Annotated in this window: 42 protein-coding genes, 1 tRNA gene and 1 pseudogene (1 of these 44 running past the window's edge); 20 read left to right on the top strand and 24 right to left on the bottom strand. The window is 72.5% G+C overall.

The window, feature by feature from the left end:
* Window positions 1-196: 196 nt before the first annotated feature.
* From ACIGW2_RS26690 to ACIGW2_RS26680, 3 genes are all read right to left on the bottom strand, one after another.
* Window positions 197-778: a DUF6328 family protein gene (locus tag ACIGW2_RS26690; RefSeq protein ID WP_399846499.1), complete on the bottom strand. Its 582-nt coding sequence runs from the start codon at window positions 776-778 to the stop codon at window positions 197-199.
* An 811-nt stretch (window positions 779-1,589) separates the two neighbouring features.
* Window positions 1,590-2,042 carry an SRPBCC family protein gene (locus ACIGW2_RS26685; protein WP_356074792.1) on the bottom strand — a complete coding sequence of 151 codons (453 nt, stop codon included), beginning with the start codon at window positions 2,040-2,042 and terminating at the stop codon, window positions 1,590-1,592.
* A 144-nt stretch (window positions 2,043-2,186) separates the two neighbouring features.
* Window positions 2,187-2,564 carry a PRC-barrel domain containing protein gene (locus tag ACIGW2_RS26680; RefSeq protein ID WP_399846497.1) on the bottom strand — a complete coding sequence of 126 codons (378 nt, stop codon included), beginning with the start codon at window positions 2,562-2,564 and terminating at the stop codon, window positions 2,187-2,189.
* A 332-nt stretch (window positions 2,565-2,896) separates the two neighbouring features.
* Between ACIGW2_RS26680 and ACIGW2_RS26675 the strand changes: the two genes are divergently transcribed.
* The 7 genes from ACIGW2_RS26675 (at window position 2,897) to ACIGW2_RS26645 (ending at window position 7,755) form a co-directional block, all read left to right on the top strand.
* A complete protein-coding gene (locus ACIGW2_RS26675) occupies window positions 2,897-3,937 on the top strand; it encodes a serine/threonine-protein kinase (RefSeq protein WP_399846495.1) in 1,041 nt (346 codons plus the stop codon).
* A gap of 185 nt (window positions 3,938-4,122) precedes the next feature.
* Entirely contained in the window at window positions 4,123-4,266 is a 144-nt protein-coding gene (locus ACIGW2_RS26670) for a hypothetical protein (protein WP_391656957.1), read from the top strand.
* Window positions 4,267-4,366: 100 nt separating this feature from the next.
* Window positions 4,367-5,236 carry a hypothetical protein gene (locus tag ACIGW2_RS26665; protein ID WP_399846492.1) on the top strand — a complete coding sequence of 290 codons (870 nt, stop codon included), beginning with the start codon at window positions 4,367-4,369 and terminating at the stop codon, window positions 5,234-5,236.
* A 168-nt stretch (window positions 5,237-5,404) separates the two neighbouring features.
* The gene (locus ACIGW2_RS26660; protein WP_399846490.1) at window positions 5,405-5,776 is read left to right on the top strand and encodes a hypothetical protein; all 372 of its coding nucleotides are present in this window, start codon (window positions 5,405-5,407) and stop codon (window positions 5,774-5,776) included.
* On the top strand, window positions 5,773-6,165 hold the full coding sequence (locus ACIGW2_RS26655) for a hypothetical protein (RefSeq protein WP_399846488.1): 393 nt from the start codon (window positions 5,773-5,775) through the stop codon (window positions 6,163-6,165). Before ACIGW2_RS26660 ends, ACIGW2_RS26655 begins: the two co-directional genes overlap by 4 nt.
* A 216-nt stretch (window positions 6,166-6,381) precedes the next feature.
* Window positions 6,382-7,017, top strand: coding sequence for a CBS domain-containing protein (locus ACIGW2_RS26650; RefSeq protein ID WP_399846485.1), 636 nt, complete (start codon window positions 6,382-6,384; stop codon window positions 7,015-7,017).
* A gap of 51 nt (window positions 7,018-7,068) precedes the next feature.
* Complete coding sequence (locus ACIGW2_RS26645) at window positions 7,069-7,755, top strand: response regulator (protein WP_399846483.1); 687 nt, start codon at window positions 7,069-7,071, stop codon at window positions 7,753-7,755.
* Between the two features lie 13 nt (window positions 7,756-7,768).
* Here the strand turns inward: ACIGW2_RS26645 and ACIGW2_RS26640 are convergent, their stop codons facing one another.
* From ACIGW2_RS26640 to ACIGW2_RS26630, 3 genes are read right to left on the bottom strand one after another with little or no spacing between them, the layout of a single operon-like run.
* Entirely contained in the window at window positions 7,769-9,502 is a 1,734-nt protein-coding gene (locus ACIGW2_RS26640; RefSeq protein ID WP_399846480.1) for a GAF domain-containing protein, read from the bottom strand.
* A 51-nt stretch (window positions 9,503-9,553) separates the two neighbouring features.
* On the bottom strand, window positions 9,554-12,178 hold the full coding sequence (locus ACIGW2_RS26635) for a cation-translocating P-type ATPase (protein ID WP_399846478.1): 2,625 nt from the start codon (window positions 12,176-12,178) through the stop codon (window positions 9,554-9,556).
* A 7-nt stretch (window positions 12,179-12,185) separates the two neighbouring features.
* Window positions 12,186-12,629, bottom strand: a complete 444-nt coding sequence (locus ACIGW2_RS26630; protein WP_399846476.1) for a universal stress protein — start codon at window positions 12,627-12,629, stop codon at window positions 12,186-12,188.
* Between the two features lie 245 nt (window positions 12,630-12,874).
* Here ACIGW2_RS26630 and ACIGW2_RS26625 point away from each other — a divergent pair, with 245 nt between their 5' ends.
* Together ACIGW2_RS26625 and ACIGW2_RS26620 are read left to right on the top strand one after the other, a co-directional pair.
* Window positions 12,875-13,498, top strand: coding sequence for a CBS domain-containing protein (locus ACIGW2_RS26625; protein ID WP_399846473.1), 624 nt, complete (start codon window positions 12,875-12,877; stop codon window positions 13,496-13,498).
* 21 nt (window positions 13,499-13,519) lie between these two features.
* Window positions 13,520-14,512, top strand: a complete 993-nt coding sequence (locus ACIGW2_RS26620; RefSeq protein WP_399846471.1) for an Acg family FMN-binding oxidoreductase — start codon at window positions 13,520-13,522, stop codon at window positions 14,510-14,512.
* Between the two features lie 52 nt (window positions 14,513-14,564).
* Here ACIGW2_RS26620 and ACIGW2_RS26615 read toward each other — a convergent pair whose 3' ends face one another.
* From ACIGW2_RS26615 to ACIGW2_RS26605, 3 genes are read right to left on the bottom strand one after another with little or no spacing between them, the layout of a single operon-like run.
* Window positions 14,565-16,955, bottom strand: coding sequence for a glycoside hydrolase family 65 protein (locus ACIGW2_RS26615; RefSeq protein WP_399846469.1), 2,391 nt, complete (start codon window positions 16,953-16,955; stop codon window positions 14,565-14,567).
* Window positions 16,952-17,722 (bottom strand): HAD family hydrolase, encoded by a 771-nt coding sequence (locus ACIGW2_RS26610; RefSeq protein ID WP_399846467.1) that lies wholly within the window; start codon window positions 17,720-17,722, stop codon window positions 16,952-16,954. Before ACIGW2_RS26610 ends, ACIGW2_RS26615 begins: the two co-directional genes overlap by 4 nt.
* Window positions 17,719-18,801 (bottom strand): zinc-dependent alcohol dehydrogenase family protein, encoded by a 1,083-nt coding sequence (locus tag ACIGW2_RS26605; protein WP_399846465.1) that lies wholly within the window; start codon window positions 18,799-18,801, stop codon window positions 17,719-17,721. Before ACIGW2_RS26605 ends, ACIGW2_RS26610 begins: the two co-directional genes overlap by 4 nt.
* Window positions 18,802-18,976: 175 nt before the next feature.
* Here ACIGW2_RS26605 and ACIGW2_RS26600 point away from each other — a divergent pair, with 175 nt between their 5' ends.
* The 3 genes from ACIGW2_RS26600 to ACIGW2_RS26590 all read left to right on the top strand — a co-directional run bounded on the left by ACIGW2_RS26600 (window position 18,977) and on the right by ACIGW2_RS26590 (window position 21,647).
* Window positions 18,977-20,416, top strand: coding sequence for an MBL fold metallo-hydrolase RNA specificity domain-containing protein (locus ACIGW2_RS26600; protein ID WP_399846463.1), 1,440 nt, complete (start codon window positions 18,977-18,979; stop codon window positions 20,414-20,416).
* Window positions 20,417-20,509: 93 nt separating this feature from the next.
* The gene (locus ACIGW2_RS26595; protein ID WP_399846461.1) at window positions 20,510-20,980 is read left to right on the top strand and encodes a cyclic nucleotide-binding domain-containing protein; all 471 of its coding nucleotides are present in this window, start codon (window positions 20,510-20,512) and stop codon (window positions 20,978-20,980) included.
* A 10-nt stretch (window positions 20,981-20,990) separates the two neighbouring features.
* Window positions 20,991-21,647, top strand: a complete 657-nt coding sequence (locus tag ACIGW2_RS26590) for a CBS domain-containing protein (protein ID WP_399846459.1) — start codon at window positions 20,991-20,993, stop codon at window positions 21,645-21,647.
* On the opposite strand, the gene ACIGW2_RS26585 is transcribed toward ACIGW2_RS26590, so the two are convergent.
* The 4 genes from ACIGW2_RS26585 to ACIGW2_RS26570 all read right to left on the bottom strand — a co-directional run bounded on the left by ACIGW2_RS26585 (window position 21,622) and on the right by ACIGW2_RS26570 (window position 24,560).
* Window positions 21,622-21,963, bottom strand: a complete 342-nt coding sequence (locus ACIGW2_RS26585; protein WP_399846532.1) for an SDR family oxidoreductase — start codon at window positions 21,961-21,963, stop codon at window positions 21,622-21,624. The two genes, ACIGW2_RS26590 and ACIGW2_RS26585, sit on opposite strands and share 26 nt — an antisense overlap.
* Before the next feature lie 452 nt (window positions 21,964-22,415).
* Window positions 22,416-22,919, bottom strand: coding sequence for a flavodoxin domain-containing protein (locus ACIGW2_RS26580; RefSeq protein WP_399846457.1), 504 nt, complete (start codon window positions 22,917-22,919; stop codon window positions 22,416-22,418).
* Between the two features lie 2 nt (window positions 22,920-22,921).
* Window positions 22,922-23,371: an Hsp20/alpha crystallin family protein gene (locus tag ACIGW2_RS26575; protein WP_399846455.1), complete on the bottom strand. Its 450-nt coding sequence runs from the start codon at window positions 23,369-23,371 to the stop codon at window positions 22,922-22,924.
* A gap of 268 nt (window positions 23,372-23,639) precedes the next feature.
* Window positions 23,640-24,560 (bottom strand): universal stress protein, encoded by a 921-nt coding sequence (locus tag ACIGW2_RS26570; protein WP_399846453.1) that lies wholly within the window; start codon window positions 24,558-24,560, stop codon window positions 23,640-23,642.
* On the opposite strand from ACIGW2_RS26570, the pseudogene ACIGW2_RS26565 reads away from it, so the two are divergent.
* Both ACIGW2_RS26565 and ACIGW2_RS26560 read left to right on the top strand, forming a co-directional pair.
* Window positions 24,517-25,239: pseudogene (locus ACIGW2_RS26565) on the top strand (universal stress protein); the annotation flags it as partial. The gene ACIGW2_RS26570 and the pseudogene ACIGW2_RS26565 sit on opposite strands and share 44 nt — an antisense overlap.
* Before the next feature lie 347 nt (window positions 25,240-25,586).
* Window positions 25,587-25,751 carry a universal stress protein gene (locus tag ACIGW2_RS26560; protein ID WP_399846451.1) on the top strand — a complete coding sequence of 55 codons (165 nt, stop codon included), beginning with the start codon at window positions 25,587-25,589 and terminating at the stop codon, window positions 25,749-25,751.
* A 76-nt stretch (window positions 25,752-25,827) separates the two neighbouring features.
* Here ACIGW2_RS26560 and ACIGW2_RS26555 read toward each other — a convergent pair whose 3' ends face one another.
* Both ACIGW2_RS26555 and ACIGW2_RS26550 read right to left on the bottom strand, forming a co-directional pair.
* Window positions 25,828-26,523, bottom strand: a complete 696-nt coding sequence (locus ACIGW2_RS26555) for a helix-turn-helix domain-containing protein (protein WP_399846449.1) — start codon at window positions 26,521-26,523, stop codon at window positions 25,828-25,830.
* Window positions 26,523-27,437, bottom strand: coding sequence for a universal stress protein (locus ACIGW2_RS26550; RefSeq protein WP_399846447.1), 915 nt, complete (start codon window positions 27,435-27,437; stop codon window positions 26,523-26,525). Before ACIGW2_RS26550 ends, ACIGW2_RS26555 begins: the two co-directional genes overlap by 1 nt.
* Before the next feature lie 502 nt (window positions 27,438-27,939).
* On the opposite strand from ACIGW2_RS26550, the gene ACIGW2_RS26545 reads away from it, so the two are divergent.
* From ACIGW2_RS26545 to ACIGW2_RS26535, 3 genes are all read left to right on the top strand, one after another.
* Window positions 27,940-28,794: a universal stress protein gene (locus ACIGW2_RS26545; protein ID WP_399846445.1), complete on the top strand. Its 855-nt coding sequence runs from the start codon at window positions 27,940-27,942 to the stop codon at window positions 28,792-28,794.
* Between the two features lie 205 nt (window positions 28,795-28,999).
* Window positions 29,000-29,737, top strand: a complete 738-nt coding sequence (locus tag ACIGW2_RS26540) for an ABC transporter ATP-binding protein (RefSeq protein ID WP_399846443.1) — start codon at window positions 29,000-29,002, stop codon at window positions 29,735-29,737.
* A complete protein-coding gene (locus tag ACIGW2_RS26535) occupies window positions 29,737-32,676 on the top strand; it encodes an ABC transporter permease (RefSeq protein ID WP_399846440.1) in 2,940 nt (979 codons plus the stop codon). Before ACIGW2_RS26540 ends, ACIGW2_RS26535 begins: the two co-directional genes overlap by 1 nt.
* A gap of 140 nt (window positions 32,677-32,816) precedes the next feature.
* On the opposite strand, the gene ACIGW2_RS26530 is transcribed toward ACIGW2_RS26535, so the two are convergent.
* A tRNA-Pro gene (locus tag ACIGW2_RS26530) sits at window positions 32,817-32,890 on the bottom strand.
* 249 nt (window positions 32,891-33,139) lie between these two features.
* Here ACIGW2_RS26530 and ACIGW2_RS26525 point away from each other — a divergent pair.
* The 3 genes from ACIGW2_RS26525 (at window position 33,140) to ACIGW2_RS26515 (ending at window position 36,249) form a co-directional block, all read left to right on the top strand.
* The gene (locus tag ACIGW2_RS26525; protein WP_391656970.1) at window positions 33,140-33,787 is read left to right on the top strand and encodes a transketolase; all 648 of its coding nucleotides are present in this window, start codon (window positions 33,140-33,142) and stop codon (window positions 33,785-33,787) included.
* A gap of 90 nt (window positions 33,788-33,877) precedes the next feature.
* On the top strand, window positions 33,878-34,771 hold the full coding sequence (locus tag ACIGW2_RS26520; RefSeq protein ID WP_399846438.1) for a transketolase family protein: 894 nt from the start codon (window positions 33,878-33,880) through the stop codon (window positions 34,769-34,771).
* A gap of 269 nt (window positions 34,772-35,040) precedes the next feature.
* The gene (locus tag ACIGW2_RS26515; RefSeq protein WP_391656961.1) at window positions 35,041-36,249 is read left to right on the top strand and encodes an acyl-CoA dehydrogenase family protein; all 1,209 of its coding nucleotides are present in this window, start codon (window positions 35,041-35,043) and stop codon (window positions 36,247-36,249) included.
* A 93-nt stretch (window positions 36,250-36,342) separates the two neighbouring features.
* Here the strand turns inward: ACIGW2_RS26515 and ACIGW2_RS26510 are convergent, their stop codons facing one another.
* The 8 genes from ACIGW2_RS26510 to ACIGW2_RS26475 form a co-directional block, all read right to left on the bottom strand.
* Window positions 36,343-36,915 (bottom strand): GAF domain-containing protein, encoded by a 573-nt coding sequence (locus tag ACIGW2_RS26510; protein ID WP_391656962.1) that lies wholly within the window; start codon window positions 36,913-36,915, stop codon window positions 36,343-36,345.
* On the bottom strand, window positions 36,912-37,547 hold the full coding sequence (locus tag ACIGW2_RS26505) for a GTP-binding protein (protein ID WP_399846433.1): 636 nt from the start codon (window positions 37,545-37,547) through the stop codon (window positions 36,912-36,914). Before ACIGW2_RS26505 ends, ACIGW2_RS26510 begins: the two co-directional genes overlap by 4 nt.
* The gene (locus tag ACIGW2_RS26500) at window positions 37,525-37,902 is read right to left on the bottom strand and encodes a DUF742 domain-containing protein (RefSeq protein ID WP_356074775.1); all 378 of its coding nucleotides are present in this window, start codon (window positions 37,900-37,902) and stop codon (window positions 37,525-37,527) included. Before ACIGW2_RS26500 ends, ACIGW2_RS26505 begins: the two co-directional genes overlap by 23 nt.
* Window positions 37,899-38,333, bottom strand: a complete 435-nt coding sequence (locus ACIGW2_RS26495) for a roadblock/LC7 domain-containing protein (RefSeq protein ID WP_356074772.1) — start codon at window positions 38,331-38,333, stop codon at window positions 37,899-37,901. The genes ACIGW2_RS26500 and ACIGW2_RS26495 overlap by 4 nt, the downstream gene beginning before the upstream one ends.
* Window positions 38,334-38,339: 6 nt before the next feature.
* Complete coding sequence (locus tag ACIGW2_RS26490; RefSeq protein ID WP_399846429.1) at window positions 38,340-40,334, bottom strand: sensor histidine kinase; 1,995 nt, start codon at window positions 40,332-40,334, stop codon at window positions 38,340-38,342.
* 480 nt (window positions 40,335-40,814) lie between these two features.
* A complete protein-coding gene (locus ACIGW2_RS26485; protein ID WP_399846427.1) occupies window positions 40,815-42,017 on the bottom strand; it encodes a type III PLP-dependent enzyme in 1,203 nt (400 codons plus the stop codon).
* Window positions 42,014-43,759 (bottom strand): IucA/IucC family protein, encoded by a 1,746-nt coding sequence (locus ACIGW2_RS26480; RefSeq protein WP_399846424.1) that lies wholly within the window; start codon window positions 43,757-43,759, stop codon window positions 42,014-42,016. Before ACIGW2_RS26480 ends, ACIGW2_RS26485 begins: the two co-directional genes overlap by 4 nt.
* Window positions 43,759-43,875 carry the 3' portion of an MFS transporter gene (locus ACIGW2_RS26475; RefSeq protein WP_399846422.1) on the bottom strand. The gene runs 1,227 nt beyond the window's last position, so only the last 117 of its 1,344 coding nucleotides appear in the window; its start codon lies beyond the right edge, outside the window; its stop codon occupies window positions 43,759-43,761. Before ACIGW2_RS26475 ends, ACIGW2_RS26480 begins: the two co-directional genes overlap by 1 nt.

The following is a 43,875-nucleotide window of genomic DNA, read 5'->3' as shown; positions in this document are numbered from 1 at the left end:
CCGCCCGGGCCCCGGCCCCCGCGCCCCCCAGATTTGTTTTACCACCGCCCCCCCCCCCCCCCGGCCGGGCGGGGGGGGGGGGCGGGCGGGGGTGGGGGGGGGGGCCCCCCCCCCGCGGCCCCCCGCCCCTCCTTCGTCGCCGTCCCCCTCCGTCGTCGCCTTCCACCCCCGGGGCGTCCTGCCCGACCGCGGCCGGTCAGCCCTCGTCGGCGGTCCCGCGGGTGCGGACCCACAGGGGCAGGACGAACCAACAGACCAGGTACCAGGCGAGCACGGCGGAGACCAGCCAGGGCACGTACGGGTCGTGCGTCGCCACCCGCAGGATGAGGCACAGGGCGGCCGTGAGCGTCGCGAGCAGCAACAGCATGCCCGTGAAGGTGAGCCGGGAGGCCCAGACCACGGCCTGGGGCTTCACCCGCCGCCCCGACACAATCCGGTGGAAGGACACGGGGCCGATCAGCGCACCCGTCGCCAGGGAACCGAGGACGACCGTGACCAGGTAGATCGTCTTGTCGGTCCGTGCCAGGTCGTGGAAGGGCGGGGTGAACACCACGGTGAGCAGGAAGCCGAGGAGGATCTGGACGCCGGTCTGGGCCACCCGGATCTCCTGGAGGAGCTCCTGCCAGCGCCGGTCGGCGCGCTCCTCCTCCGTCTCGGCCCGCCCGCGCCCGCGGGTGCCGGCCCCGGTGCCCGTGCCACCGCCCGGCTCGGGGACGTGCCCGTCCTGCCCTGCCCCCTTCGGCCCGTCGTGCGGGCCGGCGCCGTTGCGTACGTCCATGAGGTTCCTCCTCGAAAGCGGGGGCGGGGGGCCCGTGCCGGGCCCCCCAGGGTGCGTTCACGCCCGGCGCCCGCGCCGGGCCCGCGCCGCGGGGGCGCCTCGGCCCGCCGAGGTCACCATCGGCAGGGCGGGTGGCCCGCCCGCGCCGCCCGTCCGGCGTGCCCCGTCCGCGCGGTGCGCCGGGGGGCACGGCGGGAGCGCGGGTGCGGCTCCCGCCGTTCCGGCCCGTGGCACTGGGGTCCTCGGACGGGACTGCGGCCTCCGGCGGCCGCGCCGGCGTGCCGGAGGGCGGGTCGGGCGACGGAACGGGCGGACCGGTGCGGCGGGCTCCGCCACGGCGGCCCGGTCGGCGTGGGGCACCTCGTGGGTGCCGCGGGCCGACTGTCCGTCACCCCGCTCCGTCGCCCACCAGTTCGGCTTGCCGCGCTGCCCCGGGTCAAACCCCCGGGAGCCCGGGGAGACCGCCGGGTGGCCCCGACCCAGGGCTCGGGGGGCGGTGGTATGCGCGGGCCGGGCGGCCTGCCGGAGCCGGCCCCGGACATGCGACCGCCCCGCACGGCGGGGGTCCGTGCGGGGCGGTCGGGAACCGTCGGCGGGCGGCGTGGGGGGGGGTGGCCGCGGCCGACGGCGGGAGAGGCGGTCCAGGGGCGTTTCCGTCGACCCGCCTACCCCTTCCGCGGGCGGCCATTCCCCCGGCGCGACATCCGGTGGTGCCCCGCCCAGCCGCCTGACGGGATCCGGTCTCCGAACCCGGATGTCGCAGGTCCGGCTCCTGTCACCCCTGCCAGGGGCGCGCGCCGGCGCCGGATCGTCAGACGGATCCGCGCCAGCCGCCCGTCTGACGGCCGTCGCGCTCCTCGATGAACGACTTGAACCGCTTGAGGTCCCCGGCCACCTTGCGCTGGACGAAACCGAGCTTGTCGCCGACCTGTTCCGTCAGCCCCTCGGGGGCGAACTCCATCTGGAGCATGACCTTCGTCCGGGTCGCGTCGAGACGGTGGAACGTGACGACGCCCGCCTGCCGGGCCTGGCCCTCGACGGTCCGCCAGGCGACGCGGTCGTCCGGGATCTGCTCCGTGATGACGGCGTCGAACTCGCGCCGCACCCCGCCGATCTCCGTGACCCAGTGGGTGAGCGTGTCCGTGCGCTGCTCGATCCGTTCCACACCGTCCATGAAGCGCGGGAACGTCTCGAACTGGGTCCACTGGTCGTAGGCGGCGCGGACCGGGACCTCCACCTCGACGGATTCCTCGACCTTGGACATGGCGACACCTTTCTCTCGGACGAGGACGACTGCCTCGTCGGACGTGCTGCTGCGTTCGTACGGGGGGCGGGGCGAGGGCCGGCGGGGCCCGGCGGACGGCCGGCCGGGAGCGACCGGGACCGTCCGGTATCGCCCACGGGCCTGTCAGAGGCCGCCGAAGCCGCCCGGAAAGCGCCGGGAGGCGCGGTAGTACTGGTCGATCTCCTCGCGGTACTGGCGGTCCGCGAGATGCTTGTCGGAGACGAACTCGGGCGAGTCCTTGACCTGTTCCTTCGACAGGGCGAGGTGGAGGGTTCGCTCCTCCGGATCGACCCGGGTCACCGCCCGCGCCGGGATGAGCACTTCCCTTCCGAAGATCCACACGCCGGTGTCGACGACCAGGTAGGAGTCGTCCACCTCGTCGGAGTGCTTGTCCACCTTGCCGATGTGGCCGTCGCAGGCCTCGACCCGCCAACCGGTGAGGGCCGTGCCCGCCACGTGGCCGGACTCGGTGCTGAAGGACCAGAGAGGGTCGGTCGTCACTGTCACTCCTCTGCCGCCCGGGGATCGGACGGGTGGCGGCGCCGGGCGGACGGGCCGCCCCGGAGCGGGGCACGACGGGCGTCGTCGGTGCACCCGGGCGCCGCCGGCGGGACCACCTCGTTCGGTGGCTCCCTCCCGCGGGGCCGGACAGCGTCCGCGTACCCGGACATCCGGGGATAAACCTGGAACGCGCCGCGGCGGCGGGTCCGGTGGGGGATGTTCATGGACGGCCGGGGCACGCGAGCAGCGGCGGGCCCGCGCCTCCGGCGGCGGGCGACGCACCCGACTCCCGGCCCGTCGGCAGAGGGCCGGCCAGACCCCAGGGAGCACCGATGCACCTCCGAGCGAGGCCCGTACCTCCGGTCGTCGACGTCACGCGGGCGGCCCGAGCCGTCGACGGACGCTACCGGCTCGACCGGCTGCTCGGCCGGGGCGGCACGGCCGACGTGTACGAGGCGCTGGACCTGCGGCTGCGGCGCCCCGTCGCCGTGAAGGCGTTCCGGCCCGCGGGGTCGCGCCGGGCCGACGTGCAGTGCGCCGAGGAGGCCCGGTTGCTGGCCCGGATGCACCATCCGGGGCTGGTGCCCCTCTACGACACCGGCCGCGATGCGGACCGGCCGTATCTGGTGATGCGGCTCGTGCGGGGAACGACCCTGCGGCGGCGGATCGCCCGCGGGGTGCTCACGCCCGCCGAGGCCTGCCGGACGGGGGCGGCCCTGGCCTCGGCCCTCGCCCACGTGCACGCCCACGGCGTCGTCCACCGCGACGTCAAGCCGTCGAACGTCCTGCTGGACCGGTCGGGCGCTCCGCACCTCACGGACTTCGGCATCTCCCGCCGGGTCGAGGCGACGGGCGACTCCCCCGGGTGCGCGGGAACCCTGGTCGGCACCGCCTCCTACATGGCGCCCGAGCAGGCGCTGGGGCGGCGGACCGGACCCGCGGCCGACGTGTACAGCCTCGGTCTGGTGCTGCTCGAAACGCTCAAGGGCGAGGCGGAGTACGGCGGGGCACCGCTGGAGGCGGCGCTGGCGCACCTGGACCGCCCTCCGGTGCTGCCGTCCGGTCTCCCGGCCGAACTCGCCCGCCTGCTCGCGGCGATGACCGCCCGCTCCCCCGCCGCCCGTCCGGACGCGGCCGCCTGCGCCCGGCTCCTCGCGGCGCCCCGCACCTCGCGACACACCGGCGCGCGCACCGCCGCCCCCGCCACCCGGCGCGCCCGGCCTGCCCCAGCGGCCGCCCTGGCCACGCTCGGTCTCGCGGCGGCCGGAACGCCGGGCGGCGCATCCATGCGTGTTCCGGCTCCCCCGCCGTGGGACGCCACCGAGGACCGGACCGAGCCGTACCCGTACGCCCTTGCCTCACCCCTCTCCTGACGGGAGGACAGCCGCGGGGAGGTGTGAGTCGTCCGCTCCTGGCAACACGGGGACCAGGACACGGAGGGCGGGCGCGGAACCGTGCCGGCGAACCCTACGAAGGCGGTGCGAACGTCCCTGTACGGCTTCGCTCCGGCCGGTGGCGGCGCCCTCGACGTCCCGCCCGACAACAGGAGGAGGATCCCATGACCGCACTGCTGGACCGCATCAAGCGCTTCGCCCGCAGCCCCCAGGGTCGCGGCGCGGCGGCTTCCCTTCGCCGCGTCGCCGCCGACCCGCGCAACCGCACCCGGGCGAGCCGCCTGCTCGGCAGGCTGCGCCACCGCTGACCCCGAACGATCTCCGTCACGGGAGAAGCGGGGGCCGACGGCCCGGGTCCCGCCTCCGGGCCCGGGCGCCCAGCCCGTAATGCTCAACATCCTCCACTGCGTGCGCAACAGCTCGAAGTCGACGACCCTGCGCGTCATCGACTACTGCCTGGGCGACAAGGACAACCCCGTCGGTGCCCTGGGCGTGGCAGTCGCCAGCGAGTATGTGGAGGTCAGTACGGAGCTACGGATCGACGGCCGCCCCTACACCCTGACTCGATCCCTGACACACGGGAAATTGGGGAAGGTAGCCATCAACGGGGAGGAGGTGCCAGCCACGGGTTTCTCCGACTGGATCCTCCGTGAACTCGGTTGGCCCAACTTGCACGTCCCTCTCGGGCTCAATCCGGCGACCGCGACGCAACTGACGCCTCCGCCTTTTCGCAACACCCTGCGTCACACCTACCGAAATGAGGACTCCTGGATCAGATTCGCCAACAAGGAGCAGGAGTTCACTCGGCGCGCCGTAATCAGTCAGCTGTTGGACTTCGCCCGCGCCAGGAGCGGCAACGCACAGCGAGAGTTCAAGCTGGCTCGGGCAAGGCGTCACCTCGACGAAGCACAAGCCGTGGAGCGCGAGGTGCGACAGAGCACCGTGCAAGCCGTCACCGCCATTACGGAGAGCCTGCAGCTACCTTCGGCTCGTACGTCCGAGCAGGTAGCTCGCGCGCGTCAGGAGGTGCGGGCAAAACTCGATTCGGTCCGCCAGCAGCGGCAGCAATTGACGGCCGAAATCCAGAGCATCGACGGTGGGAGTGCGTCGGATGCGACTGGTCCGGTGGACCACAACTCCGCTCTCACCCGCGAATACAGCGAGCCCACCAGCCGGGTGAAGCTCGCGACGGATGAAGTGATGGCGCTGACACAGGTGCGTGAAGAACATCAGCACTCTGCCCGCACCGTGAACGCAGATATAGGCCGTATGGAATGACTGATCACTTCCATCGGTGTCTTCGACACCCTGCCAGTCCGGCAATGCCCGGCGTGCGAGCAGGCGGTCGCCGCTCGTCGTCACCATGCTGAGAACGCTTGTTACCTGTGCTTCCAGACTGCCGATGAGGACAAACGCGTCCGCCGGGCACAGATCGAGATCCGGTCCTTGAGGTCCGAACTCGACGACCTCAACGGGGTCATTGTCCGTACGGATGCCGACCTTGGTGCCGCTCTCGCCCGACAGGCGGAAATGCAGAGCCATCAGGGTGAACTCGCTCAACGCCTGAATGAGGAGCGAGCCGCACAGCTCGCGCCCTTCGTCGCCGCCTTGGAGCAGTTGTCCGCTGAGATCGCACGGTTGGAGCACAAGCTGACCGCGTTCCCTGCGATCCAGTCGATCCTGGAACGCCGCGACGAGGCAGACCATGCCCTTGTGACCGCGCAGACGGCCGCGGATGAACTGCAGAGCCTGCCTCCGTCCGCTGAAGTGGCAGGTATGTCACCCGTGGACCGTGCTCCATATTCGCCGAGCGGATGAACAGCTTCCTGGCGGACTTCCGCGGCGGTGTCTGGGTGAGCAGCGATGTGTCGATCAGGGACTCGGACCTCACCTTCTACGTAGGAACCCGCCCGTGGGACCAGGCCCTGGGTGCCGAAGCCAAGGTTCTCTTCTTCCTCGCCTACAGCTACGCAATGCTCTTCCTCGAGCAGGACCTGAACCTGGAGCGCGTCCCTGGTTTCCTCCTCCTCGACAACCCCTGTCAGCAGGGAATCGCCCCGAGCGTCGTGCAGCGGGTGCTTCTGCAGCTCGCCGACGCGGCACGCGAGACGGGCACGCAGATCATCAGCACTCAGGCGGTCACGCCCCCGGGTAGCTCGCCTTCGATCAGGCAGATCCCTATGCCCACGGTGTACGCCGCTCCTTGAGGCGGTCGGCTGCCCGAGCGCTCAGCCGGACCCATGCATGCGCGGCGGCCGTCCACACGGCGGCCGGCCAAGAGGGACGGCAAGGGGGCCGTCCGGCCCTCCTCACATCCGAACGATGAGGGGAGACTCGTAGGGAAGACCTTCGGGGGTCGCGTGAGGCCGCGTCGCTCTTCGGCGTCATGCGCCCGTACTCGCCCTCAGCCCCGGGAGACCACGATGCCCTCCCCCAGCTACCGCGTCAGTGACGTCATGACCCACACCGCCGTCGCGATCGGCCGTGACGCGCCCTACAAGGAGATCGTCGCTCTGATGGACCAGTGGAAGGTGAGCGCCCTCCCAGTCCTGGAGGGGGAGGGACGGGTCGTGGGGGTGGTCTCCGAGGCTGATCTGTTGCCGAAGGAGGAGTTCCGGAGCGCGGAACCGCGACCGGACGAATGCGCCGAGGCCGCCAAGGCCGGGGCCGTGCGGGCCGGCGAGCTCATGTCGAGTCCGGCTGTGACGGTGCACGCGGGCGCCACCCTCGCCGAGGCTGCGCGGATCATGGCCCGTCGGAAGGTCAAGCGACTGCCGGTGGTGAACGAGATCGGACTGCTGGAGGGGGTCGTGAGCCGGAGCGACCTGCTCAAGGTGTTCCTGCGGAAGGACGACGAGATCGAGGCGGAGATCCGGCGGTCGGTGCTTGGCCGGGCGGCGCTTACGGGATTGGACGTCACCGTGGTGGAGGGCGTGGCCGCCCTCCGGGGTGCGCTGGCCGACCGCTCCCTGGTGCCTCTGCTCGCGAGGGCCGTGCGAGCCGTGGAGGGAGTCGTCGACGTCCGGATGGAGCTCGGTGCCCATGAGGACGCTTCATGACGGACAATCCTTGTGGGGGCGGGTGGACACACACCGACCACAGGGGTCGCCATGACCGATCTGCCGGCAGCCGAGACACCCACGCGGGTCTTCCTCGTGGACGATCACGAAGTAGTCCGCCGGGGCCTGCGTGACCTCATCGACGACGAACCCGACATGGAGGTGGTCGGGGAGGCGTCGACCGCCGATCAGGCAGTGGCCAGGGGGCCGGCCCTGCGGCCGGACGTGGCCGTGCTCGACGTACGCCTGCCGGACGGCGACGGGATCACCGTGTGCCGCGAGCTGCGGTCGAGCATGCCGGACGTGGCGTGCCTGATGCTGACCTCCTTCGACGACGAGGACGCCCTCCTCGACGCGATCATGGCCGGTGCGGCGGGATACGTGCTCAAGCAGATCAAGGGTTCGGACCTCGTGTCGGCCGTGCGGACCGTGGCCACGGGGCAGTCGATGCTGGACCCGGCCACCACCGCCCGGCTGATGCACTCGTTGCGCGATCCCGAAGCGGCCAAGGCACCGGAGGACGAACGCCTCGCGGCGCTTTCCGAGCGGGAGCGCTCCGTCCTGGAACTCATCGGTGAGGGGCTCACCAACCGGCAGATCGCCAAGCGGCTCTACCTGTCGGAGAAGACGGTCAAGAACCACATCTCACGGCTGCTCGGCAAGCTGGGAGTGGAACGCCGTGTCCAGGCCGCTGTCATCGCCGCGCAGGTCCACGAGCACGACGCCGAGGAGAAGTAGCCACTTCCGTCCCTCACCCCTGGTCGGGTGGTAGGGGGATGCTCCATTCGAGCAGCGTGCCGCCCGCCGCGCCTGGGCGTGCCCGGACCGACAGGTCGCCGCCAAGCCGCTCGGCCCGTTCGGTGAGGTTGCGCAGTCCGCTCCTGGGGCCGCCGGGCCGGATGCCGATGCCGTCGTCGCTCACCATGACGGCCAGCACGCTCTCCTCCGCGACGACCGCCACCTCCGCGTGACGTGCGTTCGCGTGGCGGGCCACGTTGGTGAGGGCTTCGCCGATGACCGCGATCACCTCCTCGGCTGCCTCGGCGGGGACGTCGGTGTCGAGCAGACCCTCCATGCGCAGCGCCGGGGCGAATCCGAGGATCGACCCGGCCGAGTCGACCGCCTTCACGATGCGGTTCCTGAGCTTCGGCGCCGTTGCGCTGGTCTCGTGTTCCCGGAGTCCGAAGATGGTCGATCGGATGATCTTGATGGTGGCGTCGAGATCGTCGATGGCACGCGTCAGCCGGTCCAGGGCCTCCGGGTGTTCGACGAACCGTCGCGCGCTCTGCAAGGTCATTCCGGTGGCGAAGAGGCGCTGGATCGCGAGGTCGTGCAGGTCGCGGGCGATCCGGTCGCGGTCCTCCAGCAGGCTGACCTGCTCGGCGTCACGGCGCCGGTCTGCGAGTTCCAGGGCCAGCGCCGCCTGGCCGGCGAATCCCGGCAAGGCACTGATCTCGACGCCCGTGAAGGGCGACCGTCCCCGGCGCCTCGCGAGGATCATGACTCCGCTCAGCCGTTCTTTCGTTCCGACCGTCACGGCCACCGCCGGTCCGAAGCCCGTCCAGCGTTCCGGCTGCACGGTGATGCGCGGTTCGTTCTCGACGTCGGCCACGGTGATCAGACCGTCCCCGGTCAGAGCGACGGCGGCAAGGGTTCCCTCGCTGCTGGGAAGCACGACACCCCGGTGAGCCTCCGCTCCTTCGCCGCAGGCCAGCGACCCGCGCAGCTCGCCCCCCGGGCCGACCAGGTAGAACACCCCGTTGTCGGCGCCGGCGATGTCCACGGCTCGCTCCAGCATCCCGTCCAGGACCTCCGTCTCCGCCTCGCCGGACAGGAGGGCGCTGGTGAAGTCGGAGCTCGCGGCCAGCCAGCGCTGGCGGAGCCGACCCTCCTCGTAGAGCCGGGCGTTCTCGACAGCGATACCGGCGGCCACGGCCAGGGTCGTCACGACCGCCTCGTCCTCGGCGTCGAAGTCGGCCCCTCCCCGCTTCTCGGTGAGGTAGAGGTTGCCGAACACCTCGTCACGCACGCGGATCGGAACTCCGAGGAACGCGTGCATCGGCGGGTGGTGGGGCGGGAAGCCGTACGAGGCCGGGTGCTCGGACAACTCGGACAGGCGCAGCGGCTTGGGGTTGCGGATCAGCTCGCCCAGGATGCCGTGGCCGGACGGCAGCGCGCCGATTCGCTCGCGCAGGTGCTCGTCGATGCCGACGGTGACGAACTCGGAGAGCCTCCGGTCGTCGCCGATGACACCCAGGGCGCCGTACTCGGCGTCCACGAGGGCCACCGCCGCCTCCACGATGCCGCGCAGCACCTGCGGCAGGTCCAGTTCCCGGCCGACGGACATGACGGCTTCGAGCAGTCCGTTGAGCCGGTCCCTGGTGCCCCGCACCTCGTCGATGCGTCCCTGGAGCTCGTCGAGCAGCTCGTCCAGCCTCAGCCGCGGCAGCCTCGCGTCCGCGGACTCGGTGCCGTCCCGACCCATCGAAACCTCCGGTCGCGCCAGGCGCTGCTCACGGACCCGGCGCGCCTGTTTTCACCGTAGTCCCGATGTCCCGGCCGTTCCTGCTGACCTCGTCCGCCGGAACGCCGTTCGGACGAGCCGTGCCGCGAGAAATCCGGCGGGCGCGCAGACGGCGGCGAGGCCGATACCCGCCCAGCCGAGCGGTTCGGTCTCCAGGACCGCCCTCAGGAACGGCACGTACAGCGCGGCAGCGGCCAGGAGGGCGGAAGCGAGGACCGAGAGCGGGAGGAAGGGGTTCTCGCGGGTCAGCAGCCGGGCCCGCAGTCCCAGCACGACGCCGAGCTGGGCGGCGAGCAGGGCGAGGAAGAGGACGCTCTGCCAGGCCAGGTCCAGCGCCCGGGCGGCGAGGCCGGCGCCCAGCGTGGCGGTCGTGACGACGGCGGCCAGGAGCAGCAGCCGCTGCCAGGCGCCTCCACCGAGGATGTGCTGGTCCGGCGGTCGCGGCGGTCGTCGCATCGTGCCGGGGGCCGCCGGTTCGGCGCCCATGGCGACACCGGTGAGGCCGTGCGTGAGGAGGTTGATCCAGAGGATCTGCCCCGCACGCAGAGGAAGCGGCAGCCCGAGCAGCGGGCCGAGCAGCATGACGAGGATCTCGGCCGCGCCGCCGGCCATCCCGTAGACCAGGAAGCGGCGGATGTTGTCGTAGACGCGCCGGCCTTCCTCGACGGCCGCGACGACCGTCGAGAGCTCGTCGTCCGTGAGGACGAGGTCGGCCGCCTGCCGCGCGACCTCCGTACCCCGGGCGCCCATCGCGACGCCGATGTCGGCGCGGTGGAGGGCCGGGCCGTCGTTGACCCCGTCGCCGGTCATGGCGGTCACCGCTCCCCCGGCACGCCACGCCTCGACGATGTCCAGCTTCTGCTGGGGGTCCGTGCGGGCGAAGACCCTCACGGAGGTGAGGTCGGGAACCCGGCCCGCGGCCACGTCCGGGCCTGTGACGACGCGTCCGCCGGTGTCTTCCCTCCCGGCTCCGCATGTGTCTCCGAGAAGCGCGACGCCGGCCGCCACCGCCCGCGCCGTCGCCGGGTGGTCGCCCGTGATGAGCACGGGGGTGATCCCGGCAGCCCGGCAGGCGGCGAGGGTTGCGGCGGCGTCCGGCTTGGGCGGGTCGCTCAGCGCGACGAGCCCGAGCAGTGTGAGTCCCGATTCCGCCGCGGCGACCGGGGCCGGCGCGTCGTCCCGTACGCCGGAGGCCACGGCGAGGACCCGGTAGCCGCGCGCTGCCAGGTCGGCGGCCCGCTGCCGGGCCTGGTTCAGCGTCTCCGGAGGGTCCACGAGCACCGCGCCGGCGAGTACGGCCTCGGGGGCGCCCTTGAGGCACACGAGCACCCTGCCCTCCGCGGCGGTGTGCAGCGTGGTCATGCGCTTGCGGAGGCTGTCGAAGGGCACCTCCCCGATCCGGGGACGGGTCCCGGCCAGCGCGGCCTGGTCCGGGCAGCCCGCCTTGGCCGCGGCAGCGAGCAGGGCGGCTTCCATGGGGTCTCCCAGGGCCGTCCAGCGACCGTCGGGCGTACCGGCGTCGGGTGGCCGCAGGGCGGCGTCGTTGCACAGGGCCGTGACGGTCAACAGCTCCTGCACCGGCGCGAGCACGTCCGCCTCCGCCGGACTCCCGCCTGCGAGAACCTCTCCATCGGGTTCGTAACCGACACCCCGAAGTTCCGCGCTCACGCTCGGCGTCCAGACGTGCTGGACGACCATGCGCCCCTCCGTCAGGGTGCCGGTCTTGTCGGTGGCGAGGACGGACACCGAGCCGAGCGTCTCCACCGCCGGCAGCCGCCGCACCAGGGCGTGCCGGGCGACCATGCGCCTGGCCCCCAGGGCGAGGGCCAGCGTGACGACGGCCGGCAGGGATTCGGGGACGGCGGCCACGGCCAGGCTGATGGACGTGACCGCCATCGTGCCGAGCGGAAGGCCGCGGACGAGGCCGAGGGCGAAGACCAGCACGCACAGGGCGAGCGTCACGGCGGCGAGGACGCGGCCGAGTGCGGCGAGGCGGCGCTGCAGCGGTGTCGGCTCGCGGTGGTCATCGAGGAGTGCCGCGATGCGGCCGAGCGCACTGGAGGCGCCGGACGCCGTCACGACGGCCACACCTCTGCCGCGCGCCACGACCGTGCCGGCGCTGAGCGTGTCCCCGATGTCCTTGTCCACGGGCACCGACTCCCCGGTGAGCATGGACTCGTCCAGGAGAAGGGCGGACGCCTCGACGAGCTCGGCGTCGGCGGCGACGATGTCGCCCTCGCCGAGGAGGAGCACGTCGCCGGGGACGATCTCCGCGGCCGGCAGTTCCCGGACGGCACCGTCGCGCCTGACGCGCGCGTGGGGTGCACTCAGTGCCGAGAGGGCGGCGACGGCGTTGTCGGCCCGGATCTCCTGGGCGACACCGACGGTCGTGTTCACGACCACGACGACCGCGATGACGATCGCGTCGGCATGGTCGCCGATCGCAAGGGTGAGCACGACGGCCCCGAGCAGCACCATGATCAGCGGGTCGCGCAGCTGGGCCAGGATCCGGGTGTGGAGACGTACGGGCTTCCTCGCGGCCACCTGGTTGGGGCCGGTGGCAGCGAGCCGGCGGGCGGCCTCCGCCTCGGTGAGGCCCGCAGCCTCACCGGCCGACACGGCTGCGGTGGCGGTCATGGCGGGCTCACTCGGCGGGAACGGTGATGACGGGGCACCCGGCCCGGTGCAGTAGGCCGTGAACGACTGAACCGACGCGCATCCCCGTGTATCCGCCCCGGCCCCGGTGTCCGACGACGATCGTGCCGCTCAGAGCGGCGGCCCTGCGAAGCCCCTCCGCGGGTGGGCCACCACTGACTTCCGTGACGACCACGAGGTCGGGGTGGCGCGCCGCGACCACCTCGGCGGTCCGGTCGAGCACCTCCTTACCGGCTCGTCCGACCCGGACGATCTCCGCCGGGGACAGGATCCGGGCGGCGGCGTCGGTGTCCGTCGCATGGACGAGGCAGAGTCCGCTGCCGCGCAGCGCAGCCTCTTTCGCGGCCCACAGGGCAGCGGTCCGGGCGGAAGACGATCCGTCCACTCCGACCACGACCCTGCCAAGCCCGGGACGGTCAGGGGTTCCGTCCATGGCTCCTCCTCATCCGGTCCGCGGCCTCCGTGCAGGACTGTTCTCACCGTGGCATCCGCTGCCCGGGCGACCGGAGGGCCGCTGGGGGCAAGGGCGGGGCCAAAGGTCCCGTTCGCGCCTTCGGGTCCGGTCGGCCCCGACGCTGGACCGTCCGGCCCTCGCAGGTCGCCGTCGCGCGGCCGACGGTGGGAGAAGCAAGGCAACCACCGCTGGACGCCCGAGACGCTCGAACAGGAGGCCCGGCGATGAAGCACCTGAAGGTCGGTGCCCTGATGACCGACAGCGTGGTCTCCGTCGTCCCCATGACGCCGTTCAGGGAGGTGGCGAAGCTGCTCGCCGAGCACGACATCAGCGGGGTGCCCGTCCTCGACGAGGACGACCGCGTCGTGGGGGTGGTCTCCGAGTCCGATCTGCTGGCCCACCGCCGGCCGAGTGCCCGGGACGTCATGACGGCACCGGCCGTCACGGTGCACGCCGAGGAGACGGTCGCCGAGGCGGCACGGCTGATGGTCCGCCGTGGCGTGGAGCGCCTTCCCGTCGTCGACGAGGAGGAACGGCTGGTGGGGATCGTGACCCGTCGCGATCTGCTCTGCGTCTTCCTCCGCCCGGACGCCGAGATACGGAGCCATGTACAGGAGGACGTCCTCGCGGATGTCATGGGCTCGGGCGCCGACGACGTCGACGTGCGCGTCCTTGACGGCGTGGTGACACTGCACGGCCGGCTCCGGCGACAGGACCAGGCCCGGACGCTCGTCGGCCTCGCCGAACGGGTGGACGGGGTCGTCGCCGTGGTGGACCGGCTGTCCGTCGACGAGGACGCCTCCGGCCCCGCGTTCCCCGCGCGCAGCGCTCACCCGATCACTTGGTGACCCACACAGACAGGACGAACCGTGTCCACCACAGCTCTCACCCGACCGCTCGTGACGTCGCTGATCGAGGACGCCGTCACCGCTCCGTCGATGCACAACGCCCAGCCCTGGAAGTTCGTCCACCGGACCGGCACCGACACCATCGAGCTGCACGGTGACCCCTCGCGCGGAATGCGGCGGGAGGACCCCGACCACCGCGGTCTTCATCTCGGCTGCGGAGCCGCCCTGTTCGGTCTGCGCGTCGCTGCCGCGCACCGCGGCCGGCACGCCGCCGTCCGGCTGCTGCCCGATCCCGACGATCCTTGGCACCTGGCCGACGTGCGTCCGTCCGGTGCCGCCGACGAGCACGACGAGGAACTGGCCGGGCTCCGGCCGGCGCTGCGCGATCGGCACACCAGCCGCTTCCCGTTCAGCGAGGAACGGATCCCCGCCGAAATCCTCGACGGCCTCCGGGCGGCCGCGTTCCTGGAGGGCTGCCGACTGGACGTTCCGGGCGCCTGGCACACCGAGACCGTCCTCGACCTCGTCCACGACTCCGAGAGGTTCGAGTCAGCCGACGCGTCGGTACGGGACGAGATCGCCGCGTGGACGCGCACGGGTGCGGCCGGTGAGGGCGCCGGGACCGAGGGCATCCCGTCGTACGCCTTCGGCCCGCGCCAGTACGACGTCACCTCCCCGGTCCGGGACTTCGGCTCCCAGCGGCGAGTCCCGGGGCGCGAGTCGGTCCCCTTCGAGAAGAGTCCCCAGATCGCCCTGCTGGGTACGGTCGAGGACACCCCGGTGGAGTGGCTGAAGGCCGGCCAGGCGATGCACCGGGTGCTGCTGCGGGCCACGCTGGACGGGCTGTCGGCCTCCCTCATGTCCCAGCCGCTGGAGTGGCCCGAACTCCGTTCGGTGGCACGGGATCCCGGGTCCGCCACGGGCTACGTCCAGATGATGATCCGCCTGGGATACGGGCCCCGGGGCCGGGCCACCCCGCGCCGGCCCGCCTCCGACGTCCTCACTTTCGACTGAACTCCGTCAGTGCTCACCTTCGGCTGAGCAGCGTCGCAAGAACCCAGCCCCGTCACAGACGGAACCAGCGCTCCTCCCCGGGCGCGACGGTGACCCGCCGCTCTCCGGGGAGGACGACGGTGAGCGGGCCGCCGGGCGACGCCGGTACGCGGACGGCCAGCCGCCCGGGCAGGACGCGCACTCGCACTCCTCGATGGCCTTGGACGCAGAGCGTGAAGGCGAACCGGGGGAGCTCCGCCAGCGCCACCGGGTCCACGCGCAGCTCGCCCGGTCCGGCTTCCATTCCGGTGATCCCGCGTTCGACCAGGTCGATCGTCCCGGCCATCGCCCCCAGGTGGATGCCCTCCCCCGTCGTTCCGCCCTGGACGTCGGCCACGTCGGCGAGCAGCGCCTCCTGGCAGTGGCGCCAGGCGTCGGTGCCCTGCTGCCGAGCCAGGATCCAGCCGTGGACCAGACTGCTGAGGGTCGAGCCGTGGCTGGTGCGGCTCAGGTGGTACGCGACGGTGGCGCGCCAGATCTCGTCGTCCAGCGGGTAGCCGAGCCGGGCGAACAACGCGTACAGCTCCTCGGGCCGAAAGAGGTAGCCGAGCATGAGGGTGTCGGCCTGCTTGGACGCCTGGTAGCGGTTGACGGTGTCGCCCTCGGCCTCCAGGATCCGGTCGAGTCTGCGGATGTCGCCGTAACGGGCCCGGTACGCCTCCCAGTCGAGCTCGGCCAGGTCCCCGTATCCCTCGAACTGGCTCACCAGGCCGCGGTGGAACGGGACGTACAGGCGGCGGGAGACGTCCTCCCAGCGGGAGAGTTCCTCGTCGTCGAGCGCCAGTTGTTCGGACAGTTCCGCGCGGCGGCCCTCGGGCAGTTCGTCCAGCACGTCGAGCCCCCGGGCGAGCACCCAGGCGGCGGTCGCGTTGGTGTAGGCGTTGTCGTCGATGCCGGGCATCGAGGCGTCGGGATAGGCGTCGTGGTACTCGTCGGGGCCCACGACCCCGCGGATCCGGTAGCGCCCGAGGGCGGGATCGTACGTGGCGGATCCCGCCCAGTTGCGGGCGATCTCAAGAAGCGTCTCGGCACCGGCGGCATGCAGGAACCCCCGGTCGCCGGTGGTCTGCGCGTACCGCCACACGTTGTACGCGATGGCCGAGTTCACATGGCGTTGCAGCCGTGAGAAGTCGGGCAGCCAGCGGCCGGAGCGCGGGTTCAGGTGCAGTTCCTGGGTCTCCTCCCGGCCGGAGCTCGCGCTCTGCCACGGATACATCGCGCCGACGCCGCCGGCCCGACGCGCCGCCTCGCGGGCGGCCGGCAGCCGGCGGTGCCGGTACATGAGCAGGGCTCGGGCCACCTCGGGGAAGTGGAGGCTGAGGTAGGGCAGGACGAAGAGCTCGTCCCAGAAGACGTGACCGCGGTACGCCTCGCCGTGCAGGCCGCGCGCGGGGACTCCGACGTCGAGTTCCGCCGTGTGCGGGGAGAGCGTCTGCAGCAGGTGGAAGAGGTGCAGACGCAGGATGTGCCCCGCTTCCCCCGGCACGTGCAGCTCGCCTTGTTCCCAGAGTCGTTGCCAGGCCGCTCGGTGGGTGGTGACCAGCCGGGGGAAGGCCGGGGCGCGGGCGGCGTCGTCGCAGGCCGCCGCCAGGGGGTCGCCGCTGGGCCGGTCCGTCGAGGTGCGCAGGGCCAGCGTCTTCACGACGGTCGCCGAGCGGCCGGGGCCCACCGGCAGACGGTAGGTCTGAACGGCGCCGGTCCTGTCGGCGTGCTCCCGTGCGCGGCGGGCGGGGCGGGTGACCGTGCGGACGGCGAGCGCGATCCGCCTGCCCGGGTCGTCCGTACGACAGGACAGCCAGGCCACCCCGCCGGGTTCGAAGCCGCTCCGGTGGTCGGTGAGGTGACGGCCCTCCAGGTGCCGGTATCGCTCGACGCCGGCGTTGACGACCGCTCCGTCGAGGACGGACTCGACCTCCACGACGCCGCTCCAGCCGTAGGCGCGAAACATCGTGTACTGGGCCGCGAGCCCGGCGTCTCCCATGTGCACGATCCTGATGTGGCCGACGCGCAGGCCACGGCCCTGGGCGTCCCGGTAGAACAGGTGGCGGTTCAGCACGCCCCCGCGGAGGTCGAGGTGCACGTCGCTGTGGCGCAGGTCGTCGGAGTCGGGCGTCAGCCAGTCGCCGGGCGGCCCGTCGTCCGGCAGGCAGCGGTAGCGCAGCAGCGTCCAGTTGGGCAGGTTGACGAGATCCTCGTTCTCGATCCGCTTCCCCGCGACGAGCGAGGCGAGCCGGTCGTAGCAGCCGGCCAGATAGGTGCCCGGGTAGTGGACGGGGCCGGCGGTGCACTCGGGGGCGGAGCCGCGGGTGGCGAAGCGGCCGTTGCCGAGCGTGCAGAGGGACTCGACGAGCCGTTCGCGGTCCGGCTCGTAATGGTCATACGTCCAGGATCGGTTGGCGGTCATCCGCCCTCCCCCCACACCCTACGGACCAGCGTCGTGAGGTCGGGGACGACAAGGTCGGCGCCCTCGTCCAGAAGGGAGGCGTCGTGTCCGTCAGGGGTGCGGTCGACACCGACGACGAGACCGAAGCCGCCCCGGCGGGCCGCGCGGACTCCGGCGACGGCGTCCTCGACCACCGCGACGGCGGCCGGGGGGAGGCCGAGGAGACCGGCCGCGTGCAGGAAGAGCGCCGGGTCCGGTTTCCCGGCGAGGCCGAGCCGGGCGGCGTCCTCGCCGTCCACGACGGCGGCAAGGGTCGTGTTCAGACCGGCGGCGGCGAGCAGCGCCCGGGCGTGGCGGGACGCCGAGACGGCGGCGCACGGCACGTGCCGGGAGCGGAGCGCGGCGAGAGCCGCTGCGGCGTCCCTGAAGGCTACGACCGGCTCGGAGGCCAAAGCCTGCTGGAACGCCGCTTCCTTGCGTGCCGCGACCGCCCAGACCGTCGCGGACCCGGGCGAGTCGCCGGGCTCACCCGCGGGCAGGCGAACGCCGCGGGCCGCCAGGAACGCCTCGGCCCCGTCGTAGCGTGACCTGCCGTCGACGAACCGCCGGTACTCGGCGTCCGCGTCGAACGGCACCCACCTCCCGTCCTCCTGCGCCAGCTCGCCGAGGCAGGCGTCGAACGCGGTCTTCCACGCCGCCGCGTGGACAGCGGCGGAGTCGATCAGCACGCCGTCGGTATCGAGGACGACACCTCGCGGCGGCACGGGGCCCGAGGGCGGGCCGCTCATCCGGCGTCCGGGGTCTCGGTGACCTGCACGGCCGTGTGCTGCGGACCGCCCAGCGCGACCTTCAGGGCGCCGGTGTCGCCGGCGCGGCCGAACACGTCGTACGCCTCCTCCATCTGCCCGATCTCGAAGCGGTGGGTGACGAGATCGGCCGCGGGCAGCCTGCCGGCCGCCATCATGCGCAGCAGCATGGGCGTGGACGAGGTGTCCACGAGCCCGGTGGTGATGGTGATGTCCTTGATCCAGAGGTCTTCGAGGTGCAGGGCCGCCGGCTTGCCGTGGACGCCGATGTTGGCGACCCGCCCGCCGGGCCGCACCATCCGCGTGCACATCTCGAAGGCCTCGGGCACGCCCACCGCCTCCATGACGACGTCGGCCCCGAGACCGTCGGTCAGATCCTCGACGAGCTGTTCCGGACCCTCGCCGACGGTCGCCGTGGCGTCGGCGCCGAGCTGGCGCGCTGCTGCGAGCCGTGACTCGGCGAGGTCGACGGCGATGATCCGACCAGGACTGTAGAGACGTGCGGTGGCGATCGCGGCCAGGCCGATGGGGCCCGCGCCGACCACGACGACCGTGTCGGCAGGCTGGACGCGGCCGTTCAGGACGCCCACCTCGTAGGAGGTGGGGAAGATGTCGGCGAGCAGCACCGCGTCGAAGCTGTCGACCGCGCTCGGCAGCGGGTGCACGGACAGGTCCGCGAACGGCACCCGGACGTACTCGGCCTGCGTCCCGTCGATGAGGTGCCCGAGGACCCAGCCACCCCCGCCGCGGCACTGGCCGTAGCGGCCCTCGCGGCAGAAGCGGCAGCGGCCGCAGGCGGAGATGCAGGAGATCAGGACGCGGTCCCCGGGCCGTACCGTACGAACGTCCCGCCCGGTCTCGACCACCGTGCCGACCGCCTCGTGGCCGAGCACCCGGCCCGGCGTCACCTCCGGCACATCCCCCTTGAGGATGTGCAGGTCCGTGCCGCAGATCGTGACGACGTCGACCCGCACGATGGCGTCCCCCGGGTCCTTGATGCCCGGGTCGGGTACGTCCCGCCAGGCGATCCGGCCCGGGCCCTGGAAGACGGCTGCCTTCATGGCACCCACCCACTTCCTGTCACGCGTTCGGATGTCCTCCTCGTCAAGGCTCGGCCGTCGCGGCGCGGCGGCGCATGTGCCGACCGGCCCAAGGGAAGGGCCGGTCGGGCCCTCCGCCCCGGGGCGGTCCGGGTGCGACGGTGGACGCGGGCACACACTCCGAAGGAGGACGGCCATGTCCGAGGCAGACCGGATCCCGGCTCCCGCCGCTCCCGCCGCCGTTCCGCGGCCGGCCCTGCTCAGCTTCCTGGGCGGGGTGGGGACGGTCACGGGCAGCAAATTTCTCGTGGAGAGCGACCATGCGCGCATCCTCCTGGACTGCGGTCTCTTCCAGGGTTTCGCGGACCTGCGCCGACGCAACTGGGACCGGTTCGCGCGTGATGCCGCCGACATCGACGCCGTGGTCGTCACCCACGCCCACCTGGACCACTGCGGCTCTCTTCCGCGCCTGGTCCGGCAGGGCTTCCGGGGGCCGATCCTCACCAGCGCCCCCACCGCCAGGCTCGCCGGGATCGTGCTGCGCGACAGCGCGCGGCTCCAGATGGAGGCCGCCCGGCACGCCAACGAGCACGGCTGGTCGAAGCACCGCCCGGCGAAGCCTCTGTACGACGACTCCGACGTCGACAAGACGCTGGCGTTCTTCGACCCGGTCCCGGTCGGCGAGGACGTGGAGATCATGTCCGGCAGCCGGCTGACCCTCCACCACGGCGGCCACATCCTCGGCTCGGCCTGGGCCCACCTGACGCTGGAGGACGGGCGCACCCTGGCCGTTTCGGGTGACCTGGGGCGCCCCGGGCACCCTCTGTTGCTGCCGCCGGAGCCGTTCTCGGGCGCCGACGTGCTCCTCATGGAGTCGACGTACGGCGACCGGCGCCACGACCAGGAGTCAGGACGGTCCGCCTTCGCCGATGTCATCGCCCGGACCCTCGCGCGCGGCGGGACCGTGGTGATCCCCGCCTTCGCGATCGACCGGACAGAGGTCGTCCTGCACGAACTCGCCCGGTTGCGCGAGACGGGTGCCCTGCCCCGGTCGGTGCCTGTGTATGTGGACAGCCCCATGGCCCTGGCGGCGCTGGACGTGTACCGGGACGCCGTACGCGAGCGGTCCCCCGAGCTGCGGCCGGAGATCCTGGACCGGGGCGAGGCCGCGCTGAGCCCGGCGCCGTTCCTCGCCGCCCGCACGGTCCAGGAGTCCATCGACATCAACAGCGCCCACGGCCCCGCCGTCATCGTCTCCTCGGCCGGCATGGCCACCGGCGGCCGCGTCCTGCACCACCTGCACCGCCTGCTGCCCGACCCGCGCAACGCGGTGGTCGTGGTCGGCTTCGCCGCGGCCGGGACCCGCGCGCGGGACCTGGTGGACGGGGCCCGGGTCCTGAAGATGTTCGGCGAGTACGTGCCCGTACGTGCCGAGGTGGCCGACGTGCCGCACTTCTCGGCCCATGCGGACGCGGCTCAGATCGTCGACTGGCTGCGCGGCGCCCCTCCCCCGCACACCACCTACCTCGTCCACGGCGAACCGGCCGCCTCCGAGGCGCTGCGCGACCGCATCGACCGCGAGCTGGGCTGGACGGCCGTCGTACCCCGCTCCGGGGAGGCCGTCCTGGTCCGCTGACCCGGGCCCTTCGGACCCTTGGTGTGCCCTGCGCGGCCCTGCCCGGGACCGCACCCCACACGGGAGTCTGCAAGGGAAGGGCTGGAGGACACCATGACCACCACGCGGACCCTACTGAACGAACTCGCTCCCGAGGCGCGCGACCGGCTCCTGGAGCACTCCCGCCCCGTCCACTTCGCCGCAGGCACCCGCATCTTCCACGAACGGCAGCACGCCGACCGGTTCTGGATCATCGAAACCGGCAGAGTCGAGCTCGACACCCACGTCCCCGGGCGCCGCAACGCCGTCGTGGACACCTTGGTGGGCGGCTCGCTCCTCGGCTGCTCCTGGATCATGCCGCCCTACCACTGGCACCTCGGTGCCACCGCGACCACAGAGGTCCAGGCCCTTGAGTTCGACGCACAGGCCGTACGCGAACTCTGCACGACGGATCCTTCCATCGGCGAGGCTGTCTTCGCGTGCGTCGCGGCGACGATGGCACGTCGGCTGCTGGCAGCCCGCAGCCGGCTCCTCGACGACCTCATGCCGCGCGTCGGCGCGGAGCCCCTGGCCTACGCCCGGTGAGGAGAGAGTCATGACAACCCAGCCCTTCACCGTCGCCGACGTGATGACAAAGAAGGTCGTCGCGGTCCTGCCCGGCGCGGACTTCAAGGAGATCGTCACCACGATGCAGCGGTGGAAGGTGACCGCCGTCCCCGTCGTCGAAGGCGAGGGCCGTGTCGTGGGTGTCGTCTCGGAGGCGGACCTGCTCCTCAAGGAGGAGTTTCACGACCACCGCCTGGGGCTCGTCGAACAGCTGCGCCGACTCGACGCCACGGCCAAGGCCGGTTCGCGGCGGGCCAAGGACCTCATGACCTCACCCGCCGTCACCATCGCGCCCGAGGCTTCCCTGCCGCAGGCCGCTCGCCTCATGGCCACCCACCATGTGAAGCGTCTGCCCGTCGTCGACGCCGGCGGCACGATCCAGGGGATCGTCAGCCGGTCCGACCTGCTCAAGGTCTTCCTCCGCCCCGACGACGACCTTGCCGCCGAGGTCCGCCGCGACGTCGTCGAGCATGTGTTCCCGCTGTCCGGGCGCCAGGTCGACGTCCGTGTCGACGCGGGCGTCGTGACCCTGTCCGGACAGGTCCGCGACATCGCACTCGCACCCCTCGCGGAACGCCTGGCCCGGGCCGTCGAAGGAGTGGTGGACGTCCGGTGCGAGCTCACCGCCGTCGCCGTCGAGGCATAGACGTGCGGGCGGCGCATGAAGGGCCGGGCTTCCCAGAAGCCCGGCCCCGTGCCGCTCGGCACGTGCGCTGTTCCTCCGATGGCACGAGCATCGTGCTGCCGGTCGTGGCACCGCCGTCGACCACGAACTCCGAACCCGTGGAGTAGGTCGCCTCGGCAGCCAGGAACACCGCCATCCGGGCCACCTCAGCGGGCGTGCCGAAACGCGGAATGGGCTGGCCTGCGGTGATCGAGTCGTCCATGCCGGCGGTCATGGGCGTGCTGATCGGACCGGGGTGGATGGAACAGACCCGGATGCCGTCGCGCGCCAGGTCCAGCGTGGCGGCCTTCGTCAGCCCTCGCAGACCCCACTTGCTCGCGACGTACGCCCCGAGGCCTGCTGGCCATCCCCCACTACCTGGTCATCGCGTTCTTCACCGGCGGTATGCGCGCAGGCTGGTGGACCGGCGGACCTCACCCTTCTGGCGCTCATCGCGGCCTTCGCCCTCGCTTTCACCGAGCGGTATCCGCGCGACCTGTTCGCCCTGATCGTCGGACTGGAACCGCTGGGTCCTGCGCGTCGCCGCGTACGCGAGCCTGAAGACAACGCCTACCCGCCCTTCCGGCTCGACCAGGGCGGCACGGAGCGGGTGGCCGAGACGGGTGGCAGCCGCCTCTGACCAGGCCGTCGGGCCCGCCACAGCTCGTCCGCGCCCCGGCCCGAGGCCTCCTGGTGGCTCGCGTCGCATCTCCGGATGGGAGAGCCCACCGGATTGTCCCGGCGGGCCGTTCAGCGCGTGGAGCCCAGCTCGCTGCCGATGTGATGCGCCCATTCCTGGATTCGTGCGGGGTTACGGAAGTCCCCGCCCTTACCGTGGCGGACGAGGGAGCGGGCGATGCGGCCGGGTGTCTCGGCTGTCACGGCGCCGCCGAACGTGATGTGCTCCCGTGCGCCGAGCTTCTTCATGCGGCGGGCCACGCCGGGCGCCGGCGGGATGGCGTCCTGTTCGGCGGAGCTGTCGACAGGACCACTGCTGAACAGCCACAGAGGGCGGTCGCGAAGCTGGTCGGCGTTGCGGCGGGCACAGCGGCTCGCCTTGCCGTTCCAGCGTCCGGCGTAAAGGGCACCACCGAGCACGACGCCGTCGTAGCCGCTGACGTCGGTGACCGTGTCGGCCGGCAGCACGACCGCGTCGAGGCCGTCGGCCCGGAGCGTCTGGCCGATCTCGTCGGCAATGCCCGCGGTAGCACCGTGCTTGCTGCCGTAGGCGACCAGAACTCGTGTCGGGTTCATGACTACTCTTCTCCAGCTGTGTCGTCCGCTCGCCGCACGGGGATGGTCCGACGGGTCTCGGCCTTCTCCTCGGGCATCGGCACACGGATGGTGAGGATGCCGTCCTTGTACGAGGCATCGACGTCGTCGGCAGGGATCGCCTCGGGGAGGCGTACGGTCCGGCGGAAGGAGCCGTACCGGAACTCCGAGTGCTCCTTGTCCTCCGAGCTCTCGCTGTGCTCCGCGTTCACCGTGATGAGGTTGTCATCGACGGTGATGGTGACGTCATCGGGGTCCATGCCGGGCAGTTCGGCCCGCAGTACGTACTCACCGTCACCGCTGGACACCTCCACCGGGATGGAGTGCGCGGCTGTGGCGGGACGCCATCCGGGCAGCCCCGGGAACTCACGGTTGAACCAGTCATTGAAGTCGGGGAAGAGGCTGTGCCTGCGTTCCACGCTGTCTCCGGTCATCGTTGTGCTCCTCATGTGCGGGCCCGGGAGGCCCCTGCGAATGGATCAAGGTCGTGAGCGGTGTGCTCATGCCCTCTCAGTACGGGAGCCGGCGGCCGGAGGGTGTCCGGAGATCCAGCGGGCTGGGGCGGCGCGGCTGCTGGGGACGGCGGCTGATCCGGGTCTGCTGCATCGTGCTCACTCCTCCGGAGATCCGGACGGCGGTCCGGCTCGATCTCGCCCTTCCACCGTGCCGCCCGGGGCCAGTAGCGCCGCAGTGCCGGGCGGGTCATCCTGTGGGGGCCGGTCGGTCCGTGCGGGGCCGGGACCGGTCGGCCCTGGAGGAGGGCCCGTCCGCCCCTCCGACCGCCGGCAGGGGAACGGTGATCACGGGGCACTCGGCGTGGTGCAAGAGGCCGTGGACCGTGGAACCCAGGCGCATGCCGGTGTAGCCGCCGCGCCCCCTGCGTCCGACGACCAGCGCGAGCGCCTCAAGGGAGGCACCGGTGAGTTCCTCGACGGGGTGACCGCGCACGACCACCTGCTCCACGTCGACGTCCGGACAGCGCTCCCCGCAGCCGGCGACCGCCTCGGCGAGCAGCCTGCGGCGCTCGGCCAGGCCCTCGTTCTCGTCGCCATGTGACAGCAGGGGCCGGGGCCACACCCAGACCGCCTTGAGCCGTGCCCCCCGCAGGCTCGCCTCCGCCACTGCGAAGGCGACGGCGGCCCGGCAGTCTCTGCTGCCGTCCACGCCGACGACGATCAGCGGCGGGTGGACGGCCGTGTGCTCCGGTTCCCGCACTACAACAACTGGGCAGTCGGCGCGTGCCGCCAGCGGGACGACCACGGAGCCCTCGCTGAAGACCTCGGCGGCGCTGCTGAGGCGACGGGATCCGACCACGGCGAGGGCGGCACCCGGTGTCCTGTCGCGCAGCACGGTCGCGGGCGCCCCGTGGACGAGCTCCGTCGCCGTCCACAGCTCGTCGTGCAGTTCCCGTACGAGGTCCTCCGCGTTGACCAGCGTGGACTCGGCTCGGATACGCAGGGCGCTCTGGTGGGCCACCGCCGCGTACGGGAGCCGGTCGTGGACCGGGGGAACGGCCACGAGCAGGCGCAGCCGGGCGCCTCTGCGGACGGCTTCGTCGGCGGCCCAGACGAGGGCCGGGATGGACAGGTCACGGGGGTCGAGGCCGACCAGGACGTCGCTCATGGCTCCTCGTCACGTGCCGCGAAGGCGGCCGGGCACCCCGGGGACGCGTCGATTCCCACGACGACATCGCCGAGCTCCGGTCGGGCGGGGATCTCGCTGTTCATGGTTCCACCTCCGGAGAGTTCGCCACGGGGGCCGGGGAGCCACGCCCGGGAACGGCATCTCCCACGCTGGCACCGGGAGGGCTCCCAGGAGATGGGCCGTTCGGCCCCGTTCTGAGACCTGCGCGGCCCCTGCTGCGTGGGGCAGCTCGGGCCGCAGCCTGAGGTCTGGAGTCCATCGCGCCCGGTTCTCGGACGCCGCGGCACGGAGCCGGCTGAGGAGGAAGGTCATGACGCCCCAGGTCACCGTAGGTCTCGACGGCTCAGAGGAAAGTGCCGCCGCCGCACGCTGGGCCGCGACGGAAGCGGTGCTCCGTGAAGTACCGCTCCGGCTCGTGCACGTGGACGAGTGGCCTAACGCGCCGGAGATCCCCGCGTCGTACTCTCGCGCCCACGCCGAACGCGCCCAGAGCTTGCTACGGGACGCGGCGGAAGTGGCACGCAAGGAGCATCCCGACCTGGAGGTGTTCACCGAAGCTCCTCAGGGCCGATCGGCCGAGATACTGACCGCCGCCGCGAACGAGGCCGCGCTGGCGGTGCTCGGCTCGCGCGGGCCGGGCGCCGTCCTCGGCTTCGTCATCGGCTCGGTGTCCCTCGCCGTCGTCGGAGCCACCCGGCGGCCGGTCGCCCTGGTGCGGGCGAAGGGTGAGCGACCGGCGACGCCCCGCGCCGGCATCATCGCGGGTGTCGACATCTACCACCCGTGCGAGGCCCTGCTCGGGTTCGCGTTCACGGAGGCCGCTCGCACGGGTATGCCGCTCCGGTTCCAGCACAGTTGGACGCTGCCCGCCTCGTACGGCTACGCGACCTTGGCGGATCCGGGGCTTGGCGAGGAGCTGGGCGACCGTCTTATGGGAGGCCTTGACGATCTCCTGGAGCCGTGGCGGAGGCGGTACCCGGGGGTGGACGTCACGGCCAGGCTGCCATGGGCCCTGCCGCCTACCACCTGGTCGAGGCATCGCAGGACGCGGATCTCGTCATCGTGGGACGCCGGACGCGGAGGGTTCCCGTGGGCCCGCATCTCGGCCATGTGGCGCACGCGGTCATCCACCACGGTCGCGCACCGGTCGTTGTCGTGCCGTTGGCGTGAGCGCCCATGAGCGGACGACGGAACGTCTCGGCCCGGGCCGTCGGGCCCGGGCCGAGGAGTGCCTGTCACCTGCTCGTCAGAGCTCGGGCGCAGACGACCTCCCGGGCGCGCCCGGCGCATGGACGCGGCGTCCGGTCACCCGGCGGGGTGAGAGCACGACGACGGTGTCCCGCCCGTCGCCGGCCCACGGTGTCGAGTACGCGGCTTCTCTGAGAGCATGGGCCGTGGCCGGGTCCGACACTCTGCGTGCGGGGCCGACGATGAGCACACTCCAGCCCTGGCTGAAGGCTTCGTCCGCGTGGTCCTCCTCGAAGGCGATGGCCGCGCCGGCAGCGGCCGCCCGCGCGAGCGGCGTGTCGTCCGCGGTCATGAACAGCAGCTCTCTACCCACGACCTGGTAGTTCACGGGGTAGATCTCAGGCCCGTCGCGTCCGGTGACGGCAACGCGGCCGACACCGTGGTCGTCGAGCAGCGCCCAGCATTCCTCCTGGTCGATCGCGTTCATGCGGGCGTGATACGCGGCTTGGCCCCGTCCAGGCGCGAACTCCGCGGTGTACCCGGTCAGATCCTGAGTGGTCGTCTCCAGGGCGTTCGCGAGCCGGACCAGAAACTCGATACTGGGAGACGGCAGTTGCTCCTCAATGAGGTCTATGTAGCCCCGTGTGGACCCCACCCGTGCGGCCACCTCCTCGCGGGACAGGCCGAGACGGGCGCGTCTGGCCTCGACGCGGCGGCCCAGATCGCTCATGTGGTGCCGGGCAGCGGAGTTCATCACTGCTCTCCCTCGGAGGGGGCGTGGTGGTGCTGGGGGATGACGGCGACCGGACAGGAAGCGTGGTGCAACGCGCGATGGGCGACCCTGCCGAGCTCCAGGCCGACCAGGCGGCCTTGGCGTCGCGCCCCGACCACCAGCAGGTCGGCGGCGGCGGAGCGGTCGGTCAGCACCCGGTGCGCGGGGCCCTCGACGGTGCTTCTACGCAGCCGCACCTGGGGGAACTCGCGCACCAGCGGGTCGAGGGCCTTGTCGAGGAGTTCGGAGGCCCGGTGTTCGAAGTATGTGCGGGGCTCACCCGTCAGCAGCGGGTGGTCGACCGGTTCGGGGGCGGGGCGTCGCCATGTGCGGACGACGTCGAGTTCCACGTCCCGGACCGCCGCCTCGCGGAAGGCGAACCTGACGGCCGGTGCGTCCAGGTCGTGATCGCCGATTCCCAGCAGGATCCGCTGATGGCGCGCTTCCAGCGCAGGTCGGTCCCCGCGGACGACGACGACCGGGCCGTGGGACCGGGCGGCCACGACGAGGCCGACGGATCCGAGCAGAAGGTCGGCCAGCTCTCCCCGCCCACGTGACCCGACGACGAGGACCACGGCGTCCTGCCCCTCACGGAGCAGCGCGCCGGCGGCGTCCTCGGCGAGGACGTCCGCGGTGACGACGAGACCAGGAGCACGTCGCCGGGCCCGGTCCGCAGCCGTGCTGACGATGGTCTCCGCGAGGACCTGACCCGAGGGCCGGTCTGTGGACCACGCCGGCACGGTGCCCTCATACCGCTCCCACAGAGAGGCGTGCACGATGCGCAGGGGGTGTCCGTGCCGTACCGCTTCGTCGACTGCCCAATCCAAGGCCGTGAGACTGGCTTCGGAGCCGTCGACGCCCACCACCAGGGGGCCAACCGCCACGGGCGATTCCATCGTCCCCACCGCCTTTCGAGTGCCGGGTGGATCACTGCCACGCTCGCACCGGAAGCGATGGCCCGGTAGGGCCGGTCGGTCCCGGCATCGGCCCACCCGGTCCCTGCCGACGCGGCGCGCCGGGTGCGGAAGAAGCACGGAGAACCTCCCGTGTGCAGGGCACGACGGGAGGAAGCGCGAGGGGAGGAAGGACCCATCCGCTTCTCGCGGATCCTGATGGCGCGGTGCGCGGCATGACGTCCGCCGCTCCGCGTCCTCACGCGGGTCCTTCCTCGAGAGCGCGGAGCGGCGATGTCTCGTATCACCGCGATGCCTCCGGGCTCGGCGGCCCTCCAGCCCGGCGGCGAGCCGGCCGGGCTCACAGGGGCCAACGGTCCCGGAAGGGGACCGTTCGGCACTCCTCCCGGGAGGGCCCACGCGGAGAGGCTGGGTTCCACGGCCGCCGGCAGTGGGCCGTACGCGGATACGAGAACGATGGCATCTCACCAGGAGGTGGAGGGTCATGACACAAGGCATCGTGGTCGGCGTCGACGGCACGGAGCAGGCGGACGCCGCCGCCGAGTGGGCAGCGGGCGAGGCCGTCCTGCGCGGCACCGGCGTCCATCTGGTCCATGCGAGGGAACCGTGGCCGGAGTCCGTCGCCCCGCTCACGGCGCGAGACCCCGAGGAGCCGTGGGCCGAGGAACTGCTGGCGAGGACCGCCAAGCGACTACGCGAACGGCATCCGGGCCTGTCGGTGACCACCAGGCTGCTGGACTCGGGACCGATCCCGGGTCTCGTCGCCGCGGGCGGGGCTGGAGATCTCCTGGTCATGGGATCACGTGCGCTGGGCACGATGGCCGGCTATCTGGTCGGCTCGGTCGGACTGACTGTGGCCGGCGCCATCGAACGGCCCGTCGTCCTCGTACGAGCCTACGACGCGACCGCGGCGGCCGAAGCCGTGACGGTCGGGATCGACGCGCGCCAGCCCTCGGACGCTGTCCTGGGATTCGCGTTCGAGGAGGCCGCCCGTCGGCACAACGAAGTGCGTGTCATCTACGCGCAACAGCTCCCGCTCTACGCCGGCCTCGGTCCTGCCATGGTGCCGGACATCCGACCGGCCGTGGCCCCCGAGATCGAGCGCTCCCTGGATGATCTCCTTGATCCCTGGCGCACCAAGTACCCGGACGTGACGGGCACCGCCCGCGTGGTGATCGGATCGGCCGGCCTCGAACTCGTGCGGGCGGCCGCGAACGCCGGCCTGGTCGTCGTAGGCCGGCGCACACGGCGTTCGGCGCTGGGAGCCCACATCGGCAGCGTGGCCCACGCCGTGCTGCACCACAGCCCCGCGCCCGTCGCCCTCGTGCCCCACGAGTGAACCGGCGCTCTTTCCGACGCTCCGCGCGATGGACCAAGAGCCGCACTGCGGCGACCTCCTGCTGACGACATGAGCTCGCCGTGCTGCGTGCTCCGGTGTGCGTGTTCCCGGCCGGGTTCGCCGGTCCGGATGGGGCCGTTCGTCCCCCCACTGGGGCCCGGTCGGCCGTGGCCGTCCCGTCCACCCCAGGGTTCGTATGGAAGGCATGAACAGCGACCGACCCCTCCTGGTCGCCACCGGAGTCCGCAAGATCTACCGGACCGGCTCGGTGGCGGTCACCGCCCTCGACCACCTGGATCTCGTCGTACGCCGTGGGGAGCTCGTGGCGGTCATGGGTCCGTCCGGGTCCGGCAAGACCACCCTGTTGAACTGTCTGTCCGGGCTCGACGACATCGACGGCGGCCGGGTCGAGATCGACGGCCACGACCTCTTCGCGATGTCGGATGCCGCCCGCACAGAGCACCGCGCCCGCACCATGGGCTTCGTCTTCCAGGCGTTCAACCTCATCCCGGTCTTCTCGGCCGTGGAGAACGTCGAACTCCCCCTGCTGCTCGTCGGCACCCGGCCCCGAGAGGCACGGCACAGGGCACTGGCCATGCTCGAACGGGTCGGTCTCGGCCACCGGGTCGAGCACCGCCCGAGCGAGATGTCGGGCGGTGAGCAGCAGCGGGTGACCATCGCCCGTGCCCTCGCCGGACGGCCGGCCATCGTGTGGGCCGACGAGCCGACCGGCAACCTCGACAGCGCGATGGCCGACCAGGTCATGGACCTGCTGTGCGAACTCAACCGGGACGAGGGCCAGACGATCGTCCTGGTCACCCATGACAGCGCCATCGGCGCCCGCGTCCCCCGGCTGATCCGGATGCGCGACGGGCGGCTGGTCGACGATCGCCGGCAGCCGGCCTTCGCCATGGACTCGGCCGACGACATGCACCGGGACTGATGATGTATCCGAACCTGCTGGCCCCGCTGCTCATCGTCCTCGCGCTCGCTCTGGCGGCACTGGTACTGGTCGCCGTCCGGCAGCCGGTGTCCCGGCGGCTGGCCTTCCGCCAGCTCGCCCGGCGGCGCACCGAGGCCGCGCTCGTGATCGGCGGATCGGTGCTGGGTACGGCCATCATCATCGGCGCCCTTGTCGTCGGAGACACCCTGAACTTCTCCGTACGCCAGGAGGCGTACCGGACCCTGGGCCCGGTGGACGAGCGCGTCGTCGCACCGCCCGGACCGGCCGGCCGGACGGTCGCCGAACGGCTGGCAGTCCTTGAGGACGATGCTGACGTCGACGGCGTGCTGAACGCGCAGGCCACCCAGGCGTCGGCCGTCTCGCGCTCCGACGGCCGGACGGTCGCCGAACCGCGGGTGCTGGCGTGGCAGATGGACTTCGACAAGGCATCGGGCTTCGGCGTCGCGGGCGGGAAGTCAGGGATCGAGGGGCCGGACCCGAAGCCCGGCGAGGTCGTGATCAACGCGCCGCTGGCACAGTCACTGCGGGTGGGAGCCGGGCAGCCGATCACGCTCTATCTGTTCGGCACCCCGCACACCTACCGAGTGGACCGCGTGGTGCCGGAGCAGGGCCTCGCCGGTGTGGGCCTGGGCGGCAGGCTGAATCGTGACGCCTTTCTGGCACCGGGCACCCTGGACGCCGCAGCCCGAGCCGTCGGCGCGGAGCCGCGCTCGGTGACCTTCGTGTCCAACCGCGGGGGTGTCGAGGCCGGGGACGCCCTGACGTCGCAGGTCACCTCGGACATCCGCCAGGCCCTGGGCCCGCTCGCGGACCGTACTGCGATCGAGACGCCCAAGCACACCGTGCTGCGTGATGCCAAGCGGGCCGGCGACTCCCTCGGCGCACTGTTCCTGATGATCGGCAGTTTCAGCATCATCGCGGGCGCGCTGCTGCTGGTGAACATCTTCGTCATGCTGGGTGAGGAGCGGAAGTCCCAGATGGGCATGGTCCGGGCGATCGGAATGAAACGATCCCGCCTGGTCGCGTCGTTCACCGTCGAAGGAGCCGCCTACGCGCTGTTGTCGGCGCTGCCGGGCGTGGCCATCGGAGTGGCCGTCGGATGGGGTGTCGCCGTGGTGGCCGCACGGATCTTCCAAGGCTGGTCGGTCGGCGGCAGCAGCATCCGGATCGCCTTCGCCATCACGCCCACCAGCGTCCTCAACGGCCTCGCCATGGGACTGCTCATCGCCTTCGCCGCGATCCTCGCGACCAGTGTCCGTATCAGCAGGTTCAACATCATCGCAGCCATCCGCGACCTTCCCACGACACCCGGGCGGGAGCCGCGCCGCCGACTGCTCGTCGTGTCCTCCGTACTGGCAGCCCTGTGCGCGCTCGTGGCGATTCCGGCGGTGGCACGCAGCCAGCCCGACGCGACCTACCTGATGCCGGCGCTCGCCCTGGCCTTCGCCACCCCGGCGCTGCTGCGCCTCCTCCCCCGTCACGCCGTCACGACGCTCGTGGCGGGGACCGTCCTCGCCTGGACCCTGCTGGCCCCGGTCGTACGGCCCCGGATCTTCGACACACCGTCGATGTCCGTGTACGTCATCCAGGGCGCCCTGGCCGCCTTCTCCGCGGTCGTGCTCGTCAGCGACAACCAGAAGGCCGTTCTCCGCCCTGTGCGGCGGCTCCTGGAGCGGCCGTCGGAGTCGGGACTCGCGGCGCGGCTCGCAGTCGCCTATCCGCTGGCGAAGCGCTTCCGCACGGGTGCGACCCTGGTGATGTACACGCTGATCGTGTTCGTTCTCGTCCTCCTGACGGAGATCTCCGGGGTCCTCCGCGCCGGAGTCGACGGAGTCGTCGGCGACGCCACCGCCGGCTACTCCCTGCGGCTCGACTACAACCCGCAGGTCGCGGGCGATCGGCTGATCGCCGATCTGCGCGGCGGTCCGTCGGCCGGAGGTATCGCCACCGTGGCCCCGCTGCTCAACGCCTCCGGACGGGCCACCGATCCCGGAAACCGCAGCAGCCAGCCGCTCGACATCGCCGCCGTCGGCGTTCCCGACGGGGCGATCACCGGCATCACCTTCCGCGAGCGGCTGCCCGAACTCGGGGACGACCCCGCAGTGTGGCAGGCACTCGCCACGGATCCTCGATTCGTCGTCATCGACGGCTTCTTCGGGAGCACCGGCGGCCCGGCCGGTGACTACTACGATCCCGGCGACACCCTCACCGTCACGGACCCGCGGACGGGACGCAGCGAACAGAAGGTCATCGCCGGCGTGCTCAGCAACGGAATGGTCTTCTACCCGGGCACCGGGGCCAGTTCGACGACCTACCCCGTGGTGATGGGCGAGCGGGGCATGCGTGAGCTGTTCGACGACCAGGCCCAGAACGCCTCCGCCCTCGTCAGCACCCGCCCCGGGACCTCCCCCGACGCCCTGGCGACCCAACTCCAGGGCGAGGAGTTGTCGTCCAGCCTGGTCGCCACGCCGATCGCCTCCGAGATCCGTCACCAGTTCGACTCCAGCACCGCCTTCTTCCGCCTCATGCAGGGCTTCCTCGCGCTGGGCCTCGGCGTGGGCATCACCGGCCTCGGCGTGGTCATGGTCCGGGCCGTACGCGAACGACGGCGCACCATCGGCATCCTGCGGGCCCTCGGCTTCCGGGCACGGACCGTCCGACGTTCCTTCCTCTCGGAGAGCGCCTTCGTCGCCGCGGAGGGAATCGTGCTCGGATCCCTGCTGGGCGTCCTCACCACCTGGCTCATGTACCGCAACAGTGCGGCCTTCGCAGGTCTCGAAGGCGGGTTCCCCGTCGAGTGGAGCAGCATCATCGGCCTGGCCGCAGCCACCTTCGCCGCATCACTCCTGGCCACCGTGGGCCCGGCCCGCCGCGCCGCCGCCATCCGGCCCGCACGCGCGGTCCGTGTCGCGGAATGACTCCCCGGGCCCCCCACCCAACGCGATCATGGTCCCCGCTGACGCGGTCAAGCCGGGTTGGTCCCCAACTGGTCCCCAAAAACGATCTTGAGGCCGTATCGAATACTTCCGATACGGCCTCCGACCTGCGCAAAAGCAAGTCGGGACGACAGGATTTGAACCTGCGACCCCTTGACCCCCAGTCAAGTGCGCTACCAAGCTGCGCCACGTCCCGTTGCCCGTCTGACCTGGGGTTTTCCCCGGCCGAACGCGCATGAGAACAATACCGCACTTCCCCGGGTGGTCACGAACCGGTTTGCGGGCGGGGCGGCGCGGGGAGCGCACCGGGAGGCGGGTTGACCTCAAGTGGACTTGAGGTTGCACCGTGTGGTGCATGACGAACGCGACGTACACGAAGACGCGGAGGAGTCCGCGGGGCAGCGCGCGCAGCGGCGGCGGGGACATCGGCCGGCTGGAGCGGCTCATGGGGCTGATGACCGGGGACGAGAAGCACTCGACCGCCGCGACCTCGACGCTCGACGCACTGTGGGTGCTCTACGACCGGGTGCTGCGGGTGACGCCGGAGACGGCCGCGGACCCGGGGCGGGACCGGTTCCTGCTGTCGAAGGGGCACGGGCCCATGGCGTACTACGCGGTCCTCGCCGACAAGGGCTTCCTCGACCAGGAGGTGCTGAGCGGCTTCGGCGGGTACGCGTCCGTGCTCGGGCACCACCCCGACCGGACGCTCGTGCCGGGGGTGGAGATCGGCAGCGGGTCGCTGGGGCACGGACTGCCGCTGGCCGTGGGGACCGTGCTGGGGCTGCGGGCGCAGGGGCTGACCGAGCCGCGGGTGTGGGTGCTGATCGGGGACGCCGAGCTGGACGAGGGGAGCAACCACGAGGCGCTCGCCTACGCCGGGCCGGCCGGTCTGGAGCAGCTGCACACGCTGGTGATCGACAACAGCTCGGCCACCTACGGCTGGCCCGGCGGGATCGCCTCCCGGTTCGAGGCGGCCGGGTGGTCCGCCGAGACGGTCGACGGGCGGGACCACGAGGCACTGTACGCGGCCTTCACCGCCCCGCACCCCGGGCGACCGCACGCGGTCGTCGCCCGGGTCGAACCCAAGCAGTGAACCCGCTCCCCCGGCCCCGCGCCGAAACATCCCACGCCGGCAACACCCCGCGCCGTGAAGGCCCCACCCCGGACACAGGAGAACTCCGCCATGGACACCATGCGTGACCGCTTCATCGCCACCACCACCCGTCTGCTCGACGAGGACCCGCGCCTCGCGCTCGTCCTCGCCGAGATCAGCCGGGACGGCTTCGGGCCCGCCCTGGCCCGGCACCCCGAGCGCGCGATCAACGTCGGGATCCGGGAGCAGCTGCTCATCGGCGTCGGCGGCGGGATCGCGCTCACCGGGCTGCGGCCGATCATGCACACCTTCGCGTCCTTCCTGGTGGAGCGGCCCTTCGAGCAGCTGAAGCTGGACTTCGGGCACCAGGGCACGCACGGGGTGCTGGTCAGCGCGGGCGGCTCGTACGACTGGCCGGCCGGCGGCTTCACGCACATGGCGCCGGGGGACGTGGCGCTGATGGACACGCTGGACGGCTGGAGCGTGCACGTGCCCGGGCATCCGGACGAGGCGGAGGCCCTGTTGCGGCGGGCGGCGGCGAGCGAGGAGTCGGTGTACGTACGCCTGTCGGTGCACGCCAACGCCTCGGCACGGCCGGTCGGGCGGGGCGGCTTCGCCGTGCTGCGCGAGGGTGCGCGCGGGGTCGTCGTGGCGGTGGGCCCGATGCTGGACGCGGTGCTGGCCGCGACGGAGGGCCTGGACGTGACGGTGCTGTACGCGACGACCGTGCGTCCCTTCGACGGCGCCGGTCTGCGCCGGGCGGTCGCGGCGGCGCGGCCGGACGTGGTGCTGGTGGAGCCGTATCTGGCGGGCACGTCGACGGCCGCCGCGAACGACGCGCTCGTCGAGGTGCCGCACCGGGTGCTGGGGCTCGGCATCGGACGGCGTGAGCTGCGGCGCTACGGCACGGTGGAGGAGCACCTGGCCGGGCAGGGCCTCGACCCGGCGGGCCTGCGGTCCCGGATCACCTCCTTCCTGGGGTGACCCGCGGCCGGTCCCATGCCATGGGCATGTGGCAGAAAGATGACCTTGCGCAACACCCTGCGATGGGGCATGCACAGGCCAAGACCCCGCGAAACACAGTCAGAAACGAACGTCAACCGTTCCGGTTTCGGACAAACTTGGTGTCGATATTGATCCACCCAGGAAAGATCAACACCATGAAGTGGTCGGCCTGCTCGGGACGGGATCACTGCCGATGTTCCACCTGTTCGGATCACTCGACGGGCAGGCGTTTCGCTGGGAGGACTCCTATGGACGGCTACTTCAGCAGCCGGCTGCATCATCAGCTCCGCGAGAAGGTGCGGGACTTCGCGGAGCGTGAGGTCAGGCCACGGATACCGGAGATGGAGGCGTCCCGCACGGTCCACCACGAACTGTCGCGGATGATCGCCGAGCAGGGCTGGATCGGAGCGACGATCGGCCACGAGCACGGCGGCATGAACGCCGGCCACCTCGCCAAGACCATCATCATCGAGGAGCTGGCCCGGGTCAGCGGCGCGATGGGCGCCATGGTGCAGGCCTCGCAGCTGGGCACCGCCAAGATCGTGCACTTCGGCAGCGACGAGCAGCGCAAGACCTGGCTTCCGGCCATCGCCGCCGGCGAGTGCCTGCCGACCATCGCCGTCACCGAGTACGAGTCCGGCGGACACGTCCTCGGCATGGAGACCACCGCGGTCCGGGACGGCGACGACTACATCCTCAACGGCCGCAAGGTCTACGTCGGCAACAGCCACGTCGGCGACCTGCACGGCGTGGTCGTCCGCACCGGTCCCGGCTCCCGGGGGCTCACCGCCTTCCTGGTCGAGTCCGACCGCCCCGGCTTCCGCACCGGACCGCAGCAGCCCGCGATGGGCCTCCACGGCTTCAGCTTCGGCGAGCTCATCTTCGAGAACTGCCGGGTGCCCGCCGCCAACCGGCTCGGCGACGAGGGCGACGGCCTCTCCGTCGCGTACTCCTCCAGCGTGCTCTACGGCCGTGCCAACCTCACCGCCGTCTCGCTCGGCATCCACCAGGCGATCCTGGAGGAGACCACCCGCTTCGCCACCGAGCGCATCCGCTACGGCAAGCCGCTCGCCGAACTCCCCACGGTGAAGCTGAAGCTGGGCCAGATGCAGTCCCGGCTGATGACCGCCCGGCTCGCCGCCTACCACGCGGTGCACCTGCTCGACCAGGGCCTCTCCTGCGACACCGAGCTGATGAACGCCAAGCTGGTCAACGTCGAGTCGGCGCTGGACTCCGGGCGCAACGCGATGGAGATCCACGCCGCCGCCGGCCTCTTCACCGACCGTCCGATCGAGCGCTACCTGCGCGACGCGCACCACATCTTCGCGCCCGCCGGCACCTCCGACATCCAGCTCCTCCGGCTCGCCGAGGTCGCCCTCGGCACGGACAAGGGCAGCTGGTCGGAGCGCCTCTCCGAGGTGGTCCGTACCCAGCCGCTGGAGCCGGCGCACGCCTGACCGGCCACGCCCGGCGGACGCGACGGTGCCCCGGACACCGGCCGAGAGCCGGCATCCGGGGCACCCGCGCGCACGGGCCCGCCGGGCGGACCGTCAGAGCAGCCCGTCCTCGCGGCGGTGGATCTGCTCCACCAGCTCCGCCGCCATCGCCTTGATGGTCTCCAGACCGGCCCGGCCCCACGGTCGCACGTCCGTGTCCACGACGCAGATGGTGCCGAGCGCGACCCCGGTGCGGTCGATGAGCGGCGCGCCCATGTACGAGCGGATGCCGATCTCGTCCACCACCGGGTTGCCCGCGAAGCGCGGGTAGTCGCAGACGTCCTCCAGGACGAGCGCCTTGCGGCGCACCACCACGTGCGGGCAGTAGCCGTGGTCACGGGCCATGAAGCGGCCCACCCCGCCTCCGGCGGCGGCGGTCGCGCCGAGGTCGGTGCCCGTGTGGGTGCCGGCCGGGGTGTGCAGGCCGGCGAAGAACTGCCGGTTCTCGTCGATGAAGTTGACCATCGAGTACGGCGCCCCGGTCACCTCCGCGAGCCGGTGGGCGAAGTCGTCGAAGGCCGGGTCGGGCTGCTCGCCGAGACCCAGCTCGCGCAGACGGCGCACCCGGGCGGGGGCCTCCTGGTCGATCGGGGTGAGCAGCAGATGACCGGTCGGGTCGTAGGTCATGTCGGGGCTCCGTAAGTGGGCGCGGCGGCCGGGATGTTGGTGAGCAGGTGCTGGACGAGGGTCAGCAGGGTGCGGATGGCGGAACTGGAGATGCGGGCGTCGCAGAGCACGACCGGGACCTCGGGCTTGAGGTCGAGGGCCGCCCGCACCTCCTCCGGTTCGTAGCGGTAGGCGCCGTCGAACTCGTTGACCGCCACGACGAATCCGATGCCCCGCCGCTCGAAGAAGTCGACCGCGGAGAAGCAGTCCTCGAGCCGGCGGGTGTCGGCCAGGACGACCGCTCCGAGGGCGCCCTCGGAGAGCTCGTCCCACATGAACCAGAAGCGCTCCTGGCCTGGTGTGCCGAACAGGTACAGCACGTTGCGCCCGTCGAGCGTGATGCGCCCGAAGTCCATGGCGACCGTGGTGGTGGTCTTGGACTCCACGCCCTCCAGGCTGTCGGTGGCCGCGCTGACCGAGGTGAGCAGCTCCTCCGTGCTGAGCGGCTCGATCTCGCTGACCGCGCCCACGAAGGTGGTCTTGCCGACCCCGAAGCCGCCCGCCACCAGGATCTTCAGGGCGGTGGGGAAGGGATCGCCCGCGAAGCCTTCGGGACCTCGGTCGTGGCGCTCAGAGCCGTTGTCGTAGGCCATCGAGCACTGCCTCCAGCAAGGAACGGTCGGTTGGATTGGCGTGGAAGCGCGGGGCGCGGGCGGTGAGCGCCCCGCAGTCCACGAGGTCGGAGAGGAGGACCTTGGTGACGACGGCCGGCAGCCGTAAGTGCGCCGCGATCTCCGCCACCGAGGTGGGCCCTTCGCACAGGCCGAGGGCCAGGGTGTGCTCGGGGCCCAGGTGCGCCTGCGGCCGGGTGCCGGTCGCCATCACCATCGAGAGCAGGTCGAGCGCGGCGGTCGGCTGGGTCCGGCCGCCGCTGACGGTGTACGGACGTATCAGCCGGCCGGCCGCGTCGTCGAGCCAGGGCCCTTCCTGGTGGGACCCGACGGTCACTGGGCCGCACTGCCCGCCGTGCCGGCGGCCTGCCTGGCCGGGGTGACCAGATACGGCCGCACGCTCTTGACGAGCATCGCCATCTCGTAGCCGAGGACGGCGGCGTCGGCCTCGCGGCCGGCGAGCACCGCGAGACAGGTGCCGGAGCCGGCGGTGGAGACGAAGAGCAGGGTCGAGTCGAGTTCGACGACGACCTGGCGGACCTCTCCGCCGTCGCCGAACCGGGCGCCGGCGCTGCGGCCGAGCGAGTAGAGCCCGGAGGCCAGCGCGGCCATGTGGTCGGCCGCGTCGGGGTCGAGGCCGTGCACGGACTTCACGAGGCCGTCGGAGGAGAGCAGTACGGCGTTGCGGGTGTAGGGGACCCGCTGGACCAGCCCACTCAGAAGCCAGTCGAGATCCGAGGAATGGCCGTGCGGCGCATTGCTCGCCATGTACATCTACTCCTTGTGCGCGTCGCCGGGGGGACGCAGCGATTCACGGGGGGCGGGCTGGGATTCGGCGAGTCCGATGCCGCGCTGGAACGCGGCCATCAGACCCGGGTCGTGCAGGGCGGGCTCGTCCTGCTGACGGGCCGTGGGCTCCTCGCGCAGTTGCGGTACGAGGTGCTCCTGGGCGCGTCGCTTGGGGAGGTCGGGCCTGCCCGGTGCTCCGGAGCGCGGGGCCGGGGGGACCTCGGGCGCCGGGGCGGGGTGCGCGGTCCGCGGGGGCACGGCGGGCGCGGAGTGGGGGGCCTGGGCGGCCGGGATCCGCGGGGCCGCCGGGTGCGGCTGCTGCGGAGGGGCCGACGCGGCCGTGACGGGGACGGGCGCGGGCGCCGCGGTGGGCTGCGGGGCCTGGGCGTGGGGTGCCTGGGCGTGGGGTGCCTGGGCGTGGGGTGCCGGGGCCTGGGCGGGGACGCCGAGGGCGGACCGGTCCATGATCAGCGGGGCCGTCGGGTGGTCACCGGGGAGACCGGCGTGGGCCGGGGCCGGCGCCGGGGACTGGGCCGGGACCTGGGGCCGGGGCAGCGGCTGGGCCTGGGGCCGGGGGTGCCCCTGGGGCTGGTGCTGGGGCTGGTGCTGCGCGGAGCCGACCTGGGGCTGCGCCGGGGTCTGGGCCTGGGCGGCCTGGACCTGCGCGGCCTGCGCCTGGGCGACCTGGGCGCGGTCGGCCTCGCCGCGGGCCAGGCCCTCGGGGTCGGGACCGAGGAGGCCCTGCGGCAGGACGAGGACGGCCTGCACGCCGCCGTAGATGTTGGACTGCAGGCGCACGGCGATGCCGTGCCGGCGGGCGAGCGCGGAGACCACGAAGAGGCCGATGCGCCCGTCCTGGAGCAGGTGCGCCACGTTGACCTGGTCGGGGTCGGAGAGCAGCGCGTTCATCTTCTCCTGCTCGGCCACCGGCATGCCGAGGCCGCGGTCCTCGACCTCGATGGCGAGACCGGCGGTGACGTACTGGGCGCGCATCAGCACGGTGGTGTGCGGGGCGGAGAACAGGGTGGCGTTCTCGACCAGTTCGGCGAGCAGGTGGATGACGTCGGCCACGGCGTGGCCGCGCAGGGTGCCGTCGATCGGCGGGACCAGCTTGACCCGCGGGTACTGCTCGACCTCGGCGATGGAGGAGCGCAGCACCTCGGTCATGGTGACCGGGTTGGACCACTGCCGGCGGGCGATGGCGCCGCCGAGGACGGCGAGGTTCTCGGCGTGCCGGCGGATGCGGGTGGCGAGGTGGTCGACGTGGAACAGGCCCTTGAGCAGCTCCGGGTCCTCCACCTCGTTCTCCAGTTCGTCGAGCAGCTGGATCTCGCGGTGGACGAGGGACTGCAGGCGCCGGGCGAGGTTCACGAAGACCTCGACCTTCTGCTCGTTGCCGACGCTGCTGGAGAGCTGCGAGGCCTGCACCACGGCGTCCACGGCCGCCTCGTGAGAGCGCGTCAGTTCGTCGGCCAGGCGGTCGAACTCGTCGCCGGAGGGGGTTCCGGCGGGGAGCGCCGCGCGCGGCGCGGGGGTCTCACCCCTGCGCAACTGTTCGACGACGGTGCGCAGTTCTCCCTGTCCGCGGACGGCCGTGCGGCGCAGGGTGCCGGCCCGGTCGAGGATCGCCTTCGCGGCCCGGTCGGCGCCGAGCGCGGCGGCGGTCACGGAGGCGACGGTGAGGGCGGCGGCGCCGATGAGCGCGGCCCACAGGCCGGGGCTGGTCTGGGCCCCGGTGGAGCGGATCGTGAACAGGACGGCCGCGGCGCCGCCGAGGGCGACGGCGACGGCCGGAAGCACGGACGTACGCAGGAGTTGGGAGCGGATGCGTGCCTCGCCGGGGAGCGGCGCGGGGGACGGTGCCGGGGTGGCGGCGGGGCCGGCGCCGGTCGGTGCGGCGGGCGTGCGGGCGCCCGTCCGGCCGTGGCGCCCGCCCTCGCGGCGTTCGGACCGCGCGGCGGGTGCGCGAAGTTGAGACATGAGTGTCCTTGGTACGTGCCCAGGAATCGGCGTACTACGGGGGTGCACAACGGGGGAGGTGGGACGTGAGTGGGATGAGCCTACCGATGATCACCGAGCAGCCACGATAGTCGTCAACCGTTCACGTCCGGTGCGCAGTTGGCAAACTTACCCGTAGACGGGCCCGGTCTGGTATCGCCCCGTCCCGATCCACCGGGAACGTTTGGCCGAAAATGATCGCCCCGGGTTCCGGGCGCGCGCTGCAGCGGGCCCGAATCCGCCCGCCGGGCCCGCGCGAGCGGCCCGGGACGTGCCGACGCGCCGGGTCGATGGGGGCTGTTTCCGGCCGTGTCCCGGGACCGGTCCGGCGTCGGCACGGCTGCGGACCGGCGCGGACGCCACGGGTCCGCATTTGCTGTCGCATCCTTCGCTTTCCGCGCGATCTACGCGTCCCCGCCCGAACCCCTCGGCCCTCCGCGGGCGCGCGCGGGACCGACCGGCTCAGCCGAGGAAGTGGAATCCGGGCCGGGGGTGCATGAGGAAGTCGTGGTGCGAGATGTTCCACGCGTACGCGCCCGCCAGGGCGAACGCCACCCGGTCCCCCGCCCGGAGCCCCGGCGCGGGCACCTGCCGGGCCAGGAGGTCCTTCGGGGTGCACAGCTGCCCGGTGAAGGTGACCGCGTCCGCCGCGGCGGCGGGCCGGGGCCAGGGGTGGGGCCAGTGCTCGACCGGGAGCACCGAGCAGGGCTGGTCGTGGCCCTTGGTCGCCGGGGTGCGCAGGTGGTGGGTGCCGCCGCGGACCACGGCGAACTCCTCGCCGTGGCTGCGCTTCACGTCCAGGACCTCGGTGGCGTACCAGCCGCAGTACGCGGTGAGGGCGCGCCCCGGCTCGATGCGCAGGGTCAGGTCCGGGTGCTCCTGGGCGATCCGGGCCAGGCCCTTGCCGTAGGCGGACCAGTCGAAGCGGCGCTCGGGGGTGCCGTAGTCGACGTGCATGCCGCCGCCGACGTTGACCTCGGCGAGCGGGACCCGGTGCCGTCCGGCGAGGGCGACGGCCCAGGCGACGACGGACTCGGCGACGCCGGTCTGCTCCTCGGCCTCCAGGCCGCTGGCCAGGTGGGCGTGGACGCCGAGCAGCCGCAGCCGGGGCAGGGTGCCGCCGGTGAGCAGGGCGACGGCCGTGTCGGCGTCGGAGGGATCCAGGCCGAACGGGGTCGGCCGGCCGCCCATGGCGAGGGAGCTGCCCGCGAGGGAGGCGGCGGAGAGCGGCAGGTTGAAGCGCAGCAGGACGCCGACGGGCGGGTCGGCGGCCCGGCGGGCCGCCAGGTCCGCGAGCACGCGCAGTTCGTGGAGGCTCTCGACGTGGAAGCGCGCCACGCCGAGGTCCAGGGCCGTGGCGATCTCGTCCGGGGTCTTGCCGGGGCCGCCGAAGGCGAGCGGCCGGCCGGGGACGGCCCGGCCGACATGGGCGAGCTCGCCGCCGGAGGAGACCTCGAAGCCGTCGACGTACGGCGAGAGCGCGGCGAGCAGTTCCGGCTCGGGGTTGGCCTTGGCGGCGTAGTAGAGCTCGACGCGCCCGGACAGTTCGGCGCGTACGGCGGCGGCGTGCTCGCGCAGCGCGGCCAGGTCGTAGACGTAGGCGGGCAGGCCGTCGGAGGGCAGGCCGAGCACGAGCTCGCGCACGGCGCGGGTGGGCGCGGTCATCGGGTGTGGCTCCACGAGTGGTCGGCGGCCTCGGACAGCACGTCCTCGGCGAGCGGGGAGGGCAGGCGGACGTAGCCGGCCTCGCGGTCGGCCTTGCGCTCCCAGCGGGTGAGCAGGTTGGCCTTGGCGGGCAGCGGCACGCCGGCGAGGAGCGCGGCGAGCCGGGGCGGGCGGCCGTGGCGGTCGGCGTACCCCTGGAGGGTGTCGCGGACCAGCGCCCACAGCGCGGGCTCGGTCTCCGGGTGCAGGTCGGCGAGGGCGGCCAGCACCTCGGCGACGTGGTTGACGAAGAGGCAGTACGCGACCCGGTCCCAGCCGCGCTCCGCGTCGTACGTCAGGGGGCCGGCCACCTCGGGGGGCAGCGCGCCGAGGGTGTCGGCGTGGTGCTCGGGCACCAGCTTGGTGCCCTCCAGGTCGCGGAAGAGCACCTGGGCGGGCATCCCGTCCTCGTCGACGCAGACCACCACGTTCTGCAGGTGCGGCTCCAGGACCAGGCCGTGGTCGAAGTAGGCGGCGAGGACGGGCGGGACGAGGAGCTTCAGATAGGCGGCCCACCACTCCAGGGCGGTCGCGGGAGCCGCGCCGGCCAGGAGCCGGGAGACGTGTCCGGGGCCGCTCGGGTACTCGTCGGCGACGGCGGCGGCGAGCAGCGGCGTGGTGCCGGGCAGCAGCCGGGCGGCGAGCCCTTCGCGGACGATCACGCCGAGGCCTTCGAGCAGGGCGCGGTCGGGTGCGCCGTCGGGGCCGGGCAGGGCGAGGCTGCGGTAGGCCGGTTCGCGGAGCATGGCGCTGCCGGGGAAGCGTTCGGCGAGCTCGTCCAGGACCCCACCGAGCAGCGCGGTCAGGGCCACGGCGCCGGAGAGTTCGTAACTGGCGTTCTTGCGCAGGCAGTTGGTGATGCGCACGTTCAGGCTGAACTTGAGGAAGGTGTCGCCGTCGTAGAGGGTGCGCACGGAGGCCGTGGCGGCGAAGGGGGTGCCGCCGGGGCCGAGGTCCAGGACGTCGCCCCGGTCGAGGGCGGCGCGCAGCCCGGGGTGGGTGCTGAGCATCTCGTACTGCCAGGGGTGCGCGGGCAGCAGCCGGTAGCCCTCCGGCACGCCGTCGGCGAGCCGGTCGAGGGGTGCGGCGGCGGCCGGGTGGGCGGTCTCCTCGATGATCAGGTGTTCCCGTACGGCCAGGTGGCGCAGGGCGAAGGCGGCGCCCAGCTCGGGCGCGTACGCGCGCCAGGAGGCGGTGTCGCCGCTGCGGGCCTTGGGCGTGGGGTGGAAGCGGTGGCCGAAGCACAGCGACTGCTCGGAGGCGAGGTAGGGGTCCGCCGCGCCGGTGCCGGGCGTACGGGCGGCGAGCGCCGCCGTGACGGCCTGGTGGCTGGAGGCGATCTGGTCGAGGAACTCGTCGTTGCGCGCCCCGGTGCGCAAGGACAGCTCGTCCTGGACGAGTTCGGCGAGCACGCGCCAGTCGACGCGGTGCCAGCCGCCGTCGTGCTGCTCCTGGACCGGGCCGGCGAAGCGGTGCGCGCCGAGCAGCGACCTGCGGCGCAGCGCGACCCGCAGCAGCACGCCGCGGCGCGGCAGACGCAGCAGCAGGTGGCCGTCGCTCGCGGCGGTCTGGTGCTCGGGTCCGGAGACCTCGCGCAGCAGGCAGTTGAGGAGGGTGTGTGCCACCACGGTGTCGGCGTCGGGCAGTTCGGCGGGCGCGGTGGTGGGGCGGCGGGCAGCGCCCTGGACTCGGGGCAGCGACATCAACGGCTCCAGCGAGTGCGGAGGGGGTTCACGAGGGGGAGGGCGGCGGGGACGATCGTGGCCAGGGCCACGGCGGTTCCCGTGAGGACCGGGGCGGCCGGTCCGAAGAAGTCGTT

This window comes from Streptomyces sp. NPDC053541 (genome assembly GCF_044544705.1).
Classification (GTDB): Bacteria; Actinomycetota; Actinomycetes; order Streptomycetales; family Streptomycetaceae; genus Streptomyces.
This window is presented reverse-complemented; position numbering and strand designations above follow the sequence as displayed.

Excerpts from the sequence above, each read along its gene's own strand:
- ACIGW2_RS26690 (WP_399846499.1), bottom strand. The coding sequence starts at position 778 with ATGGACGTACGCAACGGCGCCGGCCCGCACGACGGGCCGAAGGGGGCA.
- ACIGW2_RS26685 (WP_356074792.1), bottom strand. The coding sequence starts at position 2,042 with ATGTCCAAGGTCGAGGAATCCGTCGAGGTGGAGGTCCCGGTCCGCGCC.
- ACIGW2_RS26675 (WP_399846495.1), top strand. The coding sequence starts at position 2,897 with ATGCACCTCCGAGCGAGGCCCGTACCTCCGGTCGTCGACGTCACGCGG.
- ACIGW2_RS26670 (WP_391656957.1), top strand. The coding sequence starts at position 4,123 with ATGACCGCACTGCTGGACCGCATCAAGCGCTTCGCCCGCAGCCCCCAG.
- ACIGW2_RS26655 (WP_399846488.1), top strand. The coding sequence starts at position 5,773 with ATGAACAGCTTCCTGGCGGACTTCCGCGGCGGTGTCTGGGTGAGCAGC.
- ACIGW2_RS26650 (WP_399846485.1), top strand. The coding sequence starts at position 6,382 with ATGCCCTCCCCCAGCTACCGCGTCAGTGACGTCATGACCCACACCGCC.
- ACIGW2_RS26645 (WP_399846483.1), top strand. The coding sequence starts at position 7,069 with ATGACCGATCTGCCGGCAGCCGAGACACCCACGCGGGTCTTCCTCGTG.
- ACIGW2_RS26640 (WP_399846480.1), bottom strand. The coding sequence starts at position 9,502 with ATGGGTCGGGACGGCACCGAGTCCGCGGACGCGAGGCTGCCGCGGCTG.
- ACIGW2_RS26635 (WP_399846478.1), bottom strand. The coding sequence starts at position 12,178 with ATGACCGCCACCGCAGCCGTGTCGGCCGGTGAGGCTGCGGGCCTCACC.
- ACIGW2_RS26630 (WP_399846476.1), bottom strand. The coding sequence starts at position 12,629 with ATGGACGGAACCCCTGACCGTCCCGGGCTTGGCAGGGTCGTGGTCGGA.
- ACIGW2_RS26625 (WP_399846473.1), top strand. The coding sequence starts at position 12,875 with ATGAAGCACCTGAAGGTCGGTGCCCTGATGACCGACAGCGTGGTCTCC.
- ACIGW2_RS26615 (WP_399846469.1), bottom strand. The coding sequence starts at position 16,955 with ATGACCGCCAACCGATCCTGGACGTATGACCATTACGAGCCGGACCGC.
- ACIGW2_RS26610 (WP_399846467.1), bottom strand. The coding sequence starts at position 17,722 with ATGAGCGGCCCGCCCTCGGGCCCCGTGCCGCCGCGAGGTGTCGTCCTC.
- ACIGW2_RS26605 (WP_399846465.1), bottom strand. The coding sequence starts at position 18,801 with ATGAAGGCAGCCGTCTTCCAGGGCCCGGGCCGGATCGCCTGGCGGGAC.
- ACIGW2_RS26600 (WP_399846463.1), top strand. The coding sequence starts at position 18,977 with ATGTCCGAGGCAGACCGGATCCCGGCTCCCGCCGCTCCCGCCGCCGTT.
- ACIGW2_RS26595 (WP_399846461.1), top strand. The coding sequence starts at position 20,510 with ATGACCACCACGCGGACCCTACTGAACGAACTCGCTCCCGAGGCGCGC.
- ACIGW2_RS26590 (WP_399846459.1), top strand. The coding sequence starts at position 20,991 with ATGACAACCCAGCCCTTCACCGTCGCCGACGTGATGACAAAGAAGGTC.
- ACIGW2_RS26580 (WP_399846457.1), bottom strand. The coding sequence starts at position 22,919 with ATGAACCCGACACGAGTTCTGGTCGCCTACGGCAGCAAGCACGGTGCT.
- ACIGW2_RS26575 (WP_399846455.1), bottom strand. The coding sequence starts at position 23,371 with ATGACCGGAGACAGCGTGGAACGCAGGCACAGCCTCTTCCCCGACTTC.
- ACIGW2_RS26570 (WP_399846453.1), bottom strand. The coding sequence starts at position 24,560 with ATGAGCGACGTCCTGGTCGGCCTCGACCCCCGTGACCTGTCCATCCCG.
- ACIGW2_RS26560 (WP_399846451.1), top strand. The coding sequence starts at position 25,587 with ATGGGCCCTGCCGCCTACCACCTGGTCGAGGCATCGCAGGACGCGGAT.
- ACIGW2_RS26555 (WP_399846449.1), bottom strand. The coding sequence starts at position 26,523 with ATGAACTCCGCTGCCCGGCACCACATGAGCGATCTGGGCCGCCGCGTC.
- ACIGW2_RS26550 (WP_399846447.1), bottom strand. The coding sequence starts at position 27,437 with ATGGAATCGCCCGTGGCGGTTGGCCCCCTGGTGGTGGGCGTCGACGGC.
- ACIGW2_RS26545 (WP_399846445.1), top strand. The coding sequence starts at position 27,940 with ATGACACAAGGCATCGTGGTCGGCGTCGACGGCACGGAGCAGGCGGAC.
- ACIGW2_RS26540 (WP_399846443.1), top strand. The coding sequence starts at position 29,000 with ATGAACAGCGACCGACCCCTCCTGGTCGCCACCGGAGTCCGCAAGATC.
- ACIGW2_RS26535 (WP_399846440.1), top strand. The coding sequence starts at position 29,737 with ATGATGTATCCGAACCTGCTGGCCCCGCTGCTCATCGTCCTCGCGCTC.
- ACIGW2_RS26525 (WP_391656970.1), top strand. The coding sequence starts at position 33,140 with ATGGGGCTGATGACCGGGGACGAGAAGCACTCGACCGCCGCGACCTCG.
- ACIGW2_RS26520 (WP_399846438.1), top strand. The coding sequence starts at position 33,878 with ATGGACACCATGCGTGACCGCTTCATCGCCACCACCACCCGTCTGCTC.
- ACIGW2_RS26515 (WP_391656961.1), top strand. The coding sequence starts at position 35,041 with ATGGACGGCTACTTCAGCAGCCGGCTGCATCATCAGCTCCGCGAGAAG.
- ACIGW2_RS26510 (WP_391656962.1), bottom strand. The coding sequence starts at position 36,915 with ATGACCTACGACCCGACCGGTCATCTGCTGCTCACCCCGATCGACCAG.
- ACIGW2_RS26505 (WP_399846433.1), bottom strand. The coding sequence starts at position 37,547 with ATGGCCTACGACAACGGCTCTGAGCGCCACGACCGAGGTCCCGAAGGC.
- ACIGW2_RS26495 (WP_356074772.1), bottom strand. The coding sequence starts at position 38,333 with ATGGCGAGCAATGCGCCGCACGGCCATTCCTCGGATCTCGACTGGCTT.
- ACIGW2_RS26490 (WP_399846429.1), bottom strand. The coding sequence starts at position 40,334 with ATGTCTCAACTTCGCGCACCCGCCGCGCGGTCCGAACGCCGCGAGGGC.
- ACIGW2_RS26485 (WP_399846427.1), bottom strand. The coding sequence starts at position 42,017 with ATGACCGCGCCCACCCGCGCCGTGCGCGAGCTCGTGCTCGGCCTGCCC.
- ACIGW2_RS26480 (WP_399846424.1), bottom strand. The coding sequence starts at position 43,759 with ATGTCGCTGCCCCGAGTCCAGGGCGCTGCCCGCCGCCCCACCACCGCG.